We start from the raw sequence: 55,835 nt of genomic DNA, 5'->3' as shown, positions 1-55,835 counted from the left end.
GCGCCTGGCGATGGGGTTGCTTGCGCCGTCGCGCGGGCGCATCACCTGGGGCGGGCTGGACAACGTGCCGCCGCTCAAGCGTGCGATCGTGTTTCAGCACCCGGCGATGCTTCGGCGCAGCGCTAGCGCTAACCTCCGCTTTGCGCTGCGCGCCGCCGGCATCCCGCGCGCGGAGCATGCGCGGCGCGTTGACGAATTGCTCGAACTCGTCGGCTTGCAGGCGCTCGGCAATCGCGCTGCGCGCCGGCTCTCCGGCGGCGAACGGCAGCGGCTGGCACTGGCACGTGCGCTGGCGCGCGATCCCGCGGTGCTGTTCCTGGACGAGCCGACCGCAAGCCTCGATCCCATCGCCACCAAGGCGGTGGAGGACATCATCCGCGCAGTAAGCGAGCGCAACATCAAGGTCGTGATGGCGACCCACGATCTCGGCGAGGCGCGCCGGCTCGCCGGCGACATCGTCATGCTTCACCGCGGCGGCATCGTGGAGCGCGGCGCCGCGCCCGCATTCTTCGATACGCCGCAGACCAGCGAGGCGAGGGCGTTCCTCGCCGGGGAATTATTGATTTGAGGAGGAGACCAATGAATATGCTCACGCGCCGGTTGCTGATTGCGGTGACCGCCAGTTTTGCATTCGGCGGCCACGCGCCGGCGCAGGACAAATCGATCGTGGTGGCCTCGACCACATCGACGCAAGATTCCGGCCTGTTCGGCCACATCCTGCCGATGTTCAAGGCCAAGACCGGCATCGACGTGAAGGTGGTGGCGCAAGGCACCGGACAGGCGCTCGATACCGCGCGCCGCGGCGATGCCGACGTGGTGTTCGTCCACGCCAGACCAGCGGAAGAAAAACTCGTCGCCGAAGGTTTTGGCGTCAAGCGCTACCCCGTGATGTACAACGACTTCATCCTGGTTGGCCCGAAGGCCGACCCCGCCGGCATCAAGGGCGCGAAGGACATCGTCGCAGCGCTCAGGGCGGTCAAAACCAAGGGCGCCGATTTCATCTCGCGCAGCGACAAGTCCGGCACCCATCAGGCCGAGCTCAACCTTTGGAAGGTCGCCGGCATCGACATCGGAAAAGACAAGGGTCCCTGGTACAAGGAGATCGGGCAGGGCATGGGGGCTGCGCTGAACACGGCGTCTGCCTCCAACGCCTATGTGCTCGCCGACCGCGGCACCTGGCTGTCGTTCAAGAACCGTGGCGAGCTCGTGATTTCAGTCGAAGGCGACAAGCGGCTATTCAACCAGTACGGCGTCATGCTGGTGAACCCGGAAAAACATCCGAGCGTAAAAAAGGATCTCGGCCAGCAATTCATCGACTGGCTGGTGTCGGCGGAGGGTCAGAAGGCGATCGCCGGCTACAAGATCAACGGCGAGCAGTTATTCTATCCCAACGCCGGCGATTCCGGCGCGTGATGCGCGCCCGCCTTCTGCGCAATAGCTACTCTTGTCGCAGGAGCTTTCGCGTTCATCTATGTGAACATTCGTTCAAGCAGTGAAGCGCGGTCTTTATGTCGCACGCCGGAACGTCATGCACGCCGGCTGGTTTAGCCCCAACACGTTTCACTGGAGTTCGATGATGAAGAAGCTAGCTATCGTGTTTGCCGTTGGTGCCGCCGCGTTGATCGGGGGTTCCGCAGCCAACGCCGACAATGCGGTGAAGGCTAGGACCTCGACCGACGTGACACAGTCGTCGTCCACCGATTTCAGCGCTCATCGCCGGCACTGGCGCCATCACCGCCACTGGGGGCATCACCATCACCACTGGGGCCACCGTCACTACCGGCCATATTATAGCAGCTACGGCTACTATGCGCCGCGTTCGTACGGCTACTACGGGCCTCGCTACTATGGCGGCGGACCGGGCGTGACCTTCAGCTTCGGCAGCGGCTGGTAAGGCGGCTGGTACTGACACAAGTAACTTACTGTAGGGAGGCTCGCGGGATGTGCGGGCCTCCCTGTTGATGCATAGCCGCTATAATTCCCGCGCCGCCTTCGACGATTTCGTCCGGCTGGATGCCGATGCGAGGCGCACCACGGATTGTTTGCCTGGCTTGCGCGACGCCTTTGCCAGCAGGACAGCGCGGGCGCCGATCTTGCGGGACGCGGCTGCGACACTTCGCGCCGCAGAGCTTGCTGCAACGCGCAGTTTTCTGACCGCTGCGTTCTTCTTGGCCTCGGATTCTTCGGCCTCCGCCTTGCGCAACATCGCACTTGCCGAGGGCGTCAGGTCGACATTCACCGCGGCGATCTGGTCCTGCCGCGACAGCCCGCCGACACCTTCGCATGGCGCCTTGTGCGGCAGATCGGTCGGCATGTAGACGGTGCTTTCCTCGTCGATCCAGGCTTCGGCCTTCTGACCGGTGATGATCTTGACGTAAGCGCGCGTCTCCTTCGGCAGCGAGCTGCGCCGCGATAGCCACTTCTCGATCCTGCCGCCGCCTGCATTATACGCCGCCGCCGCAAGTCCGAGATTTCCGAACTGAGCGTAAAGTTTGCGGAGGAATCGTGCCGACGCAGGTATAGCCTGCAGCGGATCGAACGGATCTCTCAAGCCCATTTCGACGGCCGTTTGCGGCATGAACTGCGCAATGCCTTGCGCGCCTGCCGAGCTGACTTCGGTGGTTCGAAACCTGCTTTCCTGCCAGAGCAGGCGCACGAGAAATCCGATCGGAATATCGTTTTCCTCTGCTGCAGCCCTGACCGCTTCGCAGATCAAATCCGGCGCCTTGGAGTCATCGCTGACCGAGGCGGCTGCGTGCGCGGCTGCATCGGTTGCGGTTGCCGTCTGGTATGGCGCGGCAATTGAGCCTGTTGTCTCCGCTTGCGAGGACTCGACCCACGCAGTCGCGGTTCCATCCTTCGAATCCATGTCTCGAAGGGCGGAGGCGTGAGAGTTCGGGATACTGGCGGGTTCCGATTGGGCTTCGGCGATGACGAAAGATCGTTCTGTCCATAACGACCTGATGTCGGAACTTTCAAGATCCACCGCGACTACAAACACAGCAATCACGGCGGCGAAAAGATATCGCATCAACTTCCATTCCATGGTGGTGAAGCCGGCCGGATAAAAGTCGGATGTGGACATTTCGCGGATGAACTGCGGCAGAGCGATGTTTTCTGGCCCGTAATTCTACCGAGGGGAACTTGGCGAATGCGCGCTAAAGCGTTTTCAAGCGAAGAGGAGGCCGGTTCGCGTCAAAAGAGCGCGCCAAACCGGGAATCGAGAACGCTGTTCCGATTCAATCGAAACGGAACAGGCTTTCGTGGACCGATTGCCTACATCGCGCTGTACGCCGCGTTGTACGCGGCGTTCGGCGTGGCCTCGCCGTTCTGGCCGAAATATTTCGAAACCAGAGCGCTTAATCCCGAACAGATCGGTGTGATACTGGCGACTGCGTTGCTGGTGCGCCTGGTCGCGGGTCCGCTGGTCGGGACGCTTGCCGATTTCCTGCAATCGTTGCGCCTTGTGCTCGCCGCGTGCGCTACTTTGGCGGCTGCAAGCGCAGCTGCCTTATTGTGGGCCGATGGCTTCTGGCTGTTGCTGTTGGTCGCTTCGGTTCAAGCTGCGGCACTGGCCCCGACGACGTCGATTGCCGACGCATTGTCGGTCAACGCGTCGCGGCCGCAGATGGCAGGCAGGCCGTTCGAGTACGGCTGGATCCGCGGTTCGGCATCGGCAGCTTTCGTATGCGGCACGCTGATCATCGGGCAGCTCGTTAGTCCGACCGACCTCTCGCGCGTGATCTGGTTGAACGCAGCTCTGCTGATCGCCGCCGCCGGCGCAACCGCACTGGTGCCCGCCGTTGCGGCGCAATCGACGCCGCACACCGGCGCATCAAACGTTGCAAGCGAGATCCGTACGCTGCTTGGCATCGCGCGGTTTCGTATCCTGATCCTCGTCTCGGCTTTGATCTATGGCAGCCATGCCGTGCATGATGCCTTCGCCGTGATCCGGTGGAGCAACGCCGGAATAGATACGTTCGTCGTCAGCATGCTGTGGTCGGAAGCCGTCGCAGCAGAGGTCATCGTGTTCGTTCTGGTCGGGCCGGCCTTGCTCAACCGGTTCGGCGCGCGGGATGCGGCGGCGCTGGCCGCCGTGGCCGGAATAGTCCGCTGGTCGATCGCGGCAACGACGAACTCCGTCGTGGCGCTCGCGATGGTGCAGCCGCTGCACGGATTGACATTCGCCCTGCTTCATCTCGCCTGCATGCGCATGATAGGTAGCCTCGTTCCCGCGCATTTGGCCGCAACCGCCCAGGCGCTTTACGCGTTTGGCGCGGGCGCAGTGACCGCCGCATTGACGCTGTTTTCCGGATTTTTCTATGCCGGCTATGGAGGAGGGGCATTTCTTGCGATGGCAGTTCTCTGCGGCGTTGCCTTGCCGCTTGCCTGGTCCGGCTTTGCCGACACGCGGGAATCATCATCTCACGCCGCTTGATTCAACGTGTCGCGACCGTGCAGCAAGGTCTCGGTTACGCTAGACTTTGCCCCACGTGAAAGAATGGGCCGATCCCGCCTTCTCGATGCTTGAGGTTCGTACGTTGGTTTCGAACAGCGATCTTGATGCTACCCTCGACCTGGTCCGGGCTTCCTCAGCCGGCCCGGTCGAGGGCATTTTTGGTCCGGCGTCGATGACTTGGCGGATCGACCGGGAGGCCGTCATCTTTCTGGGCGCCGGGCGCGCCCTACTGCTTCAGCTCGCCCATCCCTGGGTCGCGGCCGCCGTCGCTGAGCACTCGCGCACCTTTTCAGATCCGATCGGCCGCTTTCACCGGACTTTCGAGTTGATGTTTACGATGGTGTTCGGTTCGCTCGACGGGGCGCTCGCCGCCGCCCGCCGTCTGCATCGGCGGCACGCCGGCATCACCGGGGTGCTACCCGAAGCGGCCGGCGCGTTCGCCAAGGGCTCGGCCTACAGCGCCAACGACATCGCCGCGTTGCGCTGGGTTCACGCCACTCTGGTCGAGACAGCCGCCATCGCGCACGACCTCGTCCTGCCGCCGCTCTCGGCGGAAGAACGCGAGCGATATTGGGTCGAAAGCCGGCTGTTCGGATCGTTGTTCGGGCTGAAGCCTGCGGACCTGCCGACGGATTGGCCGTCGTTCGCCGACTACATCGCCGCGACCGCTCAATCGGATACCTTGTCTGTGAGCACCGCGGCGCGCGACGTGGCGCAGCACATCTTCACCGGCGCACGGCCGTGGTTACGGCCGCCGCGATGGTATCTGGCGCTAACCGTCGGCATGTTGCCCGAGCGATTGCGCATAGGCTTCGGCTTCGATGTCGACGAACGCGACAAGCGGGCCGCGGAGCGCGCGCTGAAGTGGATACGGCGCGTCTATCCGCATTTGCCGTCGCGCCTGCGCTATGTCGGCCCTTACCACGAAGCGCAGGCGCGGCTGCGGGGGAAGCCGCAGCCTGACCTCGCTACCCGCTGGCTCAATCGGGTGTGGACCGGACGCATGCGGCTCGATGATCGGCAGGAGAGGTGAGCGCTACCTTGCGGTTGCCTTAAGCCAAATGCGGTCGGCCGCAGCTAAACGGCCAGCGTAAACGCCTCGTGCACGGAGGACTGAACCGCCCCGCCGGTCACCGCGCCTCCGCCCGCAACGTAGATGGCATCGCCAATCGTAGTGGCGCCGACCGCGTGCCGCGGCGTCGGCATCGGCGCATGGGATTGCCAGGTATTCTCTTTCGGATCGTAACTCTCCATCTGACCGAATACCACGGCTTGCGATATCTGGCCTTTTTCCTGCACGCCGTACTCACCGCCCATCGCGAACAGGCGGTCGCGGTAGACGACGAGGCCATGGCCGGAACGCGCAGCGGGCAGCGGCGCGCGCTCCTTCCATGTGTCTGATGCGGGCAGGTAAACGTGGTGAAGGTCGGTGTTGTATTCAAACGTGTTGAAGCGGCCACCGATGATATGGATCATGCCGTTATAGGCGACCGCGCCGACATGGTCGCGCGCCGCCGGCAGCGCCTTGCGGATTTCCCACTTGTCGGTCTGGGGATCATAGACCTCATGCCAGCCGACACTGGCGCGCTCGTTGGTGGGCGCGCCGGCGCCGCCGATCAGATGGATCTTTCCGTCCAGCGCGACCGCCGCGGCGGCACCGCGCGAACGTGACAGTGGCGCGATGGTCGTCCACTTGTCGGCGGCCACATCGTAGAAGTACGCATTCGGATCCGGATTGCGGTTCTGCTCGATAAAGCCGCCGAGCGCGTAGACCCGCCCGGCCTCCGCCACCACGGCGACGTGGTTGGCGCCGCGCGGCAATGGCGCGGCGTTGAACCATCGGTCGTCCTTCGGATCATAAACATGGTGATAGGCGCGGTCGACACGCCCCTCGCCATAGCCGCCGACAATATGCATGCGCCCGGCCCAGGCGGTGGCCCACGCCATTTCGCTTCGCGGCAGCGGCAATGCCGCCTTCTGCGTCCAGCGTCCCTGCGGCCCCTTCGGCGCCGGACTTTCCACCTTTCGCTGGGCGATCTGCTCGGTGGTGAGGTGATGCGGCGTGCCGCCCTGCAGCCTGGCGAACGGATCGGCGGAGGGGGCCGCTTCCGGCAGTGCTGTGCCTGACGGCGTGCCATGGCCGGCATGCTGGGCCAGCGCCGGCGCGCAGACTGCCGCGCCGGCAGCCGCGGCAACGAAAGCTCTCCGGTTCAGACGCGGCAGATCGGATGTCGACGACATGAGAGCTCCTGAGCAGGCGTTGCCGGATGATCGATGGTCATAACAAAGGCGAGCGCGGTCAAGACAACAACTCCGCGAGCAGTGGTGCCGATACACTCAAATGCAGGTGATGCGAGTGAAGCTCCACGTCACCTGCGCCGTTTGGACCTGGCATGACGTGATGCCCCGGATTCCGCTTTGACAGGTTCGCCCTGACCTGATCCATTTCCAGCGTCGAGTGTCGAGGCATTCAGCACAGTTAAGGAGTTGGCCCATGAAAGAACGGGAACTTCGAGACCTGATTGCAGACGTCAAGACCGGCCGGTTGTCGCGGCGGGTCTTTGTCCAGCGAATGATCGCCGCAGGCCTTTCGGCGTCGATGGCCGGGATGATGCTGAGCCAATCCGGCGTCGCGATGGCGGCGCCCGCGCTTCCCTACAAGCCGACCAAAGCCGGCGGCGGTGGCCTGCTGAAACTGCTGTATTGGCAGGCCGTGACCCTGCTCAATCCCCATTTCGCCGTCGGCACCAAGGATCAGGAAGGCTGCCGGATCTTTTACGAGCCGCTGGCGGGATGGGATGGCGACGGCAACCTGGTTCCGATCCTCGCGGCCGAGATTCCGAGCAAGGAGAATGATGGACTGTCTGAGGACGGGCGCTCGGTGATCTGGAAGCTGAAACGCGGCGTCAAATGGCATGACGGCATGCCGTTCACATCAGACGATGTCGTCTTCAACTGGGAATATGCCAAGACGCCGGAGACTGCGGCGGTCTCGATCGCGAGCTACAAGGACATCACGGTCGAGAAGATCGACGACTTCACCGTCCGTCTCACTTTTGCCAAGCCGACGCCGTTCTGGGCCGAAGCCTTTGTCGGCAACTACGGCATGATCATCCCGAAGCATTTGTTCAAGGACTACGTCGGTGCCAAGTCGCGCGAGGCGCCGAACAATCTGAAGCCGGTCGGCACCGGCCCTTATCTGTTCGTGGATTTCAAGCCGGGCGACATGCTGCGCGCCACGATCAACCCCAACTACCACGTCGCCAACCGGCCGCATTTCGACGAGGTGGAGGTCAAGGGCGGCGGCGACGCGGTGTCGGCGGCGCGCGCGGTGCTGCAGACCGGCGAATATGACTATGCCTGGAATATGCAGGTCGAAGACGAGATCCTCACGAAGCTGGAAGCCGTCGGAAAGGGCAAAGTCAGCATCACGCCGTCAGGCAACGTCGAATTCATGCAGCTCAACCCGACTGACCCCGCGGTCGAGGTCGATGGCGAGCGCGCCAGCATCAAGACCAGGCATCCGCTGTTCAGCGATCCGGCGGTGCGCCAGGCCATCAATCTCCTGATCGATCGTGCATCGATCGAGAAATTCATTTACGGCCGCACGGCGCGGGCCACCGCGAACTTCCTCAACAATCCGGAACGCTTCCGGTCGAAAAACACCAAAATCGAATTCAACATCGAGAAGGCCAACCAGATCCTCGAGGCCGCCGGCTGGAAAAAGGGAGGCGACGGCATCAGAGCCAAGGACGGCAAGCCGCTGAAGTTCGTGTTCCAGACCTCGATCAATGCGCCGAGGCAGAAGACCCAGGCGATCGTCAAGCAGGCATGCCAGAAAGCGGGCATCGACGTCGAACTGAAGTCGGTGGTGGGATCGGTGTTTTTCTCCTCCGACCCCGCCAATCCCGACACCTACACGCATTTCTATTGCGACGCGCAGATGTACAGCACCACCATGCCGCAGGCCGATCCGCAATTCTTCATGAACCAGTACACGTCGTGGCAGGTGGCGAACAAGGAAAACAAGTGGCAGGGCCGCAATGTCTCGCGCTGGCAAAGCAAGGAATATGACGAGATCTACAGGCAGGTCGAACGGGAGCTCGACGCGGTGAAGCGCGCCGCGCTGTTCATCAAGCTCAACGACCTCGTCGTATCGGACAATTACATCCAGCCCATCCTCTCCCGGACCCGTGTTGCAGCACTCGGCGCCAAGCTGACCGCGCACATCTCGGGCTGGGACAACGATCTGTGGCAACTTGCGAGCTGGTACCGGGAGGGGTGAGACACGGTCTCGGATTTGGCTTCCGGATGTGCCTGATGTTGCCGGCCTGACCGCGTGACGGGCCTGCCAGGTCGGCGAAGGCTGTCCGTCTTCGCTCGCGCATGCCCGAGCTTGGCCGGACATCGCGCTCGCGATTCTGCGCGGCCGCGCCCACGTAGACTAAAATAGCGAACATGTACGTAATTGAAATTACTTTGGATTTTGTACGACCCGGTCGAAGGCATTTCGGCGTGCGCGCCACGACTTCGCGCGCCTTGGCCGCTCGGCGGTGGTAGTATCAAAGTTACGAGACCGGAGATTTCGTGCCGTTTGATCGCAGTCAAGACTACGGCGCTCGACGGAATGCACTCCAGAATCAAGCTGATGATCGCGATTGCGGTCGGACGTTGCGAGAAATGGAGGAGGTTATGGAAGCGTGGCGTGACGACAAGGCCCGGGCAACCCTGATCCGCGATGCGGCCGGAAGCATGCTGCTGGGCAAGGCCCCACGGAGTTTTGCCGAACTGCTGTTCGGCCACACCAATAGCGAGGATCTCGCCGGCTATGAAGCCACCTCGCTGGCCTTCCTGGCCCAGCAGGCTTGGCAACATGTGCAGCGACGCACGGCGGGTCACGCCGATATCCGCGTCGTCAATCCGATGATGCCGGATGGCCGCGAGATCTCCGTGCTCGAAGTTCTCAACGACAACATGCCCTTCCTGTTCGATTCCACCCTGGCGGAACTCACCGAGCAAGGCATCGAAGTCACCCTGGTTGCTCACCCGATCATCGCCGTGGAGCGCGACGAGCAAGGCCAGCTAATCCGCTTCCACGGCGAAGTACTGCCGGAAGGAGCAAGGGGCGCGCGCGAAAGCCTGATCCATCTCCATATCACCCGCCTGGACGTCGAGGCCGACCGCCAGAAGCTGATCGACGGCCTGACCAGGACGTTGAATGACGTCCGCGCCTGCGTCACCGACTGGAAGCCCATGCGCGCCCGCGTCGAGGAGGCGATCAGGACCTTCTCTTCCAATCCGCCGCCACTGCCGATCGACGAGGTCGCCGAAGCCAACCAGTTCCTGCAATGGCTGTGCGCAGACAATTTCACCTTTCTGGGCCTGCGCGAATATCGCATCGCTCCCGAAGCCGACGCGTCTGACGACGTCTCGACCGGCGAAGGCCTCGGCATCCTGCGAGATCCCGATGTGAAGGTCCTGCGCCGCGGCAGCGAAATGGTGGTGATGACTCCGGAAATTCGCGAGTTCATGCGCGAGCCGACGCTGCTCATCGTGATCAAAGCTAATGTCTCCAGCCGCGTACATCGCCGCATCCGCATGGACTATGTGGGCATTAAGCTCTATACGCCCGATGGCCGGCTCGAGGGCGAATTGCGACTTGTCGGTCTGTTCACCTCGGGCGCCTACACGCGTTCGGCACGGCAGATCCCTTATATCCGGCACAAGGTGGAGCAAGTACTGCAGCGCGCCGGCTTCGACCCGAACAGCCATTCGGGCAAGGCGCTCATGCATATTCTCGAAGAATATCCGCGTGACGAACTATTCCAGGTCGACGTTGACACCCTCTATAATTTCGTCATGGAGATCCTGATCCTTTACGAGCGCCCCCGCGTCCGGGCGCTGTCACGGGTGGACAAGTTCGATCGCTTCGTCTCCATCCTCGTCTTCATTCCGCGCGAGAAATACGACACCGACGTGCGCACGCGCGTCGCCAACTTCCTGTCGCAGGTCTATGAGGGACGGCTGGCGGCCTCCTACGTGTCCTTTCCCGAAGGATCTCTTGCGCGCGTCCACTACATCATCGGGCGCTATGACGGCAAAACGCCCGTCGTCGAGCGCGCGACACTCGAAGCCGGGATCAGCGCCATTGCCGCGACCTGGGCCGACAAGCTCAAGGTCGCGCTTAACGCGTCTACCGATGGCATGCGCGCGCGCATGCTCGCCAACCGCTATGCCCAGGCCTTCACCGGCGGCTACACCGAGGTTTTCAGCGCGGAACGGGCAATCGCCGACATCGCCGCCATCGAAAAGCTCACGACAGCGCGTCCGGTGGCGATTTCGGTTCACCGCGACGAGGGCCACGACGACCCCAGGCGCTTCGCCCTGAAGGTCTTCTCCGACGCCGCACCGCTGTCACTGTCCTACCGCGTGCCGGTGATCGAGAATCACGGCCTGCGCGTGGTCAACGAACGGACTTATCAGATAGTGCCCGCCGCCAGACCGACGCCGGTATGGCTGCACGATATGACGATCGAGACCAGTGATGGCCAGCCGATCGAGATCAGCGCTGAATTCAGCCATCGCCTGGAAGCCTCGATGATGGCGGTGATACGCGATCGCGCCGAGTCCGACGGCTACAACGCGCTGATCCTGCGTACGGCGCTGGGTTGGCGGGAAGTCTCTGCTATCCGCGCGCTGTCCCGCTACCTGCACCAGATCCGCGCGCCGTTCACCCAGGACTATATGTGGGAAACGCTGCGCAAGAACGCCGCGATCACCGCCAACCTCGTCGCGCTGTTCCAGGCCCGCTTCGACCCGCGCCTCGCCTTGACGGACGCAGAGCGGTCGGCACGCGAGACGGCCTTGCTTGCCGAGATCGAGGAGCAGCTCAAATCCGTCGCCTCGCTCGATGAAGATCGCATCCTGCGCCGGTTCACCAATCTGGTGCAGGCAACCATCCGCACCAACCTGTGGCAGGTCGGCGACGATGGATATCCGCGTCCGGTGATCTCCTTCAAGTTCGAGGCGCGCAGGATCGAGGACCTGCCGGCTCCGCGACCGCTCTACGAGATTTTCGTCTATTCGCCCCGTGTCGAGGGCATTCATCTACGATTCGGCAAGGTGGCGCGCGGCGGCTTGCGCTGGTCCGACCGACCGCAGGATTTCCGCACGGAGATCCTCGGCCTGGTCAAGGCCCAGCAGGTCAAGAACGCCGTCATCGTTCCCGTCGGCGCCAAGGGCGGTTTCGTGCCCAAGCGACTGCCGCCGCCCTCCGATCGCGAGGCCTGGCTGGCCGAGGGCACCGCAGCCTATCGCATCTTCGTTCGTACGCTGCTCGAACTCACCGACAACCTCGACGGCGACGTCATCGTGCCACCGGACTCCACCCTGCGGCATGATGGCGACGACCCCTACCTCGTCGTCGCCGCTGACAAGGGGACCGCGACCTTCTCCGACGTCGCCAACGCGATCTCGGCCGAGAAGAAGCATTGGCTCGGCGATGCCTTCGCCTCCGGCGGCAGCCAGGGCTATGATCACAAGAAGATGGGGATCACGGCGCGAGGAGCCTGGGAGGCGGTCAAGCGTCACTTCCGCGAGCTCGGTACTGACATTCAGACCGTGCCCTTCACCGTGGTCGGCGTGGGCGACATGTCCGGCGATGTCTTCGGCAACGGCATGCTGCTGTCGCCGGCGACAAAGCTGGTGGCGGCTTTCGATCATCGCGACATCTTCGTCGATCCGACGCCCGACCCGGCAAGCAGCTTCGCCGAACGCAAGCGCCTGTTCGACTTGCCGCGCTCGAGTTGGCAGGACTACAACAAGTCACTGATCTCGCCAGGCGGCGGCGTGTTCTCGCGCTCGCTCAAGGCGATCCCGCTCACACCGGAACTGCGGACCCTTCTCGATCTCGACAAGCCGCAAGCGACGCCTTTCGAGGTGATGACCGCGATCTTGAAAGCGCGCGCGGATCTTCTTTGGTTTGGCGGCATCGGCACCTATATCCGCGCGTCGGGAGAAAGCGACGATCATGTCGGCGATCGCGCCAACGATCCAATCCGCATCACGGGCGCGGATGTCCGTGCCCGTGTGATAGGCGAAGGCGCCAATCTCGGGGTCACCCAGCGCGGCCGCATTGAAGCGGCGCAGAAGGGCGTGAAGCTCAACACCGACGCGATCGACAATTCGGCCGGCGTGAACACGTCCGACGTCGAGGTCAACATCAAGATCGCGTTGGCTCGCCCCGAGCGCGAGGGACGCCTCACGCCGGGTGACCGCAACAGCCTGCTCGCCGCGATGACGGAGGAGGTCGGCGCGCTGGTGCTGCGCAACAACTACCTGCAGACGCTGGCGCTCTCCCTCGCCGAACGGAAGGGCCTGGCCGAGATTGGCTTCCTCACCCGCTTGATGCAATCGCTGGAGCAGCGCGGGCTGCTTAGCCGCGCTGTTGAGTACTTGCCCGACGACGCGGCGATTGCCGAACGCACGAGGCGCGGCCAGTTCCTGACGCGGCCTGAACTTGCCGTATTGCTCGCTTACGCCAAGCTGACGCTCTACGATGACCTGCTCGTCACCGGCGTACCCGACGATCCTTATCTCGCCCGTGAGCTGTCCCAGTATTTTCCGCGCGAAATTCAAGACAAATTCCCGACCGCGGTGCAGTTGCATCGGCTCCGGAGGGAGATCATCGCGACCAGTCTCGCCAATGCCGTGATCAACCGCGGCGGCCCGGCCTGTGTCGTGCGCCTGATCGACGAGACCGATGCCGATATCCCGACGATCGTGATGGCCTATGTGGCGGTGGACGAATGCTACGGGCTCAGGCGGCTGAATGCTGCGATCGACGCGCTCGACACCCGCATCGACGGGCAACTGCAACTTACCCTCTACGCGGCGATTCAGGATCTCCTGCTCTCCCGCATGGTCTGGTACGTGCGTAATGTCGATTTCAAGGCGGGTCTCGATGCCGTGATCGCACGCTTCTGCCCCGGGATCCGGCAGATTGCCGCCGGGCTCGACGAGACCCTGCCGGAGGACTTGCGGGCCGGGCGCACCAAGCGACGGCAGGATCTGATCGATGCCGGCGTGCCGGCCGACCTTGCCGCCGAGCTCGCTGATCTCGATGCCCTGGTCGCGGCACCGGATATCGTGACCGTTGCGGAGCGCACCAACCGCGCCATCGGTGACGCCGCCACCACCTTCTTCGCCGCCGAGGCCGATTTCAGCCTCGATCGCATCATCGCCGCCGCGCGTAGCGTGCCCGCGAACGATAATTACGAACGTCTCGCCATCGATCGCGCCGTTGACCAGATCGCGGCTGCGGAAAGAACACTGGTCGTCAACGTGTTGGCGACCGGCGAGTCCGGCCAGCAGGCCGTTGCCAACTGGCTTGCTACTCACCCTGAAGCGACACGCATCCGCCGCCTGGTCGAGGAGATCGCGGCCAGCGGCCTGACGCTTGCAAAGCTGACGGTGGCGGCCAATTTGCTCGGGGACCTGATCAAGCGCTGACGGGCACGCACGGCTGAAAGGGCACCCAATGATCCGCGCTACTTGCCATACCGCCGATAATGTCCTGTGTATCGAGTTCGATGCCACACCATGGTTCTGCGAGGCCGATGCTCCAAGCATTGTCGATTTGGCCCAACGAGGGTGGGCAAGCACAGCGATCGCAGAGTCCGTGGAGCACCGACGAGGATACGAACGCGTGCATGACCTCGTCGAGTACGCGGCGACGCGCCTGCAGCTGGAATCCCTGGAGGACCCAACCTGGCAAACATTCGAGTGTATCGTCGACGGCTCGGAGGCTGCGGCCTGGCTCGAAAAGAACCGGCCTGATGTCGTGGCAGGAATCCCGAGGGTAACCGGCGATCGTTGGCATTGAATGGTGCCCCTGGCCGGCATCCAAGAAGACCGCCAAGCAGCAGATAAACCAAACTTTTGCGGCCAGCAAAAACCGCGAGTACCATAAGGTACACCAAGCCAATGTTTCACAATTTCGGTTCGAATCCGCTTCGCGTTGCGCTTGCGAGATCAGTAGCTATTCTCGTCAATTCCCTGTGAGTCCCCGTATGTGAGCGCCGATCAGCCCTTGGTGGACGGCGCGGGCGCGTGGAGCAGTTGAGCGACGCCGAGTATCGCGATGGCTGGCGAACACGCGCCGAATAGCAACTGCGCGCATTTCTGCCGCTCAAAAGAAAAGGACCACCGGCGCGACCGGTGGTCCTAAAAGCCTTGCGGCTTTCGTGTCGCATTTGCGCTGCCAGTTAGCTGCGGACAGACTGGCGGCTGCCGCAGGGTTGATGCTCGCTTTGCACTGGCCGGTTGGACCCTGGCCTTTGGACTCTTGGCCGTTGAGACGTCGGTCCCGTCGGACGCCTGTCACCCTTGGCTTTGTCGTTATCGGCACTCGTCACTCTTGGCGCGGGATGGTGCGAGAGACCACTCGATCAACCGGACCACAAACGTTTGAAGAACGCGCTTGTTCCAGCATAGAGGGCGACGGGTACTGAATTCGCGGCAACGTGCGGAAGACTAATTCCCCTGATGCTCGGATCGCTGCACAGTATCCAGCGGATCAAGAGGCTGCACATATCGGATCGGATCCGCAATTGATGGCAGCCATCGATGAGTTTGCTCCTGGAGGTCCTCCAAGAGAGTTCAGGACGGCGAAAGACCGCCGCCCTGAATTCGGACAATCGTATCAGTACCGATATGGATATTGCCCGGGACAGATGTACTGACCGTAGTTGTCATAGTAGCAGCCGTAGCTCCCGTAATAGCCATACGGGCCCGCCGCAGCCGCCGCACCAACTGCAGCGGCTCCATAGCCCCATCCTGGCCGATAATAGCCGCGACCATAGCCTGGATAACCCGCAACTGGACGGCCGGGGCGACCTGCTATCGGACGACCCGCTATCGGATGCGATGGGCGTGCAATACGGCCAGCATGCATGCCGCCGCCGCGGACGCCTCCGGCGTGAAATCCGCCTCCACCGCCACGAAAGCCGCCGCCTCCGCCGCGGCGAGCGTAAGCGTCATCGGGGATGAGGGTTGCGGCTAGCAGAACGGTTGCTGCAACGGCGATGAGAATGTAGCGGAGCATGGCACTTCCTCCTGTGATTGAGGCGCCAATGCAGCAGGTTTGTGAGGTGAAGCCGCGAATGACACCCGAAGTCAGCTTTGAGGCGTGCTAGATTGATCGAATTGACCTATGTCAACAGGTTCTATCCCTTGTGCGCGCAAACGCGCGAAAAACATCCACCCCACGTGCCCGGCTCCGTTCAGGTGAGCAGGTGTCTGGCTAGTCGGGAAAGATGAGTTCCTCGTGGATCTTCACACCCGATTTGGTCGAGGACCGTGATCACTAGGTTGCGCTGGCGCGGAAATGCCGCTGCCGAAGTCGCGCCGCCAAGTCTCGGCTGTGCTCGATCGCTTCCCGGTCGAGGCCAAAGCTTACCTCGAGCTGGTGTAGTTTCGTACCGTTACTTTTCACATCGAGGATGAACAGCGGCATTGCATGGGCAATTTTCCGACAAATGCGCGTGCCGTCTGTTCACATTGATGCTTTTGGCAATCCTCGCGGGGCTGGTATGCAAATGCTGTAATCGCCCCCATTGCGGCGGCGGGTCAAAAGATTGGCTCAACATAAAGCCGCGCTCACCCGCCGATAATGGGACGCGGCTTGGAATTTCGGCCCTCGTGCACGGCCGGTCACGGACCCGGGGGCGGCGCAAGTGCTGCAATGCAATGTATCCCGCACCTGTGAGACGGTGGATCGCTGATCGCGGTGGTCTGAGGTCCGAACGATCTTCCTACGCAGAAAGCCCCCTACAGGCGATGTACCGCACGTGTTGATCTCGCGCGAGAGCACCTTTGAGACGCTTTGCCAGCGTCCGACCAACTAACAGCATCGGCAGCACGGACATCTCAATCCGTTTGCAGCGCCAAGACCGATGAAAATGGCCAGTCTTAGTCGTCGTTATAATCATAAGGCGCTGGACCATAGTAAGGCCTTGGACCGTAGTAAGGCCGTGGCCCGTAGTCCCTGTCGTAAGGTCTTGGCCCATAATCTGGATCGTACCGCCGTGGCCCATACTCTCGATCGTAGCGCCGTTGCCCGTACTCGCGATCCTCACCACGTGAAGGTGCATCGCGTTGTGCAAAGACCGCGCGGCACTGGTCGCTGAGTTGCGGAGCATTTCGCCGTAAGCAAGCCACGATCCTGTCCACGTCTGGAATTTGCGAGCTGCATAACCGCCAGACGTCAGGCGTGCACGCCCTTTGCTGTTCCCACGTTCCTCGGTACTCTTGCGAAAGCGCGGTACTCTGAATGGTGGTTCCGCAACCGAGCGCTAGCGCAAAGCTCAGGGAAATTCGACTCGCTCGCATGTCCGCCTTCTTGATAGAATGTCCCGAGTGTCCGCACGAAATGCATTGCTGCGATTTGCAATGAACGCAACTCGGGAAGGTTCGCATCGCACAACAACTTGTGAACGGGGGATGGATTCCCGCCCGCGACCAACTGATTTTTCAATGCGCCAAACCTAGCGCCGGCTTCTGTTGATCTAGATCAACGGAAACGTGTGGCAACGATCTGACTTTCACTCAATGCCCGCGAGTGGTCGCTAGACAAGGTGATTGGGGCGGCAGGCGCCGGGTATCAAGGGAGGGATGCAGATGAGTGATCTTGTGGTGATCGCATTTCCCACTGAATCGAAAGCGGAAGAAGTTCGTCAAAAACTGCTGGCGATGCAGAAGGAGTATCTGATCGAGCTGGGCGATGCGGTGATTGCGGTAAAGGATACCGAAGGACGCATCAAGCTGAATCAACTGATCAACACCACTGCCGCCGGGGCCGTTTCAGGCACTTTTTGGGGAACTCTCATTGGCCTGATTCTTCTAGCGCCATTGCTTGGCGCGGCCCTTGGTGCAGCGTCCGGCACGCTGGGCGGATATCTGACCGATGTAGGTATCGACGACAAGTGGATGAAGGAAACCGCCGCTGCCATACAGCCCGGAACTGCTGCATTGTTCGTGCTGGTACGTAAAGTCACCGCGGACAAAGTGCTCGAGGGGCTCAAGGGTGAGGGTGGTACGGTGCTGAAGACGTCACTCGATCACACCAAGGAAGCAGCGTTGCAGGCAGCGCTTGCTGGCGCCCAGGCGGCCGAGCTTCTGTCGCTGTTCCGCCGCATTGTTTGTCCTCAACGCACTGCTTGTTCTCAATTTGTGTGCGTCGCGTGGCGTAATGGCACAGGCTTTGACGCCGTTCCGTTATGAGTCGCAGGCGCAGCGCCATTGTCCCGGCGATGCGGTCGTCTGGCTCGATTTCGGACGCGAGCGCTACTACACCAAAGGGCAGAAGCGCTACACGGCGGGGTTTACCGGCAGCTTTGTGTGCAGGAATGAGGCTCGAAACAATGGCTACCGGCGCTCGCCACTAGGTCTACGGTAGGCCTGCAGCCGCGAGCCGGATCTGGCCTCGGAGCAAAGTACGCATAGCGGAATAGCGACTCAGATCGCGGCACAACCAACTATATGGGTTTGACTTAAATCAAGGTCCAGACCGGGGCCCACGTGTGCGATTTGTCGGCAGAATCCTTACGCGTCAGGCCGCATGAACCCGCTATTCAAGGAAATTCGACACAGCCCGCTCCTTTGGATGCTGGCCTTCGTTCCGACGGTGCTTGTTGTCGAAACGATTGCGCCTTCGGCCCATACCTCCTTGTTTGTCCTCGCCGTGTTGGCGATTGTGCCTCTTGCTGCCTTGCTCAGCCACGCAACCGAGAGTGTGGCCGAGAAAACGGGAGATGCGATAGGCGGGTTGCTCAATGCGACCTTGGGGAATCTGACGGAACTGATCATCGCCCTGGCTGCTCTCCGCGCCGGAGAGTATATGCTTGTGAAGGCCTCGATTGCCGGCGCGATCGTCACTAACTCCCTCTTTATGTTGGGTGCGTCGTTCCTGTTGGGCGGGTTGCGTCATCGCGTGCAGGATTACAATCGCGCCGGCGGAAGGCTTCATGCGGCCTTGCTATTGATGGCGACAATCGCGCTTCTTGCCCCCGCGACCAGACCTGGAAGAAGGTGGACGTGGGCAATCCCTGAAAGTTGAGCGAATGGATGTTGACGCCCATGCTTCGTTGTGTCGCGATCGCGCTGTTTGCATTCGTCTTGCTTCTGCCGCCGCCGTCGGTCGCGCAGGCGTCAGGCTACGTGCTTGTCAATTTCGTGAAGGCTGGATTGGTCGCTGGCGTGGGCGGCGGACGCGGCGTGCTCTCCTATCGCGGCCGCAATTACCGCTTCACGGCAACCGGCCAGAGTCTCGGCATCACCGCGGGCGCAACGGCCAGCCGCCTGGAAGGATGAGCTTCCGGCATACGCGACGTCAGGGACTTCGCCGGCACCTACAGTGCGGTCGGAGTGGGCGGAGCATTAGTGGGCGGCGCGGGCGGCGTCAGTCTGAGAAAATGAAAACGGGGTTGTGCTCGATCTGAAAGGCCCGAAAGCAGGCCTGGAGTTTGTTGCGAACCTGAGCCGGATCACGATTTCACTCAGGTAGATGCCAGTGCGTTTGTCTACAGTGATTGCGTTTCCCGAACGCCATCCCAAAGACACGTCGGCGTGTCAGGGGCGGGTATGAGTTCATTCAACCTACTGCTGCAGATAGTGGATCGAGGCGCGAAGCGTCGCTTACACTGCGGGATCGCCCTTTCCGCCGTCGTCGAAGGCGGAATGCGGGAGCTCCATCGATTCCAACGGCTAGGCTGGTGGACTTGTCATCCTAGGTTGCATCGATAGTCTCTCGCTCTGCGATCGTGGGGCGCGGGCACCCGATGCTTGTCACAATCTTTTTCAGGGCGACGTCGGATATTCTCAAATCCTCGGCGACCTTTGTCATCGGCCGGGACCGCACAAGATCGTACAGAGCGCGGCGAGTCAGTTCCTGCTCAGGCATTTCGAGCTCGGAAAATAGGGCAACCGAACAAGGAGCCTTGCTAGCGCGTCGTCCTCCGCCGGAGTGGAGCCAACGGGCGCCTCCCTGCCCAGTTTCACACAGGTCGATCTTCCGCAAGGCATCAAGGATTTCAGGCGGCCGCTTGCCGACTCCGTACTGGCGAAATCAAGAAGCCACTGTTTCTTCTTCAGCGTTTTCGGGGCATTGCCCTCTGCCTCGAACTTGTCCATGAGCTCTTTGGCGACGGCTTCAAAAGTGTTGGCCCGCGCCATCCGCGCATTGCGGCGCTCTTCCTTGCGGTTGACGGAAGGATCGATCCCTTCGGAAAGCAGCTTCTTCGCGTTGTCGCGTTTGATGTGCGCGTCTGCGAGAGAAGTGACGGGATACGGGCCTAACGCGAGCAGCTTCTGCTTGGAGGCAAAGTTGTACGCGTAGCGCCAGAGCTTTGATCCGGTCTTGGTGACGAGCATGAAAAGGCCGCCACTGTCGGATCGCTGTAGTCTTTTTCGCCAGCTTTCAGGTGCCGAAAATAGGTGTCGTTCTTGACCGGCATCGGTTCGATTCCACCCAAAAGTCGCGATACCATGACCCCAATGATCTACCACGGAAGATACCATGCAAGTCACCGGATACCATGAGATTTGCGCGAACGGCGGCGAAGCCAAAATTGCGACTTGTGCCCGTCATTATTGAGGAAAATGAACGTTAGCGAACGCGGGCGGACGGTGGGATGGTGCCCCTGGCCGGAATCGAACCAGCACTCCTTGCGGAACTCGATTTTGAGTCGAGCGCGTCTACCAGTTCCGCCACAGGGGCCTTCGGTCGCGGGGCAGAAGCCCGGTGCGGCGAAGCCGGCGGAATATAGCGGGCGGCGCTTCCGGGTCAACCCGCGCGGAAGTGATTGTGGCTGTCTCGACACCCGGGCAGTGGCGGGATAGGAGGCTGATGCCTATTTTGAGCATGGACCCATGCTCCGGAGAACATCCGTGACGTCAGATGCCGTCCATTCGTCGCCCGCGCGCCAAGCCGCCGATCCGGTTGTCGTGGCCGCATTGGCGATTGCGGTCGTCGCCGCGGCGACGCTGGCAGGCGCCTGGTTCTTCCAGCTCGTCTTGGATATCCGCCCCTGTCCGCTCTGCCTCGAACAGCGCTACGCTTATTACCTGGCGGCGCCGCTCAGTCTCCTGATCGCCTTTGCCGCCGCGCGCGGGGCGTCGCGGCCGGTGCTGCTGGCCGGTTTTGCGGTGCTGCTGCTCGCCGCGCTCGCCAATGCCTGGCTCGGCGGCTATCACGCCGGCGTCGAGTGGCAGTTCTGGCAGGGCCCGACCGACTGCTCCGGCCCCGTGGCCGATCTCGGCAGCGCGGGCACGCTGTTGCAGCGGCTCGACACCGAGAAGGTGGTCCGCTGCGACGAGGTGCAGTGGCGCTTCCTCGGCCTCTCGCTCGCCGGCTACAACGTGCTGATCTCGCTGGCGATGGCGCTGATGGCCGTGTGGGGCATCGTGGCGGCGAAGCGGGCGTAAGACGTACACGACCGGGCAAATCACTTCTGATTTTCAGAAATCATGTCAAGCCCGCAATTGAAAAATATTCCGCTTTCGTTCGCACCCAAATCAGTCGCATAACTCCGCCCGTCTCACCGCGGAAGAGGGGCGCTCGCGAACGTCACGAACGCGCGGTGGGATGCGATGGACGCGGATGGCGCGAGAGACGTTGCGCGCGGTAAGCGTACGGCGAAGTCGTGTGGTTCGGGCGCCGCGGTGCTGGCGTTAAGTCCTTTGAGAAGCGAAAGCTGCTCGGGGGCGACGGAGGCAAAAGAGCCGTTCTCCGGGGAGAGCACGAAGTAAGCCGTAAAGCCATTGCGCAGGGAAGGCCGGGATGCTCCCGCTGTACCTGTATGCTCGTGTGCATTTCCTTTTATGCGCAACGGCACACGAGACCTCGGGTGCAGCCAGCACCCGGTCTTCCCTGCGCCCTCTGATCAAGCGGGCGGGAAATTCTAGTAACAAAACTCGGACAGTTCATGTCGCGAGATCGCGAATTCATATTCCATTGTCGTCACCCGCCAACGGGTCGCGCGAATGCGCGCCCGATGACGGGCTCCGGCGGTGACCCGGTATTCCAGAGACAGCAATGATTGAACCGAGAAGCCACAGCGTACTGGATTCCCCGCATGCCCGGGGATGACGAGGGTGAAGCAGCAACCCCCTCAATCGTCCACATCCTCCTGCGGACGGCCGAACAGGTGCACGATCCCGGGCGTCGTGATCGACACGAACACGAAGCGGGACAGATGATGGGCGCCGACGAAGATCGGATCGATATGCAGGGTCAGCGCCAGCGCCAGCATGGCGTCCATCGCGCCCGGCGCAAACGCCACGACGACATCGGCAAAGCGCACATGGGTGGCCAACACGATCACGGTGACGAAAATGGCCGATATCGCGATCGCGACCGCAAACGAGCCGAGCCCGGCATTGATGTGGCTGACGAGCGTCCGTTTGCTGATTCGCGCAAAGCGCGTGCCGATCACGGCGCCGATGCCGACCAGCGCCACGCCGCGCATCCAGGGCGGCAAGCCGCCCTCGATGAGGCTCGTGCCGTGCAGCACGGCGGAGGCGATCATTGCGCCGAACATCCAGCTCGCCGGAAATTTGGCGAGCCGCAGCAGCAGCGCGACGGCGATGGCCGCTGCCGCCAGCACGGCGAGTTCGAGCGGCGAGGCGACGGCGAGGCTGATCAGCTCCATCGGCGCGCTGGGGGCTGCACCGGTCAACGCCAGCAGCAGCGGCAGCGCTGCGGTCAGGATGATCACGCGCATGGTCTGCACCACCGCGATCGCCGCAACATCCGCACCCTTCTCGGCGGCGAGCATGGTGATCTGCGACAGCGCGCCGGGGCTCCCCGCCAGCAGCGCCGAGGTCTGGTCCCAGCCGTGTATGCGCTGCAGGTAGAAGCTCGAGCCGAAGGTCGAGCAGAACGTCGCCAGCGCCAGCAGCCCGATGGTCAGCGGATAGGCGCTCATATGCTGGATCAGTTGCTTCGACACCAGCGAGCCGAGTGTGATTCCGAGCAGGACCAGCACCGATTGCGTCAGGATCGGCGGCATGGTCAGCGGCCGGCCCGCGAGGGCCGCGGTGCCCACGGCGGCCATCGCGCCGGAGATCAGCCCGCCCGGCAAGTTAAGCCAAAGAAACAGCAAGCCGCCGGCAGCGCCGATGACAAGCGTCTCGAGCGTGCCGAGAATCTTGGCGCGGTCGGCAATGGCGGAAGAGATCGGGGCGGGGATCAGGGTCACGCTGCCTTATGGCAAATCCGCCCCTGCTGGACAAATGCGTCACGCGATTGCAGCAATGCATGGGTAGCGTCTGCACAAGGCCTGCACAAACCTCCCGCCGCTTTGGCTGAATGCTTGCTGAATGCAAAGGCAGATGGTGCAGCGTCAGTGCCACAAAATTTTTATCGGAGCGTTCGCCCGATGCGTTGTGGCAAGCTGAGGTTGCGCTAGGATGGCGGTCGCAGATGACTGCCCCCAAGGAGACCAGGGATGACTATTCAAGCAAGAATACTACGCGCGATTGCTGTGTCGGGTTTGGCTGCGTTTGCGATGACCTCGCAGGCCAGCGCCCTGACCGCGCAGGAATGCAGCGCCAAATACCAGGCTGCGAAAGCCGCCGGCACGCTCGGCGGCCAGAAGTGGAATGACTTCCGGAAAGCCCAGTGCGGCGCCGATGCCGCGCCCGCCGCTGCGGCCCCGGCTGCTGCCCCTACCTCGGAGCCGAAGGAAGCCGCCAAGAAAGAATCCAAGAAGGAAGCCAAGGAAGCTGCGGCGCCCGCCGCGCCGGCAGGTCCTGCGGTCTTTCCGAATGCCGTCGATCCCAAATATTCCAAGGAGACCCCTGGCAAGGCCCGTATGCACACCTGCGTGGATCAGTACAACGCCAACAAGGCCACTAACGCCAATGGCGGGCTGAAGTGGATCCAGAAGGGCGGCGGCTACTTCAGCGAATGCACCAAGAAGCTGAAGGGCTCGGCTTAAGCAGCCATCGACAAGGCGCGGCCGGAGGTTTCGGCCGCGCCTACACTTCGCACAACAATGTTTCGGCCGACTTCGCCACCAGTTGCGCGCGCTTGCGCGGGCCCCGTTCGAGAAACAGCAGGCTCTGGCCGAATACGAAGCAGTAGAACAGGAATGCCTGCGCGTCGGCTTCCTCGGCCGCTAAGCCGGTTGCGCGATAGAGCTGCCCGACGTTCTTCAGCCGCGCCGCATCTACGCTTGCCACCGCGTTGGCGGCAGGCTCGTCGGAGCGGGCCCATTGCCGGATCGCCAGCTCGACCGCCATGCCTTCGGTGTTCATGCGCTCGGAATAGAGCGCGATCAGCGCCTTCAGCCGTTCCCGGGCGGTGGCGCCGTCAAGGCTGGTCTGCTTCTCGATCGCCGCGATGCGGCCCGCGCTCCAGTGCTGCAGCATGGCTTCCAGCAGCGCCGCACGGTCACGGAAGCGGCGGTAGAAGCCGCCCTTGGTCACGCCGAGATTCTTGGCCAGCACCTCGACCCGCACCCCCTCGACGCCGGTCCGGGCGATTTCCTTGAAGCCGGCCTCGATCCAGGTCTCGCTCCGCACCTCGCCGGCTCGCGCCTCTCCCTTCGCACTGCTCATGGCCCAGCCTCACCGAGTTTTGATACGGTACCGTATTGCTAACCACAACAGGGCTGATACGCTACCGTATCAAGGTCAAGAAAGGGCGGAGCGAACGATGGAGACGGACGCGACCTATCGCGGCACGGTCTATCCCTGGCAATGCGATCATGTCGGGCACATGAACATCATGTGGTATGTCGGCAAGTTCGACGAGGCGAACTGGAACCTGTTTGCACGGCTGGGGCTGACGCCGTCGTATTTGCGTATCTCCGGCCGCGGCATGGCCGCCGTGCAGCAGAACATCACCTACAAGCGCGAGCTCCTGGCCGGCGACATTGTCGAGGTCAAAAGCCGGCTCCTCGAAATCCGCGACAAGTCGATCCGCTTCGTGCACGAGATGCGCAACGCCGAGACCGGCGAGATCGCCGCGACCTGCGAATCCGTCGGCGTCCACCTGGACCGGCAGGCGCGCAGGTCGATCGCCTTCGCGCCCGCGATCCGCGACTCCGCGATGCGATATCTCGAGCCTGCGATGGCGTGAAGGACATGGCGCGCTTTCAGCCCAAGAACCCGGATTATCGCGCGATCTCGATCGAAACTTTCGAGCGGCAGCGCGCGATGAGGACGCTCGGCATTTCGATCACCCGGCTGGAGCCGGGTGAGGTCGATCTCGCGATGAATTATCACGCCGAACTCACCCAGCAGCATGGCTTCATCCATGCCGGGATCATCACGGCGGGCCTCGACAACGCCTGCGGCATCGCCGCCTTCACGCTGATGCCGGCGGGCGCGGGGATTCTCACCGTGGAATTCAAGACCAACCTGCTGGCGCCGGCGCGCGGCGAACGGTTCGCCTTCCGCGCGACCGTTGTCAAGCCGGGCCGCACGCTGACCGTGTGCGAGGCGCGCGCCTATGCGACGCATGACGGCGCTGAGACGATGATTGCGACCATGAGCGGCACGCTGATGGCGCTGGCGGCTCGCGAGGCTGCCGCGACGGATTGCGCAGCAGCGCCGGCCTGACCCTGTTGCAGTGCATATTCATGCTATCGGCATAGCAGGACGTAAAAAATCCTTCTATGGTCGCGCCGTGCAACAGAGTCTTTCAACTTGATCATCTCCGCCGCGCAAGGCGTTCTGGGACTGGCGTCGGGGATGCTGGTCGGGTTCTCGCTCGGCCTGGTCGGCGGCGGCGGCTCGATCCTTGCGGTGCCGCTAATGGTCTACGTGGTCGGCGTGGCCGAGCCGCATGTCGCGATCGGCACCAGCGCGATCGCGGTGGCGGCGAACGCTGCAATCAACCTGTCCAACCATGCGCGCGGCGGCACCGTGATCTGGTCCTGCGCATTGATCTTCGCCGTCGCCGGCATGGCCGGTGCCTTTGGCGGATCGATCCTCGGCAAGATGATGGACGGCCAACGGCTATTGGCGCTGTTCGCGCTGGTCATGATCGTCATCGCGCTTTTGATGCTGAAGACGCGCTCGCGGATCGGCCTGACGGACGTCAAGGCCTCGATGTCGAACATCCCGGCGATCGTCGGCCTTGGGCTTGCGACCGGAACGGTCTCGGGCTTTTTTGGCATTGGTGGCGGCTTCCTGATCGTGCCGGCCCTGATGCTGGCGACCGGCATGCCGATCCTGAATGCGGTTTCCTCCTCGCTGGTTGCGGTCACCGCGTTCGGCCTGACCACGGCCGCAAGCTATGCCTGGTCCGGGCTGGTGTCGTGGGCATTGGCGGGGCTGTTCGTGGCGGGCGGCATCGCCGGCGGATTGGCCGGCACGCGTTCCGCGCGGCACCTCGCCGAGCGCCGCGGCGCGCTCAATATCGTGTTCGCCGTGGTCATTATTGCCGTGGCGCTCTATATGCTGGCGCGTAACATATCGCTGTCTCAGCCGTAGACACGAGATAGCAGTTCTTCGCGAGAACCGAATAATGAAGCGATCGAATAAGCCAGCCGAGACCGGTCCGGGACGCACACGGCGCGAGGCGCTTGGCCTGCTAGGCGCAAGCGCGGCGCTGTTCGGTGCGGCCGCGACGCGGTCGGCATTCGCGCAAGGCAGCGATGACGTCCTGACCGAAGCGCTGGTGTTGCGCGATCCGGACGTGCCCGCAACCGGCAATCTCGAGGGCGATATCAATATCGTCGAGTGGTTCGATTACAACTGCCCCTATTGCCGCAAGATCGCGCCCGAGATCCAGCAGGTGGTTCAGGACGACGGCAAGGTCCGCCTGGTGCTGAAGGATTGGCCAATCCTCGGCGAAGTCTCGAAATTAGCGGCGCGGATGGCGCTGGCCGCGAAGTATCAGGGCAAGTACATGGCAGCGCATGAGGCGATGATCGGCGTCAGCTCGAAATTGACCGAATCCCGCATCCGGGAACTACTGGCCGGCACCGGCATCGACATGGATCGGCTGAACCGCGATGCCGCGGCCAACGCCAAGGCGATCGACACGATCCTCGCCCGCAACCACGATCAAGCCATCGCATTTGGATTCAAGGGAACGCCGTCGTTCATTGTCGGCAAATTCCGCGTGCCGGGTATCCTGACCATGGCGGAATTCGAGATGGTTATTGCCGACGCACGCAAGGCGAAGAAAGCAAATTAGTGTTCATCACAATGGCACGCCGTCGTTCGGAAAACGACGGCGTGTGATTGCTGAACCGGTCCGGAGATCAGTTACCGCGACGAAATCTTCACCCAGTCCTCATGGGCGCGCGTCTTCAGCTTGTCCCAGTCGGCCTTCGCCACATCCCAGTTGACGAGAGTGCGATTGCCCTGCGCGACCTGACTGCTCGCGACGCTCGACGTCTGCATGGAATCATAGACATAGACGCCGCAGACCAGCAGCAGCGCACCCAAAATCATCCCGACAAACGTCTGCATGGCAGTTCCTCCGTTGCGGATCATCAACGCGGATGTTGAGCCATGGTTCCGCTGCCTATGAACGCACTTTGGCCGGCCCGGGTCGGGGGGCAGTCGCGGCGGGGATCGCCGCCGCTGTCGTCACGAGATTGAGCGATTTCAATTCATCGGGCTTGAACACGAACAGCTTGTCATGCGGCGTCTCCATCGCGTGGACCCAAACCTGCAGGCTGACGCCCATGTCGCCGAGATAGCGCTGGCAACGCGCGGAAATGTCCTGCGCCACGTTCATCTCGTCACGCGGCAGGCCGGCTGCGCTGCCTAGTGCCGCCACCTGATGCACGCCGACGATCGCCTTGTCGCCGACGCGCCGCTCGACGCCGCCGGCGAATACCAATGGGCAGGACGAGGCGCAGTATTTTCCGGGCTCGACCTCGGTTGCAAAATTCCGCTCGCGAATGAGCCGGCCCATCGCCAGCGCGTCGGCGACCGATCCGCCCGGCGAATGCAACACCACGGTCTTGATGTAATCGCCGCGTTTGCCGATTTCGGCGGCGAAGGAGTCGAAAATTCCTGGCGTGATGGTGCCGCTTGCGATCAGCCTGCCGCCGCCCACCAGTTCGAACGTCATGGACCTGGCCATTGCGCCGTCGGCCCGCGGACGCGGTGCCAGGCGTTTGTCGCGATCAGGTGGCAGCGGCGCCAGGATTGACGGCGCGGCCTCCGGAAACTCCAGCGAAGGCGTGTCGTGTCGCACCTCGGCCGCCGGCTCGGGCGTGCCGATCCATCCGTTCATGCCGGCAAGATCGGCCGCCAGCACGATGATCGTGACGGCGACGACGCTGCGGAAAAGCCAGCGCAGGACCGCCTCATCGGGATTGGCCGCAAGAAAGGCATGAACGCGTCGTTGCATCGTCGCGAATGGCTGCATGGCGACACCTATTTCGTGTGCCGTGCCGTTGCCAGCGGGGTGACGTTTTCGTCGACCGCCGCCGCCGTGCCCGCCGCGGGCGCATCGGCATCGGTGCCGACGGCTGCATCGGCGGGCGCTGCGCGGCGCGCGTCCTCGACTTCGCGAGCCATCTGCAGCGCCGCGACCAGCTCGCCCGCCGTCATGCCGGACGCAGAGAATGCGGGCAGCCCCTCACGCCGGATCGCGGCATGCACCACGCACAGGATCAACACCAGTACCGCGGGCATCAGGTCGATCGAGATCGCGCCGGCCCAGCTCGGAATGAAGTCGCCGGCGTAGCGCAGCACGGCTTCGGCGGGCGACATGGTCTGGAACCGCGCCGGCTCGACGCGCGGCAGCGCCAGGATCTTGTCGGCCGCCTCGGCGAGCGAAGTCGCTTGCGATGCGATCGAGCTCTCGACCTTGCCGACCACGGCGGTCTGCCGGTCGGCGAGATCGGCGGTGCGGCCGCCCGCTGCCGGCGCGATGAAGCCTGACGACAGCGACGCCGCCGCGCGCTTGACGGCGGGTGCCACCGAAGTCTGCTGCAAATTGGCGATCACGCCGCTGAGCGCCAGCGATTCGGTCGCGAAAGCGTCGCTCCGCGTCGAAATCGGGCCGCGGTCGGAAATCAATTCGCGCATCTTCGCCAGGTGCTTGCCGCCCTGCTCGAACAACGCCGAGACGCGCTTGGCCGATGCCTGGACTTCCTGGCCGAGACTATCAAGCTGCCCCGACATCTGTGTCAAAAGCTGCACCACGGTGCCGGAGCCTGCCGTGCCCGTGAGCGAGCCTGCGCGTTCCGCGTCGGCGAGTTTCGCAAAACGTGACGAGGCAAGCTGGATATCCGGCAGCAGCCCTTGCGCCGCGATGGCGTTGCTGTTGGCGGTATCGAGGTCGCGGGTGTAATTCTGCACCGTGATGGCGAGATGCTGCTGGATCGCGGCGGCGCCGGCCAGTGCCGAGGCATTGAGCCAGGACGACATCGCCACGATCATCAGCGACCCCAGCAGCATGCAGCCGAACATCAGCGCGCGGCCGGTGCGGTCGATCACATGCGGCATGAACTGCATGAGGAAAACCCAGAAGGCGTAGATGCCGACCGACACCGCAACCGAATAGATCACCGCGGCGAAGAACACGGTGGTCGGACTGCCGTTGAGCAGCTCGCGGACGCCGAGATAGGTGTAGACGCCAGCGGCGAGGGCGAGGATCGCTGTGGTCAGTTTCAGCGTGATTTCGAGCCGGCTGACGCCTTTCGAAAGCAGCAGCGAATTGGAGGCGCGCGTGGTGGCCGCCGGGGCGGCGAGGCTGTTCGTTGAGGCCATGACGTATCCTGTCGCGGTTGCAAGAACCGGTCTGATCAACGCCCCCACGTTGTTGGCTAAGTTATTCAACTCGTAGAGATAAATTCCGACGAGATTGTGTCGGCGAAAGCCTCAGGCGTCGCCGCGCAGCCATGTGAGGATCTCTGCGTTGATCTCGCGCGGGTAGGTATGGCTGAGGTCGTCGAGCTCGCGGTAGGTGACATTGGCGCCAGCGGCCGACAGCGCCTTGCTGGTCTGCCGCGCCACCTGCACCGGGAACATCCAGTCGAGGCGGCCATGCACAATGTGAATCGGCAGGCCGCGCAAGCGGTCGGCGTCGGCCATCTCCGCGATCAGCGGATGAAACGTTGCCGATACCGGGGCGAGGTGGGTGAAGGGCGAGGCGCGCTCGAACCCTGTCACGTAGCAGAACGTGCCGCCGTCGCTCATCCCGGTCAGCAGCATCCGCTCCGGATCGACGTTCCAGCGTGCGCGCACCGATTCCAGGATGCGCGTCAGGTTCGGCGTGTCGGTGTCGTCGCCCATCAACGCCCAAGTCGAGCCGGTCGCGGTCGGCGCGACCAGGATCGCGCCGCGGCTGCGCGCATCGCGAAGCCAGCTCCACAGAAAGCCGCGGCCATTGCCGCTGCCACCGTGCAGCGCCATCACCAACGGAAGAGCGCGCTCGCGCGTATAATATTCCGGCACGTAGAGCGAGAAGCCGCCGCGGCTTCCGGGCTCGTTATTGTTGTGAAAGATGCCGGTGTTTTCGTTGGCCGGGGCGGCCAGCCGCGCCGCGAGATCCGCATCTTCCCGCAGCGAAGGATCGACAAAGAACTCGCTCACCGGCGGCAATCTTGCCGATACCGCATACAGCGCCTCCTGTGCGCGTGGCGCGTAACGCAGCGCACGAAACAGGCTGGCGAAATCGGCCTGGCCATTCTGGACAACGCGCAGACCTTCGAACGCCGTCAATGCGGCATCGCTCGCCGCTTCAAGCGAAGCTTTGATGTCGGCAAATCCGTCGGGCCATTGCGCCAGCCGCGGACGAACCGCGCGGAGTGCGTCATCCGGCCGCCCCGCCGCCTGCATCACCCGGTCGAAATCCGGCGGGTGGAGGTAGCGCGCAACGAAGCCCAACGCCTCCAGCGACTGCAGCAGCGGCGGCAGCACGGCAACGATGTCGTCCACCACGGCCTCGCTCATCGGACGCAATCCAATCTCAAGGGAGGGCCTGGTTCAGTGAAGACTTACTTAATGCAGCCTCGGCGCCTTCAACAGCTTGGCGCGGTCGGTCGAGGTCAACACCACGTCGAAGGTGACGCCCTCATGATAGACCGTGAGCGGCACGTCGACGCCGGCGGTGCCAAGCGACCAGAGTTTGCGATAGAAGCCGGTCTGGCTCGTGATCTTGTCGCCGTCAACGGCGAGAATGACGTCGCCGGTCTTCAGCTCGGCGCGCGCCGCCGGTCCCTTGCTGGCGATGCCGACCACCACGACGCGGTTGTCAATTTCGGTGGTGTACATGCCGAGCCACGGCCGCGCCGGCTTGTTGACGCAGCCGAATTTCCTGATGTCGTCGAGCACGGGCTTCAGCAGATCGATCGGCACAATCATGTTGACGTGCTCGGCCTTGCCCTCGCGCTCGCGTTCGAGCTGTAGCGAGCCTATGCCGATCAGCTCGCCACGATTCGAGATCAGTCCGGTGCCGCCCCAGTTGGGATGCGCGGGATGGGTGAAGATCGCTTCATCCAGCAGGTATTCCCAGTAGCCGGCAAATTCCTGTTTTGCAGCGATCTGGCTTGCGACCGAGCGCGTGCGCCCGCCGGCGCCGCCGACCACCACGCGGTCGCCGATTTGAGCGGCGGCGGAAGAGCCGAGCGGCAGCGGATCGAGATCGAGGTCGCCGAGCGCCTGCACCAGGCCAAAGCCGGATTCGAAGTCGAAGCCGAGCGCGTGGCCTTCCACCACGCGGCCGTCGCCGCGATGCAGCCAGACCGCTTCGGCCTCGGTGATGAGATAGCCGATGGTCAACACCAGCCCGTCATCGATCAGCACGCCATTGCCGGCGCGTTCGGTGCCGAGTGTCTCCGCGCTGAAGGCGTCGGGCGGAATGATCGAATGCAGCCCGACCACCGACGACAGGGTCTTGTCGAGGTCGAAACCATAGTCGCCCGGGCGCGGCTGGTTGGCGGGCGGCACTCTCCATTCGGTCAAAGAGGGCATGGATGGTCTCCTGGCGAACCGGCGCGCTTCCGGCGAGGGGGCGCGGGAAATTGACGACAATCTATGCTGCAAAAGGCTGTCTTGAAAGTGTCCCCGAAAATGAGCCGCCATGCGACTCATAAGAGGGCAGATTCACAAATGTTCCGCGGCAGTTGCGGATCATTCCGCGTTTGCCCGCGCCCGGGTTGGCACGATCCGGAAATCTCGGTTCTCCTTCAGCCAGGCGGCGCGTTCGTCGCGCAACAGCGTACGCCGGACCTTGCCGGAATCATCGCGCAGGCCGATTTGGACAGTCTCGAAACTCTCCGGATGCTTGTAGCGGCTGAGCCGGTCGGAAAGGAACGCCGCCATGCCGTCGGCGACGGCTTGCGCGTCGGCACTCGGCGTGAGTTCGAGGATCGCGTGCACGCGCTGCCCGAACTCCGGGTCGGGCAGGCCGACGACGACGCAGGAACGCACGTCGGGATGTTCCGACACCGCGGCCTCGATCTCGGCCGGATAGATGTTGGCGCCGCCACGCAGGATCATGTCGGCCAGCCGGTCGCCGAGATAGAGATAGCCTTCCGCATCGAGCCGGCCGATATCGCCGAGCGACTCCCAGCCGTCAGCGCGCCGCTTCGGCTCGGCGCCGAGATAGTGATAGGTCGAGCCGGGGCCGTCATTGGGCAGGAAGTAGATCTCGCCGGTCTCGCCGGGTGCGACGTCGTTGCCGTCCTCGCCTATGATCCGCAATCGGCAGGTGTCGCCGATCTTGCCGACCGAGCCCCTGTGCGTGAGCCATTCGGTGCCCGATATGATCGTCGCGCCCTGCCGCTCGGTGCCGCCATAGAGCTCGTAGATGCGTTCCGGCCCGAGCCACTCGATCCATTTCTCCTTCAGCCATGGCGGCATGGGGGCCGCCATGTGAAACACGATCTGCAGGCTGGAGAGGTCGTAGGCATTGCGTATCTCGTCGGGTAGTGCCCAGATCCGGTGCATCATCGTCGGCACGAAATTGACCCATTGCACGCGATTCTTTTCGATCAGCCGCAGGGTCTCCTCGGCATCGAACTTGACGAGGCCGGTGACGCGCCCGCCGTTGAACAGCGCGGTGTGCGACACGATAAACGGGGCGTTGTGATAGAGCGGGCCGGGATTAAGCAGCGAGGCGTCCTGCGGAATGCCGAGCGGGGAGGGGGCGGTGGTGTCCACCACCGCCGGCATGTGATCGAGGATCACTTTTGGCCGCCCGGTCGAGCCGCCGCTGGTCATGGCCTTCCAATAGCGCGCCAGCGGGTTGTTCACCGGCTCGTCCGAAAAGCCTTCGGGGTTGAAATCGGCGGGCAGCGAATTCGGCGCGTTCCAGTCCGCCTGGCCGCCGACCACAAGCGAGGGCTTGAGAATGTCGAGTACCGCGGCGGCCTCGCCGCGCGGCAGCCGCCAGGTCAGCGACGTCGGCGTCGCGCCGCATTTCCATACCGCAAAAGTCGTCTCGAAAAACACATTGCTGTTGGGTAGCCCGATGGCGACGAAATCGCCGGGCTTGACGCCCTTGGCGGCAAAGGCGCGGGCACGTCGGTTGGCGTTGCGCTCGAATTGCTCCCAGGTGAGCTCGCTGCCGTGGCTGACCGCAATCGTGCCCGCCGGTTTGCGTTCGGCATACCAGCGCGGCACGTCGGCAATCGGAATGAGCATTGGCGTCCTCCTCTCAGTCGGCTTTTCCCAGGCTTTTTTGCAGTGCGAACAACGGTCATCGCCGTCCAGGCCTGGTCCGCTGACAGAAAGGTTCTGACTGAACTCGAGCGCGGCGTCCACATGCCAGTACTGCCGGCCCAAGGTGTCGCCGGCCAAGGATTATGCTTACTGGCAAGAACAGTCGACCCCGTTCTCAAACCCGGGCTCGCCAATGAACGCAGCATGCTCGGTAGCACGCTCCGGCACTCGCCCATGAGCCGGGCAAACATCCATTTTTTTCAGAAGCCCTTGAAGCGCAATGCCGATCCACCTAGCTCGCATACTGCAGCCGAACACCACATCCAGTGGAAGTGAAGGATAATGAAAATCCGTCCGCTTCACGATCGGGTCGTCGTTAAGCGCATCGAGCCGGAGACGGCGACCGCCGGGGGCATCATCATCCCTGATGCCGCCAGGGAGAAGCCGCAGCAGGGCGAGGTCGTGGCGGTGGGGCCTGGAGCGCGCGACAAGGGCGGCAGGCTCGTTCCGATCGACCTCCAGACTGGCGACCGCGTGTTGTTCGGCAGATGGTCAGGCACGGAAGTCAAGATCGATGGCACCGAATACCTGATCATGAAGGAAAGCGACATCATGGGCGTGCTGGTCGAAGGCGGTACCCGTCGAAAGGCCGCTTGAACGCGCGCCCGATGTCGTCAGCGAGAGAGGAATGGTATCGTAGGGAGCAAGACCATGGCTGCGAAGGAAGTGAAGTTCTCGGTCGATGCCCGCGAGAAGATGCTGCGCGGCGTCGATATTCTCGCCAATGCAGTGAAAGTAACGCTCGGCCCGAAAGGTCGAAACGTCGTTCTCGAAAAGTCGTTCGGCGCGCCGCGCATCACCAAGGACGGCGTCACTGTCGCCAAGGAAATCGAGCTCGAGGACAAGTTCGAGAACATGGGCGCCCAGATGGTGCGCGAGGTTGCATCAAAGACGTCAGATCGGGTTGGCGACGGCACCACGACTGCCACTGTGCTCGCGCAGGCGATCGTCAGAGAGGGCGCCAGGGCCGTTGCGGCAGGCGTGAACCCGATGGGCCTCAAGCGTGGCATAGATCGCGCAACCCAGGCTTTGGTCGCAGATATCGAGAAGAACTCCAAGAAAATCACCTCGAACGACGAGATCGCGCAGGTTGCGACCATTTCGGCCAACGGCGACGCCGAGATCGGCCGTTTCCTCGCCGACGCCATGAAGAAGGTCGGTAACGACGGCGTAATCACCGTCGAGGAGGCGAAGTCGCTGCAGACCGAGCTCGAAGTGGTGGAGGGTATGCAGTTCGACCGCGGCTACATCTCGCCCTACTTCATCACCAACGCTGAAAAGATGCGGGCTGAGCTCGAGGACTGCTACGTTCTGGTCTATGAAAAGAAGCTGTCGGGGCTGCAGCCAATGCTGCCGCTGCTCGAATCCATCGTGCAGTCGGGCAAACCCCTGCTCATTATCGCTGAGGACGTCGAGGGGGAAGCGCTCGCTACCCTCGTCGTGAACAGGCTGCGCGGCGGACTGAAAGTCGCGGCGGTGAAAGCGCCCGGCTTCGGCGATCGTCGCAAGGCGATGCTCCAGGATATTGCGATTCTTACCGGCGGCACGATGATTTCCGAGGATCTCGGCATCAAGCTGGAGAACGTGACCATCAACATGCTGGGCCGCGCCAAGAATGTCAGGATCGACAAGGAAAATACCACCATCGTAAGCGGCGGCGGCAAGAGGGCCGACATTGATGCGCGTGTTTCCCAGATCAAGGCCGAGATCGAGGAGACGACCTCGGACTATGATCGTGAGAAACTCCAGGAGCGGCTCGCCAAGCTCGCGGGCGGTGTCGCGGTGATCCGTGTCGGCGGCGCGACCGAAGTGGAGGTGAAGGAGCGCAAGGACCGCGTCGACGACGCGCTGCATGCGACGCGCGCGGCCGTCGAGGAAGGCATTTTGCCCGGCGGCGGCGTTCCTCTGCTGCGCGCCGTCAAGGCGCTCGACAAGCTGAAACCGGCCGACGAGGACGAGCGCTTTGGCGTCGACATCGTGAAGAAAGCGCTTTCCTGGCCGACCCGCCAGATCGCGATCAACGCGGGCGAGGATGGCTCGCTCGTCGTCGGACAGATCCTCGACAAGGATACCTACGCCTTCGGATTTGATGCCCAGACAGGCGAGTTCGGCAACCTGATCTCAAAGGGAATTATTGATCCCGCCAAGGTGGTGCGAACCGCGCTTGAGGACGCGGCATCGGTGGCTGGCCTGCTTGTCACCACCGAGGCAATGGTTGCTGAACTCCCGAAGAAGAAGGCCCCCTCGATAGCCCCGGGCGCGGGGGCGAGCATGGCTGACATGGATTATCAGATCTAACCCGCGAATGGCTGGCGCGTCCCTGCGAGGGACGCGCCAGTGATCGTCTCACCGGCGAATGAGTGTTTCGCACAACGATTGCCTGAACCGCCTTACGGATCGAGCTCAGTATCCCAGTAAAGATAGTCCAGCCAGCTATCGTGCAGATAGTTGGGCGGAAACAGGCGGCCGTTGCGGTGCAGTTGATGCACCGTCGGCGCGTAGGGCGTCTGCCTGGGAAACATCTTCGCCTGCTGCGGTGTCAGATTGCCCTTGCGCAGGTTGCACGGCGAGCAGGCGGCGACGACATTTTCCCAGGTGGTCTGGCCGCCCTTGCTGCGCGGGATGATGTGATCGAAGGTGAGGTCGTCATGCGCATTGCAATACTGGCAGACGAAGCGGTCGCGCAGGAAAACGTTGAAACGCGTGAAGGCGGGATGCGTGGTCGGCTTGACGAAGGACTTGAGCGACACCACGCTCGGAAGCTGGATCTCGAAGGTCGGGCTGCGCACCGCGCGATCGTAATGCTCGACGATGTTGACGCGATCGAGGAACACCGCCTTGATCGCGTCTTGCCACGACCAGAGAGACAGCGGGTAGTAGCTCAGCGGCCGGAAGTCCGCGTTCAGCACCAGTACCGGCCAACCGCCCTGCGAGACATGTGCGTTCAAGTAACGCTCCTGACCCCCATGTTAGCTGCGAAGCAGCATGCGCCCTGCATACTACAGGCAGCGTGACGGGATTGTGAAGAGCGTTCCGGGGCTTATCCAGCAGAGGGAACGCATGTTCGACCGCCGTGGCCCTGGGAAAAGCCTGGGTTCCTGACCACGCCAATGCCGAACGTGCGCGGTCAATCCATCGTGATGGGGTCGGTACAGGCTGTCAGGCGCTCATTCGGCCTGCGTAGCACGTTCCGGCATTCCAAAAGCCCCCGCACCGCCTATGGTTTGGCGGCGCTGGTGACGAGCTTGAGGCCCAGGCCGAACAGGACAGCGCCGGCGGCGCGATCGACCCAGGACTTGTACGACAGATAGGCCCGTTGCGGCCCTGCGGACGAGAAGAGCATGGCGACGACCGCGTACCAGGCCGATTCCACAACAAACACTGCGGCGAGCAGTGCGGCGGCGAAGCCCGCGGAAAAGGACGCCGGAAGAAAAGCGGCGAACACGCTTGCATAGACGATGGCCGTCTTCGGATTGCTCACCTGCGTGGTGATGCCGAGCCAGAACGCGTGGGACGTCCGAGAACGGGCTTCGCCGCCGGCCGCGACCATCGCGACCGGCTTTCGCGCGGATCTGAAGATCAGAAAACCCAGATAGCAAAGATACAGGCCTCCCAGCATCCGGAGGCCGGCATAGAGCGCGGGCACGGCGAGCAGCACGCTCTGCAGCCCGAACAGCGCCGCCGCGCCGAAGATGGCGCCCCCCGGCACCCATGCCGAGCGCCGTGGCCAGCGCCCGGGTTCTGCTCGATGCGACAGCGACACGCGCCACCATCACAAAGCTGGGCCCGGGGCTGATCACACCTACGCTGAGCGCTGCAACGATGCTGGCGAGCGCGGCAAGTTCTTGCATTGCTGATTCTCCGTATTGTGCGGCGGCTATTCGGTGTGCGGCGGAGCTTCAACCGCCCAATCCGGATCGGCGCCGAACGGGTGATCCATGAAGAACACCCAGGTGCCGTCGGGCAGCCGGCGGTGAACCTCCATACCATGGTGATGCACTTCGGTCGGCTTGCCGTGTTCATCGGTACCCTTGATCAGCCACTGCGACCTCGTCATGGCGAAGTCGCCCGAGACTGTCGTGTGATGGGTCACGACATCCATGTGCGGCTTCATTCCGATGTAAGCCGCCATTGTCTTGCGGATGCCGTCGGCACCGCGCGCGACGCTGCTGCCGCCATGGACCTCGTCGACCTGAACGATTGAAGCTTCGGGATGATACATTGCCGCGGCGGCTTCAACGTCCTGCGCATTGAAGGCGCGAGCCAGCCAGAGATTGCAAAGTTCCGGGGATGGAGCACCCATTTTCGGTCTCCATGGGTTGAAGGTTGATCATTGCGATGAGGCAGCAGCGTTACGGTCCGATGCAAAGCCGGACCGGTGTCGTCTGTGTTGCTCATCGCGCTTCCTGTCATTCGATAGGTAACGTCTGGCAGAACGGAAAGCACGTTGGAATTGCGCCAGCATCACTTGCGGAAGCGCAAGGGCGCCATAACTGTGCAGCCATGGAGGACTGGAACGAGCCCCAACTTGTGTTGGCGGTGCACCGGGCAAGCAGCCTCACCGGCGCTGCCAAAGCGCTTGATATCGACCATTCGACCGCGTTTCGGCGCCTGAATGCCCTGGAGACGCGGCTCGGCGTGCGGCTGTTCGAGCGGCTTCCGGGCGGGGCCTACCAGGCGACGCCGGCTGGCGAGCGGATGGCTGCAGCGGCCGAGCGGATGGAAGACGAGGCACTCGCGATCGACCGCGACATTGCCGGCCGCGACCATCGTCTCTCCGGCCGCCTGCGGGTGACGTCCTCGGAAACGCTGGCGCATCGGAAACTCACCAGCCATCTCGCCACGTTTCGGCGGACCCATCCCGGCATCGTCGTCGAGCTCGTGATCGACAACCGCGTGCTCAATCTCTCGCGCCGCGAGGCCGACATTGCGCTTCGCCCGATGCGGCCGAAGGAGGGCGACCTCTGGGGCCGCAAGCTCGCCGATGTCGCGTGGACCTTCTACGGCGCCGTTGGCTACCTCAAGGATAGAAGCGGCGCCGCATCCGCGGACGATCTCATCCATCATGCCCTGATCGGATGGGAAGAAGCGGCTGTCGGCATCATGGCGGCCGACTGGCTCAATCGAATGGTGCCGGCTGACGCCTTCGTCTACCGGACCAACAGCCTCGTCAATCAGTTCACCGCCGCAAAGGCCGGCATCGGTCTCGCGCTTCTGCCGTGCTATCTCGGCGACGAAGAGCGCGATCTCGCCCGCGCCCTGCCAGATCTGGTGCCGGATCTCGTCGGCGAACTGTGGATCGTCACCCATGCCGATCTGAAGCGGACGGCGCGCGTCCGCGCGTTCTTCGATATCGTTGGTGACGGCCTTGCCCGCGAGCACAATTTGTTTGACGGGCGGGGCCGTTCCCACCCTTCCGCTCGCCGAGCTTAGCAAGGTCCTGGTGCTTCGCCGTCGGCGCACGTCTAGATCTTTTCCAGCTTCTGCAGGCATCGCGTCACCCCGACCTCCGGCGGCATCGGCGTGTCCGGAAAGCTCGTCTTCCAGTCGGTGACGCCGACCTCGCCGATATAGATACCGCCCTTCGAATCCAGCGCGATACCGTGCGGCGCGAGGAATTTGCCCGCCTCCAGCCCCGGACCGTTCTCGCCGCCGAGACGGGCGATGCGTTTGCCTTTTGAATCGACGATCGAAAGCCGCGGGCCGAGATTGGGCACCTTGCGGTTGACGGCCATGCCGGGGCCGAGCTCGCCGACGATGAAGGTCGGCTCTCTGCCGCCGCAGCAACATAGCGCACAGGGCCGGTGCAGGAAATTCCACTGCGTCTCGTACTTGCCGTTGCCGTCGAACACCTGCACGCGGTGGTTCTCGCGGTCGGCGACATAGACCCAGCCGTCGGCATCGGTCGCGATGTTGTGCACGATGTTGAACTGGCCGGGATCGGTGCCGGGCTCGCCCCAAGTCATGAGCAGCTTGCCATCCGGCGAATATTTGTGGACGCAGGCATTGCCGTAGCCGTCGGAAACGTAGATCTCGCCTTTTGGCGACAGCGCGGTATGGGTGCAGCGGTGAAACGGCTCGCCGCTCATGAACGGCGTGGGCTTGTTCGGGATGCCGATCGTCAGCAGCACCTTGCCGTCGGTCGTGCACTTGCGCACGGTATGGTCGCCATCGTCGGTGCAATAGAGATTGTCGTCGGCGTCGATGTGCAGGCCATGGGCGCGGTTGAACAGGCCTTCGCCCCAGCTTCGGAGAAAATTGCCCTCGCGGTCGAGCACCACCATCGGATGGTCGCCGCGGTTGAAGACGTAGATGCGATCCTTGCTGTCGACCGCAACCGAAGCGACATCGGCCAGGCGCCAGCCATCCGGCAGCTTCGCCCAGTTTTCGACGACGCGGTAGCGGTACTCTCCAGAGCCGAGAATGACCGACATATGAAATTCCCCTCCAAGTTAATTGGGTTCGTCATTCCGGGCTGGTCCGAAGGACCAGCCCCGGAATTTCGAGATTCTCAAGATCATGCAATCGCTGCCCGCGGCCCGACATTGCGCGGCAGCAGCCCTTCCTCGATCGCCTTGATCTGCAGTGCGAGGTGCTTTGATCCGATGCGGCATTGCGCGAGGCCGCCAGCGATCAGCCAGAGGCCGGGCTGCTTCGTGCGGGTATACATGTTGCGCAGCTCCTGCTCCTCGCCAAAACCCCAGATCGTGCCGACACGTTTTTCCACCGCCTCGCCGAATAGTTTTCGCACCAGCTCTTCCTGGCGCCGGTAGCCGGTCGCCAGCACCACGAGGTCGGCTTCGATGATCTCGCCGCCCTTCATCTTGGCACCTGCGGCCGTGAACGTGTCGAGATCGGCAAATTGCTTCAGCGCGATATCGCCCTTGATGATGAGGTCGGAGCAGCCCACGTTGAAGTAATAGCCGCCGCCACGCGTGAGGTATTTGAACTGCCAGCCGGTATTGTCCTCGCCGTAATCGAGCTTGAAGCCGAGGCGATCGAGGCCCTCGAGCAGTTCCTTGTCGAGCGCCTTGGATTTTTCGGCTGTCAAGGCGTGGCTCTTGCGCGCCAGCTTGAGCGGCATCGAGACGGCGATCAGGTCGTTGTCCTCGAGCGTGCCTTCGTTATAAGGCGCGTAGACCAGTTGCGCCGACGGCTCGATGCTGACCACCAGTGTGGAAGAGCGCTGGAACAGCGTGACGTCAGCGCCGCTGGAATAGAGGTCCTGCGCGATGTCGTGGCCGCTGTTGCCGGTGCCGATCACGATGGCGCGCTTGCCCTTCCAGTTCTCGCCATCGTCATACTGGCTGGAATGCAGCACCTTGCCGGCGAAGTCCTTCAGGCCGGCAATGTCAGGCACATTCGGGATGCCGCTGACGCCGGTCGCCAGCACCACATGGCGCGGATGCATGATGCGCTTTTTGCCGCCGCCACGGCGCAGCGTCACGGTCCAGCGGCCTTGCCGCTCGTCGTAGCTGCCGCCCTCGAACTCGGTCTCGGTCCAGAAATTCAGCTCCATGGCCTCGACATAGGCCTCGAACCAGTTGGCGAGCTTGTCCTTCGGGATATAGGTCGGCCAGTTCGGCGGGAAGTGCAAATAGGGCAGGTGGTTGACCTGCACCTGGTTGTGCAGCGTCAGCGCGTGGTAGCGCTTGCGCCAATTGTCGCCGATGCGCTTTTCGCGATCGACGATCAGGGTGTCGACATTGAGCTGCTTCAACCGCGCGGCGATCGAAAGTCCGGATTGGCCGCCGCCGATGACGAGCACGGTCGGGTCGCGGTCGGCATAGTCGGCCGAGGCCCTGCGCAGGTCGAGCCAGTTGGGGCCGCGAAAATCGCGCGAATAGGCATTGCCGCGCGGGCGGTTGACGCCGAGTTGCTCCTCAAAGCCCTTGAGTTCGCCAAGCTCCGTCAGCAGCGTCCAGGCTTTCAGGCGGTTACCGTCGTACGCATCTGATATCAGGCGGATGACGCCGCTGCCGCGCCCGACCTTGGTCTCGAAATTGAAAATGGCTTCGATGGCGTTGGTGCCGGCGCGCATCACCTTGCGCGGGGCGGCGCGGCCGGGCGCGATGGCGAAGCCGCAGGGCGCAGCGCTGCGGGCCAGCGCCGGCAGCGCGTTCAGAATGGCGTCTCTGCCGTTGAGCGTCTGGATGTTCCAGCTCAGCGCCAGCACGTCGCGCCAATAGCTGTCGGGGTGGAATAGGTGGTACAGCAACGCTTCATCGGGCTTCGTCAGCGCTTCCTCGAACTGCGCAAGCCAAGTGTTGGCGGCAACGGCGCTGTCTTCCGTCCTGTCGAGCATGGGCGCTTCCCATCGCTGGCCGTCTTCGCGGCGTTTCCCTTGCCGCGAAGGCTATACCCATTTGTGACGGGACAGAAAGGGCGCGAAGGAGATGCCGCCTATTCCGATAAGGAAAGCATCAGCCCGTGGTCCGCCGGAACGCGGCCATTCAGGGTGTTGAGATAGGCGCGCTGAACGGCCGCAGGCCCGCGGTGCTCGCTCACCTTCACCCAGTGGTCCAGCTTCGGGACGAGGCCGGCCCATGCGGCGCCAAACCGCGCATCGAAGCCGCCGGGGCCCCATCCCCTGGCGCGCTTGCGGATGTGATCAGGAGCGAAGAAGAATTGCGGCTTGGCGCCCCCACCCGGCAGGGCCTGCGCCGCCTCGCCGGGCGATGACTTGCGATGGGTGAGCCCGACGATTCCGCTATATTTCATCTGCTCGCCGAAGTGCTGGTGCAGCGTCGCACGTAACGGGCTGTTGCCGGCCATATCGACATAGGCCACGGGCTGGTCTGCCGGCAGCGAATTCACGTCGTCATAGGTCACGACCTCGTCGTAGCAGCCGAGCGATTTGACGAAGTCGACATTGCCGGCCGACGTCAGGCCGATCGTCCTGATGCCGCGCGCATGTACGAGATGCGCAAGGCCGTATGCGGTCTTGCTGGAAGCCGAGGACAGCAGCACGCGCTTTGCGCCAAAGAATTCGTTCTCGGCGAGAAAATCATCCGCGATGAACGACAGCGCGAATAACGGCCGTAGCAGCGCCTGATAGTCGCCCTGCTTGCCCGCAAACGCCGCATCGCCGCTGACCCGCCTGTAGGCATTATAGACGGGGGAGACCTCCTGCCGGTGCGCGGTGGCGTCGCGCAGGCCAGTTTTGGAGACGTCGGCGGCTTCGATGACGAGATGTGTCGACATCGGAAAGTAGCCGAACAAGGTCTCGCCTTCGGCAACGCCGGGATGTCTTGAGATGATCACTTCGGCAAATCCCCATACTGGAACGTTGCCGAAACCTTCGGGCGCCGGAAACAACTGCCAATACTTCAGATGATCGCCGAGGACGGCATAGGTGATGTTGTTGGCGGTGAAGGCGAAGCGCGTGACCTTCACCAGCAGCGCCTCGTCAGGCAGCGCGGTCGCGTCGGGCAGTGGCGTGTCGACCACCTTGCAATGCTGCAGATCGTTGCGGGCTACGACGAAGTCGATGGATGACATCTGTTTCGATCCCTGCTTCACATGCAGCGATCTTTGCGCCGTCCGATGACCGTTTTGCAACAGCCATGATGTTTAAAACAGTGTTTGGATTGGCGTTCCAGTCGTCCCCGTGTCATTGCGAGGAGCGCAGCGACGAAGCAATCCATCTATCCCCGTGCGGTGAGGTGGATTGCTTCGCTTCGCTCGCAATGACGTGGAGAGAGCCGAAATTGCCCTCACCCAATCGCGCGCAGTTTGCCTTCCGTATATAAATCGCGCAGCTTGCGCTTGAAGATCTTGCCGGTGGCTTCGCGCGGCATCGCGTCCATGAACTGGACGTCCTTCGGTACCTTGAAATTGGCGAGCCTGCTGCGCAGAAACTCCTGTACCGCGGCCGGAGAGAGCGTTGCGTTGGTTTCCGGCTCGATGCAGGCGAACAGCCGCTCGCCGAACTCGTCGTCGGGCACGCCGAACACCGCGCAGTCGCGCACGCCGTCCATGCCGATCAGCGCGTTCTCGATTTCGGCCGGATAGATGTTGACGCCGCCTGATATCACCATGTCGCGCTTGCGGTCGCAGAGGAACAGATAGCCGTCCTCGTCGAGGTAGCCGACGTCGCCGACGCTGACCAGGCCATCGCGGCCGGCCTCGGCGCGCGCCTCGGCCTTGCCGTGATAGTCGAAGTCCGGCACCGACATCTGCCGCATGAAGATCTCGCCGGGCTCGCCGACGCCGCACAGCGAACCGTCGGGGCGGAAGATCTTGACGACGCCGCCCTCGATCGCGCGGCCGACGGTGCCGGGCTTTGCCAGCGCCTCGGCGGCGGAGTGCCAGACCGGAATGCCGGTTTCGGTCGAGCCGAAATATTCGTTGATGACCGGTCCCCACCAATTGATCATGGCGCGCTTGACCTGCGGCGGGCAGGGCGCCGCGCCATGTACCACGAAGCGCAGCGACGACAGATCGTAGCGTCGCTTCACCTCATCCGGCAGCCGCAGCAGGCGGACGAACATGGTCGGCACCATGTGCATATGAGTGACGCGGTGGCGTTCGATCAGTTGCAACATGTCCTCGGGATCGAAACGCGGCTCGAGAACAATTCTGCAGCCGCTGCGGAACGCCAGCATGCCGTAGGAGTTCGGCGCCGAATGATACATCGGTCCGTTCATCAGGATGATCTGATCTTCGTTCGGCTTGACGCCATAGGCGATGCCGCCGACGCGCGCCGAGGCTGCAGCCTGTTCCGGCGTCATCGGCTTGCGGCGCACACCTTTGGGCGCGCCGGTCGTGCCCGACGTATAGAACATCGGCGCGCTGCCGATCGGAGCCTCGCCAGAAGGCGCATGCGTATCGCGCCAGCGGTCCCAGTCCGTCATGCTATCAGGGACCTGCGTCGCCGCTACAGGCACGTTGAACGCCGCGGCGATTTCCGGCGGCGTCGTCACCACCAGGAGCCGCACATCGCCTGGCAAGCCAGTCTTGATCTGCGGCAGCAAGTCGGCGTGGCAGACCAGGATCTTCGCGCCGCTGTCGGCGAGGATGTAGGCGACCTCCTCGGCCTTCAGGTGCCAATTGATCGGCACCACCGGGCTGCCCAGCGCTGCCGCGCCGGCCGAGACCTCGAAGAACGCAAAGTCGTTGCGCAGCATCATGCCAACTGGCACGCCGCCGCCGACGCCGAGCGCCTTGAAGCCCGCCGTCGCCCGCGCGATGCGGGCGTGAATGTCGGGATAGCTGATCTGGCGGTCGCCGCCGATGATCATGGCTGATTTCTCCAATGCTTACGGTTCTTGATCTTCGATCAGGTCGCCGAACCCAACCCAGCTCTTGCCGTCGAAGCGCTGCATGCGGAGCTGTTGGAACAGCAAATAGTCGTCGGGACCGGTGGTCACGGTGATGCCGGGCAGCAGCAGCGGCAGTGAAAGCTTGTTCAGCGAGGTCGCCTTCTTCAAAACGTTCGCACGGCTGAGATCGTCGCCACACGCGCGCAGCACATGCGCCAGCAACGTCAGGCTGGTATAGCCGCTGGCGTAGGTGGTGTCGTGCGGGTCGGCCGAAGGCATGTACTGCTTCATGAAGGCGAAATACTCCTTCACGTCGGCATCGTCAGCCCATTGCGGATCGTTGATGTTCTTCAAATAGGCCGCGGAGACCAGGCCGGTGGCGTTTTCCAGCCCCGCGGGCGTCAGGATCGTCGCGATCGAGGTGACTGAAGTCGGCACCAGGAACAGGTCCGGCTTGAAACCCATCTCGGCGCTGCGGCGGATCATCTGCGAGCCGAACTTGCCGATGGCGACGCCGAAGAACACGTTGGCGCCGGAAGCCTTCAGCGTGGCGAGTTGCGAGTCGATCGTCGGCTGCGTGCTCTCATAGACCGCTTCGGCCACGATCATGCTGGCCGCCTTGTCGCCGAGGCCGCGCTTGAATGCAGAGACATAGTCGCGCCCGAAATCGTCGTTCTGCGACAGGATCGCGATCTTTGCGTCGGGCTTGGTGCGCAGCACGTGCTTGGCGTAGATGACGCCTTCGGAATGGTACGAGGCCATTCCGCCGATCGTCCACGGGAAATTCTTCGGATCGGCCCATTTGCTGGCGCCGGTAGTGATGAAGAGTTGCGGAACCTTCTTCGCGTTCAGGTAGCGATGGACCGCGCTGTTGGTCGCAGTGCCAAGCGAGCCGAAAACCAGCAGCACCTCGTCCTGCTCGACCAGCCGGCGGGTCTGTTCGACGGTCTTGGGCGGCGAATAGGCGTCGTCGAGGCTGAGCAGCTTGAGCTTGCGGCCGCTAATGCCGCCTTCCGCGTTCACCTTGTCGAAATAAGCCTGCGCGACCTTGCCGAGCCCGGAATAGCTCGACAGCGGACCGCTGTAGGGCATGGTCTGGCCGATCAGGATTTCGTTGTCGGCGCTGGCGGTGCTCGCCGCTAACGCCAGTAGCCCGGCGCAGCACATCGCAATGGCTCTCATCATCTCACTCCCTGTTGTTTGATTGGCTGTTGCAGAAGCCGGCGTGTCTTACGCACGCGCGCGCTTCAGGAATTCGCCGCTGGCGTCAGCGAATTCGGCCTTGAGCCGCTCCACCAGCTCTGCGACCGGCGGCGCGTCGGTGATCTGCCCGATTCCCTGGCCCGAGCCCCAGATGTCGCGCCACGCCTTGGCCTTGGTGTTGCCGCCGGAGCCGAAATTCATCTTCGACTTGTCGCTTTGCGGCAGATTGGCGGGATCGAGCCCTGCCGCCACGATCGAGGGGCCGAGATAGTTGCCATGCACGCCGGTGAACAGGTTGGAATAGACGATGTCGTGCGCGGCGTGCTCGATCAGCGCCGCCTTGTAGGACGGATCGGCATTGGCCTCCCGCGTGGCGATGAAGCGGGTGCCCATGTACGCCATGTCGGCGCCGAGCGCGAGCGCCGACGCAATACCCCAGCCATCCGAGATCGCGCCCGACAGCAGCACGGTGCCCTTGAACCACTGCTTTACTTCGCGCAGCAGCGCGAATGGCGACAGCGTGCCGGCGTGACCGCCGGCGCCGGCGCAGACCAGGATCAGACCGTCCACGCCATGCTCGGCGGCTTTCCGCGCATGCTTGACGTTGATCACGTCATGAAACACCACGCCGCCATAGGAGTGCGCGGCCTCGACGACTTCGATCGGTGGCCGCAGCGAGGTGATGATGATCGGGACCTTGTGCTTCACGCAGGTTTCCATGTCCTTCATCAGCCGGTCGTTGGAGGAATGGCAGATCTGGTTGACGGCGTAGGGCGCGACCTTCTTGCCGGGATATTTCGCTTTGTACTCGCCGAGCTCGTTCTCGATTCGGCTCAGCCACTCGTCGAGCTTTTCCACAGGGCGGGCGTTCAGCGCGGGGAAAGAACCGACAATGCCGGCCTTGCACTGGGCAATCACAAGCTCGGGTCCGGAGACGATGAAGAGCGGCGAGCCAACCACGGGCAGTTCGAGCGTGTCGGCAAGCGAGGCAGGCAACGGCATTTGATCACTCCCTTTGCAGCGCAAGGCCGGCTCCGGGCCGGCGCGCATCGATGATGTTGATTGAGAGCGCCGGACCCCGGGCAAAGCCGCCGGCCGGGCGCTGTTATTGCCGCCATTATAAGTCTGGACGGCTGACGCCCACCTGTTCAATATTGAACAGACGTTCGTCCAGTGTTGAACAGCGCGATCTAAGCCCGCATGGAGAGCCGATGGACTGGGACCTGTGCAAAAGCTTCGTCGCGGTGGCCGAAACCGGCAGCTTCGCGGCCGCTGCGCGCCGCTTACGTTCCAGCCATCCGACGGTTGGGCGAAAGATCGCCGAACTGGAGGGTCAGCTCGGCGTTCCCCTGTTCGCCCGCTCCACCGATGGCCTGGCACTTACTTCGCACGGACAGAAATTTCGCGAGCATGTCGAAGCCATGGCTGCGGCGGCCTTGCGTGCCGAGGCTGCGGTCTCCGCGACTGGCGCGCAGGCGAGGGGCGTCGTCAAGCTGTCGATTGGCTCGACGCTGGCCTCGCACTGGCTAATGCCGCGGCTCGGGCCGTTCCTGCGCAGGCACGACCATATTCAGCTCGAGATCATCACCTATCCCTATCCGGCGAGCGTGCGGCGCCGCGAGGCCGACGTCGTGCTGCGCCCGGTCGATAGCGGCGAGGAGAATTTGATCGGCCGCAAGATTGGCCGTCTCGGCACCGGTTTTTACGCCTCGCGCGACTATGCCGCGCGGCGGCGGCTGCCTGAGCGCAGTGACGAATGGAAGGGCCATAGCGTGATCGGCTTCGCCGATCGGTTGTCGAACGAGCGGCTGGCGCGCTGGAGCGACGCGATCACGCGGCAGGGGACGATGGTGATGCGCTGTTCCTCGCAAGGCGACATGCTCGCCGCCGCGCGCGCCGGCCTGGGGATATCGACACTGTCCTGCTTCGTCGCCGCCACCTACCCCGAACTCGTTCGCGTCGCCCCGCAAAAGCTCGTCAGCGTGGCGGATCTCTGGCTGCTGGCCCATCCCGATCTCGTCGATCTGCCCGCGGTGCGCGCGGTAATCGACTTCGTCACGGCTTCCGCGCGGGAGGACCGGGTGCGGTTGCGGGGGTGAGCTTGTCGGGAAGTACGCCCTCGCGCTTCTTCAAGTGACGATAATAGCTCCACCACAGATGCGCCGCCGCGCCGCGCAGGGGGCGCCACGGCTCCGCCAGCGGCATCATCTGCTTGGCGCTCGGGCGCGTCTTCAGGCCGAGCCCGATCTTGACCGCCTCCTGCACCGCGAGATCGCCGGCTGGCCAGGCGTCGCCATGGCCAAGACAGAACAGCAAATAGACGTCGGCGGTCCACGGGCCGATGCCGGGCAGCGCGGTCAGCGTGTGATGCGCGGCATCCGCGTCCTCTTCCGCCAGCACCTCGAGATTCAGCCGCTCGGCGGCTAGTTCGCGCGCGATATGTTTCAGCGTCTTGATCTTGGCGGCCGAAAGCCCCAGCCGGCCGAGCCGATCGGTGCGGGCCTTGCCGACGGCGTGATGGTCGAACGGATCGAACGCTGCCGTCAACCGCGCCCAGATCGCTCCGGCGCTAGCGGTGGACAATTGCTGGCCGCACACGATGGCCGCTAGCCCGGTGAACCCCGGCTCGCGTTGCCGCAGCGCCGGCATGCCGGTCAGCTCAAGGATCGGCTTGAGCCGCGTGTCCTGCTTGACCAGAGTATGGATGGCGTCTTCGAGGTCGGACTGGCTGTTGAGGTGGACGGTCATTGAAACTTTTCGGCTGGTCCGGCTTGTCATGCGCGGGCTTGACCCGCGCATCCATCTTATATCGTAAAAGTCTTTCTTTAGGATGGATTGCCGGGTCAAGCCCGGCAATGACAGTGTCACGATCAATGCCGCGACCCGTTTTCCGTTTTGCTCCCAGCCCGAACGGCTACCTTCATCTTGGGCACGCCTATTCGGCGTTGCTCAACTTCGACCTTGCCCGCCGCGCCGGCGGCAGGTTCCTGCTGCGGATCGAGGATATCGACGCGACCAGGTGCCGGCCGGAGTTCGAGGCGGCGATCTACGAAGACCTCGCCTGGCTCGGCATATCCTGGGAGACGCCGGTGCGGCGGCAATCGGAGCATTTCGCGCGCTATCGGGACGCGATCGATGAATTGGCAGGCCTAGGCCTGATCTATCCGAGCTTCGAGAGCCGCGCGGAAATCGCCCGCCTGGTCGCGCAGCGCGAAGCCGGCGCGCCCTGGCCGCGCGATCCCGACGGGGCGCCGCTCTATCCGGGGGATGCGAAATCGCTGTCGCCCGACGAGCGCAGCCGGCTGGTCGGGCAGGGCATGCCTTACGCGCTGCGGCTCGACATGGCGGCCGCCTGCGCGCGCGCGAATCAACTCTGCTGGATCGAACATGGCGAAGGTCCCGATGGCGAGACCGGCGTCGTGAGCGCGCGGCCCGAAGCCTGGGGCGACGTCATTCTCGCCCGCAAGGAAACGCCGACCAGCTATCATCTCTCCGTCGTGATCGACGACGCCCAGCAAGGCGTCACCGACGTGGTGCGGGGCAGGGACCTGTTCTGGTCGACCAGCGTACACCTCCTGTTGCAGCGGATGCTCGGTATCCCGCAACCGGTGTATCGGCATCACCGGCTCATCCAAGATGGATCCGGACAAAAGCTCTCGAAATCGACAAACGCCACGGCTTTGCGCGAATTGCGTGGACAAGGTGCCTCGCCTGCAGAGATTCGCCGGCTCGTCGGTTTGTCGGACGACTTCCGTAATTCTACTGGGAGTTGTTGAAAACGTCTCCGTGACACCGGCCGCCATCGCGTGTCATGCTGGTTGCGGCAGAGGAAGGGGGAACATGGCGGCAAAGCGGCGCTCACGGCGCACCACACGGCCAGTAAAGAAGCGGCAAACGAAAAAGCGCGTCTCCCGCGCCGCGGCACAGCCGCGCGGTGCACGCAAATCCGCCGTTGCCGCCACGGGCATGGTCGAAACCGCGCTGGCGACTTTCGCGCACGAGGTCCGCACCCCGCTCACGGGCATTCTGGCGATCAGCAATCTCCTGGCCACCTCCGAACTCGGCGAGCGCGAACGGCGCTGGGTCGACACCATCAAGGCGGGGGCCGAACATCTGGCAAGCCTTGCGACGCTGTTCGTCGACGCCGCGCGCAGCAGCGGCCGGGGGCTCAAGGTGCTGCAGGACTTCTTCGACCTGCGCACGCTCGCCCGCAATGCCGGTGATTCGCTGACCGGCCGCGCCGCGGCCAAGGGTCTGCAGTCATCGGTTGCGATTTCCGAAAAACTGCCGGGATTTGCGATCGGCGACCCCGTCCGCCTGCGCGCCGCGCTGGAGAACCTGATCGACAATGCCGTGAAATTCACCGATCACGGCAGCGTCGCGCTGCAGATCACGTCGGTCCGCGCCCCGAAGGGCAAGGTCGCCGTCTCGTTCGCGGTCTCCGACAGCGGAATCGGCCTCGCGCAGAACGAGATCAAACGTCTGTTCCGGCCGTTCTCGCAGGCCAATGTCTCCATTGCGTCGCGCTTCGGCGGTGCCGGGCTCGGCTTGTCGTCGGTCAGGCAACTGGCACGCGCCATGGGCGGCGACGTCACCGTGATGCAACGACGCGGCGGCGGCACGACCTTTACTCTCAAAGTGGTGATGTCACCCGCACAGGACGTCGTGACAGCCGCGGACGTCGCCGATGGCGAGGTCTCGATCGGTTCGCTGCGGCCGTTGCGCCTGCTCAGCGTCGAGGACAATCCGTTCGGCCGCGTCGTGCTCAATGCGATCCTGACCGAACTCGGTCACCAGGCCGAATTTATCGGCCAGGGCGAGGCGGCGCCGGAACGGCTCGCGCAAGGCGCCTTCGACGCGGTGCTGATGGACATGGTGCTGCCGGGGATCGACGGCATCGAGGCGATCAGGCGCATTCGCGCGCTGCAAGCGCCGCTCGGGGGCGTTCCGATCATCGGCATATCCGGCCGCAGCGAGGACGAGGCGGCGTCCCGTGCCGCCGGCGCCGATATCTTTCTGGTCAAGCCCGTGAGTCCGCGCGCTTTGGCGACTGCGCTGCATGAAGCGACATCCCCTTCGGCAATTGCGACTTCATGATCGCGGCATTCAGTTCGCCGCCAAAGACGAAAATTGCCGAAATGAAATACAGAAACACCAGCGCGATGATGACCGAGGCAAGTCCCGCATACATCGTCACGTAGTTGCTGGCAAAGCGCGCCAGATACTGGCCAAACACGATGCCCGAGATCAGCGATCCCACCATCGTGAAGACGATGCCAGGCAGGATCTGCAGAAAGCTTCGCCGGCCGCACGGCAGCCAGGCGTGCAGGACGAACAGCGCCACCGTCATCGCCGTGATCGTTATCCCGTAGCGGGCAAAGAACAGAAAGCTTTCGTTGCTCTCGACGAAGAACGGGATGTGGCGGCGTGCCGTCTCCAGGATCAGCGGACCGAGCACGATCAGGAACGCCATCAAGAGCGACGTGACGGCGGCGACCAGCGTGTAGCCGATCGATTCCAGCCGCAGCCAGTACCAGGCCCGCGGCTCGACCACCGAATAGGCGCGGTTCAGCGCGACGCGCAGCGCCTCGACGCCGTTGGAAGCGAAATATACCGCCAGCACCGCGCCGACGGTCAAAACGCCGCCGCGCGTCGTGGTCAGCACGTCGTGGATTTCGTCGGCCAGCGCGTCCGCGACCTGTTGCGGCCAGGTTTGCAGCAACAGTCCCACGGCTCCATCGGCGAGTTCCTTCGACCCGAAAAAGCCCGCCAGCGACGTCAGCACGATCAGGAAGGGGAATAGCGCCATCAGCGTCGACAGCGCGATGTGGCTCGCGATCGCCCAACCGTCATCGGCGAGGAACGTATAGAACGCCTCCATCACGACGAGGTAGATAAAGCGAATAAGCCTCACATCTCACCTCGATCAGGGGTGTGGCGGTCCGGGCCGATTACTTGGCCCAAGACTTAACCCTAAGACTTGGGCTAGCATCTGATATTATTGGGCTAAAAGCCAGATCGTCGAGCGGTTGTGCGAGGGATGTGAACGTGTGGAAGTCGGCGGGCCGCGGTGTTATGTAGCGCCGATGACATCCTTTCTGAGTTCGATCGTTCTTCCCCTCGCGCTTGCGGCCGTGGCTGTCGTGCTGCTGCTCGGCCTTGTCAACATGATGCGCGGCGGCTCGCCGAACCGCTCGCAGAACCTGATGCGGCTTCGGGTCTTGCTGCAGTTCATCGCCATCGTGATCACCATGGTGGTGGTGTGGGCGATGGGCAGATAAGATTAGTAGAAGGGAAGCGCCGATGGTCGTGCTCAACCGCATCTATACGAAGACCGGCGATGACGGCACCACGGCGCTCGGCAGCGGCGAGCGCCGTCCGAAATACGATTTGCGCATTAGCGCCTATGGCACCGTGGACGAAACCAACGCCGCCATCGGCCTGGTGCGGCTGCATCTTGGCGAGGCGCGCGAGCTCGATGCGATGCTGGGCCGGATTCAGAACGACCTGTTCGATCTCGGGGCCGATCTCGCCGTGCCCCAGCGCGACGGCAAGGCCGAACGGCTGCGGATGCTGGCAAGCCAGGTCGAGCGGCTCGAGCGCGACATCGATGCGCTCAACGAGCATCTCGCGCCGCTGACCTCGTTCGTGTTGCCTGGCGGCACCCCCGCTGCCGCATACCTGCATCTCGCCCGCACCATATGCCGCCGCGCGGAACGGATGATCGTGGAACTCGCCGCGCAGCCGGAGGAGCCGGTCAGCGAGGCTGCCATTCACTATATGAACCGACTGTCGGATTTTCTGTTCGTCGCCAGCCGCGCCATGAACGATAATGGGGCCGGAGACGTGTTGTGGGTGCCGGGTCAGAACCGCTAAGGTAGGCGTTTTCCGGGGCCGATTTTTGGCTTTCGCGCGTTGACCGCCGATAGCGGGACCTTTAGGTTCCGCGCCCAAAGTCAATACAAGCTAATACCAAGCCAATTAACCCCAGAATTCAAGCGAAAGAGGATCGATGAAGGTTCTTGTGCCGGTAAAGCGGGTGGTCGATTTCAACGTCAAGGTCCGCGTCAAGAGCGACGGAACGGGCGTGGAACTGGCCAACGTGAAGATGTCGATGAATCCGTTCGACGAAATCGCCGTCGAGGAAGCGCTGCGGCTGAAGGAAGCCGGCAAGGCGACCGAGGTCGTGGTGGTTTCGATCGGCCCGGCGCAGGCCTCCGAGACGATCCGGACCGGCCTTGCGATGGGCGCCGACCGCGGCATCCTCGTCAAGGCGGAAGGCAATGTCGAGCCCTTGGCGGTCGCCAAGCTCTTGAAGGCGGTGGCTGAAGCGGAAAAGCCCGGCCTCATCATTCTCGGCAAGCAGGCGATCGACGACGATTCGAACCAGACCGGCCAGATGCTGGCCGCGCTGCTCGGATGGCCGCAGGCGACCTTCGCCTCCAAGCTCGAAATCGAAGGTTCTGACTTCAAGGTCACGCGCGAGGTCGACGGCGGCCTGCAGACCGTGAAGCTCAAGGGACCGGCGATCGTCACCACCGATCTGCGGCTGAACGAGCCGCGCTATGCATCGCTGCCCAACATCATGAAGGCGAAGAAGAAGCCGATCGACGACAAGAGTGCGTCCGACTATGGCGTCGATCTTACGCCGCATCTCGAAGTGCTGAAGACGGCGGAACCGCCCGGCCGCAAGGGAGGCGTCAAGGTCAAGGACGTCGCTGAACTGGTATCCAAACTCAAGACCGAAGCCGGGGTTCTCTGATGACGACGCTTCTGATTGCCGAACACGACAACGCGTCGATCAAGGACGCCACCAACAAGGCGCTGACAGCAGCCGCCGCGCTCGGCGCCGACGTGCATGTGTTGGTCGCCGGTGAGAACGCCAAGGCGGCGGCCGATGCCGCAGCCAAGCTCGCCGGCGTCAAGAAGGTGCTGCTCGCCGATAACGCCGCCTACGCCCACGATCTCGCCGAGCCGCTGGCCGCGCTGATCGTGTCGCTGGCCTCCGGCTACGATGCCTTCGTCGCGCCCGCAACCTCGCGCTATAAGAACGTGATGCCGCGCGTAGCGGCGCTGCTCGACGTGATGCAGGTGTCCGAGATCATCAAGGTGGTCTCGCCCGACACTTTCGAGCGGCCGATCTATGCCGGCAACGCCATCCAGACGGTGAAGTCGAAGGATGCCAAGAAGGTCATCACGGTGCGGACCTCGACTTTCGCCGCGGCCGGCGAGGGTGGCAGCGCGCCGGTGGAGAACGCCACCGCGGCAGCCGATCCGGGCCTCTCCAGCTTCGTGGGCGAGGAAGTCGCCAAGAGCGACCGTCCGGAACTGACGTCGGCGAAGATTATCGTCTCCGGCGGCCGCGCCATGCAGAGCCGTGAGAATTTTGCCAAATATATCGAGCCGCTCGCCGATAAGCTGGGCGCCGGCGTCGGCGCCTCGCGCGCCGCCGTCGATGCTGGCTATGCGCCGAACGACTGGCAGGTCGGCCAGACCGGCAAAGTGGTCGCCCCGGAACTATATGTCGCCATCGGTATCTCCGGGGCGATCCAGCATCTCGCCGGCATGAAGGATTCCAAAGTGATCGTGGCGATTAACAAGGATGAAGACGCGCCGATCTTCCAGGTTGCCGATTACGGCCTGGTGGCCGACCTCTATCAGGCGGTTCCTGAGTTGACCGACGCGCTCGGCAAGCTCGGCAAGTAACGGAACACCGGCCGGACGCGCAAACGTCCGGCCGGTGTTTACCTTAAGCGAATGCGGGCGAAGGGGATTAAGCTTCGCGTGAAGAATACGTGCCAATGGTGGGACTGAAACCTCGCGTCTGATGATATCGTAGCTGAGGTTTAGAGATGAACAGGCGCGATATGCGCGCCGTTCCGGTGGATGACAAAATGGCGGTGACAATCAAGAAGGTCGGCGTGATCGGCTCGGGCCAGATGGGCAACGGCATCGCGCATGTGGCGGCGCTGGCCGGTCTGGACGTGGTGCTCAACGATGTCTCCGACGAGCGGCTGAAATCGGCGATGGCGACCATCAACGGCCATCTGTCGCGCCAGGTCGCCAAAAAGGCCATCACCGAAGATGCGCGCAAACAGGCGCTCAATCTCATCACCACCACCGGGACGCTCGACGGCCTGGCGGATTGCGATCTCGTGATCGAGACCGCGGTCGAAAAGGAAGAGGTCAAGCGCAAGATCTTTCACGAGCTTTGCGCGGTTCTGAAGCCTGAAGCGATCGTTGCCACCAACTCCTCGTCGATTTCGATTACGCGGCTTGCGGCCTCGACCGACCGTCCCGAGCGCTTCATCGGCATTCATTTCATGAATCCGGTGCCGGCGATGGAGCTGGTCGAGCTGATCCGCGGCATCGCCACCGACGATAACACCTTCGACACCGCCAAGGAATTTGTCGGGAAGCTCGGCAAGCAGGTCGCGGTTTCGGAAGATTTTCCGGCCTTCATTGTCAACCGCATCCTGCTGCCGATGATCAACGAGGCGATCTACACGCTCTATGAGGGCGTCGGCAACGTCGAGGCGATCGATGCCGCGATGAAGCTAGGCGCGCATCACCCGATGGGGCCGTTGGAACTGGCCGATTTCATCGGCCTCGACACCTGCCTGTCGATCATGCAGGTGCTGCACGAGGGGCTGGCGGATTCGAAGTACCGGCCGTGCCCGCTGCTCGTGAAATATGTCGAAGCCGGCTGGCTCGGCCGCAAGACGCAGCGCGGCTTCTACGACTATCGCGGCGACAAGCCGGTCCCGACGCGCTGATAAATTTATCACTGCCGGGCTTGAGCCGGCAATCCATCCCCTTCGAAAGCATCTTATGAAGATTGCTGGATGCGCGGGTCAGCCCGCGTATGACGGCTTGAGTGACTGGCCGCGCACTCGCCCAAATCTCCAGATTTCGTTAACCGGTGCCAAGGTAGGGTGCGCTCGCGTTTAAGGAGTGCTGCGCATGGATATGATGGCTATGGTTTCAAGCATGCTCGCGATGCAGGCGGCGGGCACGCAGCAGCAGATCCAGACGTCAATCATCAAGCAGAATGCGGACGCGGAGAAATCCGCGGTCCAGACGCTGCTTGGCATCCCCTCGAGCGCCAATCTCGCCCCTGGCGTCGGCGGCAACCTCGATATCGCGGCCTGATAAGAATCCCTGAAGCGACCGTTAAACCCTCATGGTGAGGAGCGCGTCTTCGC

General features: G+C 63.1%; 52 protein-coding genes, 1 tRNA gene and 1 pseudogene (1 of these 54 running past the window's edge). 30 read left to right on the top strand and 24 right to left on the bottom strand.

Translation table 11 applies throughout. From position 1 onward, the window contains the following. From HCN50_RS21605 to HCN50_RS21595, 3 genes are all read left to right on the top strand, one after another. Positions 1-568 carry the 3' portion of an ABC transporter ATP-binding protein gene (locus HCN50_RS21605; RefSeq protein ID WP_171712029.1) on the top strand. It extends 155 nt beyond the left edge of the window, so 568 of the gene's 723 nt are visible here — the last part of the coding sequence; the start codon falls outside the window, past its left edge; the stop codon is at positions 566-568. A gap of 17 nt (positions 569-585) precedes the next feature. Further along, positions 586-1,413 (top strand): ABC transporter substrate-binding protein, encoded by an 828-nt coding sequence (locus tag HCN50_RS21600; RefSeq protein ID WP_210265054.1) that lies wholly within the window; start codon positions 586-588, stop codon positions 1,411-1,413. Positions 1,414-1,576: 163 nt separating this feature from the next. Next, positions 1,577-1,894: a hypothetical protein gene (locus HCN50_RS21595; protein ID WP_171711689.1), complete on the top strand. Its 318-nt coding sequence runs from the start codon at positions 1,577-1,579 to the stop codon at positions 1,892-1,894. Positions 1,895-1,972: 78 nt separating this feature from the next. Here the strand turns inward: HCN50_RS21595 and HCN50_RS21590 are convergent, their stop codons facing one another. Then, positions 1,973-2,869 (bottom strand): lytic transglycosylase domain-containing protein, encoded by an 897-nt coding sequence (locus HCN50_RS21590; RefSeq protein WP_171711688.1) that lies wholly within the window; start codon positions 2,867-2,869, stop codon positions 1,973-1,975. A 282-nt stretch (positions 2,870-3,151) separates the two neighbouring features. Between HCN50_RS21590 and HCN50_RS21585 the strand changes: the two genes are divergently transcribed. Both HCN50_RS21585 and HCN50_RS21580 read left to right on the top strand, forming a co-directional pair. Next, complete coding sequence (locus HCN50_RS21585; RefSeq protein ID WP_171711687.1) at positions 3,152-4,438, top strand: MFS transporter; 1,287 nt, start codon at positions 3,152-3,154, stop codon at positions 4,436-4,438. 103 nt (positions 4,439-4,541) lie between these two features. Then, positions 4,542-5,492 carry an oxygenase MpaB family protein gene (locus HCN50_RS21580; RefSeq protein ID WP_171712027.1) on the top strand — a complete coding sequence of 317 codons (951 nt, stop codon included), beginning with the start codon at positions 4,542-4,544 and terminating at the stop codon, positions 5,490-5,492. Positions 5,493-5,536: 44 nt separating this feature from the next. On the opposite strand, the gene HCN50_RS21575 is transcribed toward HCN50_RS21580, so the two are convergent. Continuing rightward, positions 5,537-6,700 carry a Kelch repeat-containing protein gene (locus tag HCN50_RS21575; RefSeq protein ID WP_171711686.1) on the bottom strand — a complete coding sequence of 388 codons (1,164 nt, stop codon included), beginning with the start codon at positions 6,698-6,700 and terminating at the stop codon, positions 5,537-5,539. A 253-nt stretch (positions 6,701-6,953) separates the two neighbouring features. On the opposite strand from HCN50_RS21575, the gene HCN50_RS21570 reads away from it, so the two are divergent. The 3 genes from HCN50_RS21570 to HCN50_RS33735 all read left to right on the top strand — a co-directional run bounded on the left by HCN50_RS21570 (position 6,954) and on the right by HCN50_RS33735 (position 14,342). Beyond that, the gene (locus HCN50_RS21570; protein ID WP_171711685.1) at positions 6,954-8,744 is read left to right on the top strand and encodes a peptide ABC transporter substrate-binding protein; all 1,791 of its coding nucleotides are present in this window, start codon (positions 6,954-6,956) and stop codon (positions 8,742-8,744) included. Positions 8,745-9,139: 395 nt separating this feature from the next. Further along, complete coding sequence (locus HCN50_RS21565) at positions 9,140-13,969, top strand: NAD-glutamate dehydrogenase (RefSeq protein ID WP_171711684.1); 4,830 nt, start codon at positions 9,140-9,142, stop codon at positions 13,967-13,969. A gap of 196 nt (positions 13,970-14,165) precedes the next feature. Beyond that, on the top strand, positions 14,166-14,342 hold the full coding sequence (locus tag HCN50_RS33735) for a hypothetical protein (RefSeq protein ID WP_235977126.1): 177 nt from the start codon (positions 14,166-14,168) through the stop codon (positions 14,340-14,342). Between the two features lie 819 nt (positions 14,343-15,161). Here HCN50_RS33735 and HCN50_RS33730 read toward each other — a convergent pair. After that, entirely contained in the window at positions 15,162-15,563 is a 402-nt protein-coding gene (locus HCN50_RS33730; protein ID WP_235977125.1) for a hypothetical protein, read from the bottom strand. 1,574 nt (positions 15,564-17,137) lie between these two features. On the opposite strand from HCN50_RS33730, the gene HCN50_RS21555 reads away from it, so the two are divergent. From HCN50_RS21555 to HCN50_RS33720, 4 genes and pseudogenes are all read left to right on the top strand, one after another. Next, positions 17,138-17,740 carry a DUF1269 domain-containing protein gene (locus tag HCN50_RS21555; protein ID WP_171711682.1) on the top strand — a complete coding sequence of 201 codons (603 nt, stop codon included), beginning with the start codon at positions 17,138-17,140 and terminating at the stop codon, positions 17,738-17,740. Further along, a complete protein-coding gene (locus HCN50_RS21550; RefSeq protein WP_171711457.1) occupies positions 17,709-17,915 on the top strand; it encodes a hypothetical protein in 207 nt (68 codons plus the stop codon). Before HCN50_RS21555 ends, HCN50_RS21550 begins: the two co-directional genes overlap by 32 nt. 162 nt (positions 17,916-18,077) lie before the next feature. Beyond that, positions 18,078-18,542, top strand: a pseudogene (locus tag HCN50_RS21545) (calcium:cation antiporter family protein); the annotation flags it as partial. A gap of 53 nt (positions 18,543-18,595) precedes the next feature. After that, complete coding sequence (locus HCN50_RS33720; protein ID WP_235977124.1) at positions 18,596-18,829, top strand: hypothetical protein; 234 nt, start codon at positions 18,596-18,598, stop codon at positions 18,827-18,829. Positions 18,830-19,399: 570 nt separating this feature from the next. Here HCN50_RS33720 and HCN50_RS21535 read toward each other — a convergent pair. Further along, positions 19,400-19,888 (bottom strand): Arm DNA-binding domain-containing protein, encoded by a 489-nt coding sequence (locus HCN50_RS21535; protein ID WP_235977123.1) that lies wholly within the window; start codon positions 19,886-19,888, stop codon positions 19,400-19,402. Positions 19,889-20,149: 261 nt separating this feature from the next. Further along, positions 20,150-20,234: transfer RNA gene (locus HCN50_RS21530), tRNA-Leu, on the bottom strand. Positions 20,235-20,386: 152 nt separating this feature from the next. On the opposite strand from HCN50_RS21530, the gene HCN50_RS21525 reads away from it, so the two are divergent. Beyond that, positions 20,387-20,941 carry a disulfide bond formation protein B gene (locus HCN50_RS21525; protein ID WP_171711680.1) on the top strand — a complete coding sequence of 185 codons (555 nt, stop codon included), beginning with the start codon at positions 20,387-20,389 and terminating at the stop codon, positions 20,939-20,941. Positions 20,942-21,627: 686 nt separating this feature from the next. Here the strand turns inward: HCN50_RS21525 and HCN50_RS21520 are convergent. Continuing rightward, positions 21,628-22,716: an AbrB family protein gene (locus tag HCN50_RS21520; protein ID WP_171711679.1), complete on the bottom strand. Its 1,089-nt coding sequence runs from the start codon at positions 22,714-22,716 to the stop codon at positions 21,628-21,630. A gap of 249 nt (positions 22,717-22,965) precedes the next feature. On the opposite strand from HCN50_RS21520, the gene HCN50_RS21515 reads away from it, so the two are divergent. Next, positions 22,966-23,457, top strand: a complete 492-nt coding sequence (locus HCN50_RS21515; protein WP_171711678.1) for a hypothetical protein — start codon at positions 22,966-22,968, stop codon at positions 23,455-23,457. 40 nt (positions 23,458-23,497) lie between these two features. Here HCN50_RS21515 and HCN50_RS21510 read toward each other — a convergent pair whose 3' ends face one another. Beyond that, the gene (locus HCN50_RS21510; protein WP_171711677.1) at positions 23,498-24,079 is read right to left on the bottom strand and encodes a TetR/AcrR family transcriptional regulator; all 582 of its coding nucleotides are present in this window, start codon (positions 24,077-24,079) and stop codon (positions 23,498-23,500) included. A gap of 97 nt (positions 24,080-24,176) precedes the next feature. Between HCN50_RS21510 and HCN50_RS21505 the strand changes: the two genes are divergently transcribed. From HCN50_RS21505 to HCN50_RS21490, 4 genes are all read left to right on the top strand, one after another. Next, a complete protein-coding gene (locus HCN50_RS21505; RefSeq protein ID WP_171711676.1) occupies positions 24,177-24,602 on the top strand; it encodes an acyl-CoA thioesterase in 426 nt (141 codons plus the stop codon). Positions 24,603-24,607: 5 nt separating this feature from the next. Continuing rightward, positions 24,608-25,084: a PaaI family thioesterase gene (locus HCN50_RS21500; protein WP_171711675.1), complete on the top strand. Its 477-nt coding sequence runs from the start codon at positions 24,608-24,610 to the stop codon at positions 25,082-25,084. A gap of 90 nt (positions 25,085-25,174) precedes the next feature. Next, positions 25,175-25,960 (top strand): sulfite exporter TauE/SafE family protein, encoded by a 786-nt coding sequence (locus HCN50_RS21495; RefSeq protein ID WP_171712025.1) that lies wholly within the window; start codon positions 25,175-25,177, stop codon positions 25,958-25,960. A gap of 34 nt (positions 25,961-25,994) precedes the next feature. Further along, the gene (locus HCN50_RS21490; protein ID WP_171711674.1) at positions 25,995-26,669 is read left to right on the top strand and encodes a DsbA family protein; all 675 of its coding nucleotides are present in this window, start codon (positions 25,995-25,997) and stop codon (positions 26,667-26,669) included. A gap of 71 nt (positions 26,670-26,740) precedes the next feature. On the opposite strand, the gene HCN50_RS21485 is transcribed toward HCN50_RS21490, so the two are convergent. The 6 genes from HCN50_RS21485 to HCN50_RS21460 all read right to left on the bottom strand — a co-directional run bounded on the left by HCN50_RS21485 (position 26,741) and on the right by HCN50_RS21460 (position 33,085). After that, positions 26,741-26,947, bottom strand: a complete 207-nt coding sequence (locus tag HCN50_RS21485) for a hypothetical protein (RefSeq protein ID WP_171711673.1) — start codon at positions 26,945-26,947, stop codon at positions 26,741-26,743. A gap of 55 nt (positions 26,948-27,002) precedes the next feature. Next, positions 27,003-27,857: a COG3904 family protein gene (locus HCN50_RS21480; RefSeq protein ID WP_171711672.1), complete on the bottom strand. Its 855-nt coding sequence runs from the start codon at positions 27,855-27,857 to the stop codon at positions 27,003-27,005. Positions 27,858-27,865: 8 nt separating this feature from the next. Next, the gene (locus HCN50_RS21475) at positions 27,866-29,206 is read right to left on the bottom strand and encodes a hypothetical protein (RefSeq protein WP_171711671.1); all 1,341 of its coding nucleotides are present in this window, start codon (positions 29,204-29,206) and stop codon (positions 27,866-27,868) included. Between the two features lie 111 nt (positions 29,207-29,317). Further along, the gene (locus HCN50_RS21470; RefSeq protein WP_171711670.1) at positions 29,318-30,391 is read right to left on the bottom strand and encodes a carboxylesterase family protein; all 1,074 of its coding nucleotides are present in this window, start codon (positions 30,389-30,391) and stop codon (positions 29,318-29,320) included. 48 nt (positions 30,392-30,439) lie between these two features. Continuing rightward, the gene (locus HCN50_RS21465) at positions 30,440-31,411 is read right to left on the bottom strand and encodes a S1C family serine protease (protein WP_171711669.1); all 972 of its coding nucleotides are present in this window, start codon (positions 31,409-31,411) and stop codon (positions 30,440-30,442) included. Between the two features lie 159 nt (positions 31,412-31,570). Next, positions 31,571-33,085, bottom strand: coding sequence for an AMP-binding protein (locus HCN50_RS21460; RefSeq protein WP_171711668.1), 1,515 nt, complete (start codon positions 33,083-33,085; stop codon positions 31,571-31,573). 360 nt (positions 33,086-33,445) lie between these two features. Here HCN50_RS21460 and HCN50_RS21455 point away from each other — a divergent pair, with 360 nt between their 5' ends. Both HCN50_RS21455 and groL read left to right on the top strand, forming a co-directional pair. Next, entirely contained in the window at positions 33,446-33,760 is a 315-nt protein-coding gene (locus HCN50_RS21455; RefSeq protein WP_171711667.1) for a co-chaperone GroES, read from the top strand. A gap of 54 nt (positions 33,761-33,814) precedes the next feature. Then, complete coding sequence (gene groL / locus HCN50_RS21450) at positions 33,815-35,461, top strand: chaperonin GroEL (protein ID WP_171711666.1); 1,647 nt, start codon at positions 33,815-33,817, stop codon at positions 35,459-35,461. Between the two features lie 92 nt (positions 35,462-35,553). On the opposite strand, the gene HCN50_RS21445 is transcribed toward groL, so the two are convergent. The 3 genes from HCN50_RS21445 to HCN50_RS21435 form a co-directional block, all read right to left on the bottom strand. Next, complete coding sequence (locus tag HCN50_RS21445) at positions 35,554-36,111, bottom strand: HNH endonuclease (protein WP_171711665.1); 558 nt, start codon at positions 36,109-36,111, stop codon at positions 35,554-35,556. Between the two features lie 269 nt (positions 36,112-36,380). Next, positions 36,381-36,926 carry a LysE family translocator gene (locus HCN50_RS21440; RefSeq protein WP_311968093.1) on the bottom strand — a complete coding sequence of 182 codons (546 nt, stop codon included), beginning with the start codon at positions 36,924-36,926 and terminating at the stop codon, positions 36,381-36,383. 114 nt (positions 36,927-37,040) lie between these two features. Beyond that, on the bottom strand, positions 37,041-37,466 hold the full coding sequence (locus tag HCN50_RS21435; RefSeq protein ID WP_171711664.1) for a YybH family protein: 426 nt from the start codon (positions 37,464-37,466) through the stop codon (positions 37,041-37,043). Positions 37,467-37,666: 200 nt separating this feature from the next. Between HCN50_RS21435 and HCN50_RS21430 the strand changes: the two genes are divergently transcribed. Further along, positions 37,667-38,596, top strand: a complete 930-nt coding sequence (locus HCN50_RS21430; RefSeq protein ID WP_171711663.1) for a LysR family transcriptional regulator — start codon at positions 37,667-37,669, stop codon at positions 38,594-38,596. A gap of 32 nt (positions 38,597-38,628) precedes the next feature. Here the strand turns inward: HCN50_RS21430 and HCN50_RS21425 are convergent, their stop codons facing one another. The 6 genes from HCN50_RS21425 to HCN50_RS21400 all read right to left on the bottom strand — a co-directional run bounded on the left by HCN50_RS21425 (position 38,629) and on the right by HCN50_RS21400 (position 46,632). Next, entirely contained in the window at positions 38,629-39,597 is a 969-nt protein-coding gene (locus tag HCN50_RS21425; RefSeq protein ID WP_171711662.1) for a peptidyl-alpha-hydroxyglycine alpha-amidating lyase family protein, read from the bottom strand. Between the two features lie 83 nt (positions 39,598-39,680). Then, positions 39,681-41,468: a flavin-containing monooxygenase gene (locus tag HCN50_RS21420; protein WP_171711661.1), complete on the bottom strand. Its 1,788-nt coding sequence runs from the start codon at positions 41,466-41,468 to the stop codon at positions 39,681-39,683. Between the two features lie 98 nt (positions 41,469-41,566). Further along, entirely contained in the window at positions 41,567-42,664 is a 1,098-nt protein-coding gene (locus HCN50_RS21415) for a DUF2855 family protein (protein WP_171711660.1), read from the bottom strand. A 215-nt stretch (positions 42,665-42,879) separates the two neighbouring features. Next, positions 42,880-44,406, bottom strand: a complete 1,527-nt coding sequence (locus HCN50_RS21410) for an acyl-CoA synthetase (RefSeq protein WP_171711659.1) — start codon at positions 44,404-44,406, stop codon at positions 42,880-42,882. 18 nt (positions 44,407-44,424) lie between these two features. Continuing rightward, positions 44,425-45,612, bottom strand: a complete 1,188-nt coding sequence (locus tag HCN50_RS21405) for an ABC transporter substrate-binding protein (RefSeq protein WP_376700308.1) — start codon at positions 45,610-45,612, stop codon at positions 44,425-44,427. Between the two features lie 45 nt (positions 45,613-45,657). Then, a complete protein-coding gene (locus HCN50_RS21400; protein ID WP_171711657.1) occupies positions 45,658-46,632 on the bottom strand; it encodes an NAD(P)H-dependent flavin oxidoreductase in 975 nt (324 codons plus the stop codon). 209 nt (positions 46,633-46,841) lie between these two features. Here HCN50_RS21400 and HCN50_RS21395 point away from each other — a divergent pair, with 209 nt between their 5' ends. Then, positions 46,842-47,729, top strand: coding sequence for a LysR family transcriptional regulator (locus tag HCN50_RS21395; RefSeq protein ID WP_171711656.1), 888 nt, complete (start codon positions 46,842-46,844; stop codon positions 47,727-47,729). Here HCN50_RS21395 and HCN50_RS21390 read toward each other — a convergent pair. Continuing rightward, positions 47,686-48,378, bottom strand: coding sequence for a DNA-3-methyladenine glycosylase family protein (locus HCN50_RS21390; protein ID WP_171711655.1), 693 nt, complete (start codon positions 48,376-48,378; stop codon positions 47,686-47,688). The genes HCN50_RS21395 and HCN50_RS21390 overlap by 44 nt on opposite strands. 125 nt (positions 48,379-48,503) lie before the next feature. On the opposite strand from HCN50_RS21390, the gene gluQRS reads away from it, so the two are divergent. Then, positions 48,504-49,406 carry a tRNA glutamyl-Q(34) synthetase GluQRS gene (gluQRS, locus tag HCN50_RS21385; RefSeq protein WP_171711654.1) on the top strand — a complete coding sequence of 301 codons (903 nt, stop codon included), beginning with the start codon at positions 48,504-48,506 and terminating at the stop codon, positions 49,404-49,406. Between the two features lie 64 nt (positions 49,407-49,470). Then, positions 49,471-50,727: an ATP-binding protein gene (locus HCN50_RS21380; RefSeq protein WP_171711653.1), complete on the top strand. Its 1,257-nt coding sequence runs from the start codon at positions 49,471-49,473 to the stop codon at positions 50,725-50,727. Here the strand turns inward: HCN50_RS21380 and HCN50_RS21375 are convergent. Continuing rightward, positions 50,651-51,511: a YihY/virulence factor BrkB family protein gene (locus HCN50_RS21375; protein WP_210265050.1), complete on the bottom strand. Its 861-nt coding sequence runs from the start codon at positions 51,509-51,511 to the stop codon at positions 50,651-50,653. The two genes, HCN50_RS21380 and HCN50_RS21375, sit on opposite strands and share 77 nt — an antisense overlap. A gap of 205 nt (positions 51,512-51,716) precedes the next feature. Here HCN50_RS21375 and HCN50_RS21370 point away from each other — a divergent pair, with 205 nt between their 5' ends. The 6 genes from HCN50_RS21370 (at position 51,717) to HCN50_RS21345 (ending at position 55,782) form a co-directional block, all read left to right on the top strand. Then, positions 51,717-51,911, top strand: coding sequence for a twin transmembrane helix small protein (locus HCN50_RS21370; protein ID WP_171711651.1), 195 nt, complete (start codon positions 51,717-51,719; stop codon positions 51,909-51,911). A gap of 22 nt (positions 51,912-51,933) precedes the next feature. After that, positions 51,934-52,506 carry a cob(I)yrinic acid a,c-diamide adenosyltransferase gene (locus HCN50_RS21365; protein ID WP_171711650.1) on the top strand — a complete coding sequence of 191 codons (573 nt, stop codon included), beginning with the start codon at positions 51,934-51,936 and terminating at the stop codon, positions 52,504-52,506. A gap of 136 nt (positions 52,507-52,642) precedes the next feature. Continuing rightward, positions 52,643-53,392, top strand: a complete 750-nt coding sequence (locus HCN50_RS21360) for an electron transfer flavoprotein subunit beta/FixA family protein (RefSeq protein ID WP_171711649.1) — start codon at positions 52,643-52,645, stop codon at positions 53,390-53,392. Then, the gene (locus tag HCN50_RS21355; protein ID WP_171711648.1) at positions 53,392-54,336 is read left to right on the top strand and encodes an electron transfer flavoprotein subunit alpha/FixB family protein; all 945 of its coding nucleotides are present in this window, start codon (positions 53,392-53,394) and stop codon (positions 54,334-54,336) included. Before HCN50_RS21360 ends, HCN50_RS21355 begins: the two co-directional genes overlap by 1 nt. Positions 54,337-54,524: 188 nt before the next feature. Beyond that, a complete protein-coding gene (locus HCN50_RS21350; RefSeq protein WP_171711647.1) occupies positions 54,525-55,406 on the top strand; it encodes a 3-hydroxybutyryl-CoA dehydrogenase in 882 nt (293 codons plus the stop codon). A gap of 187 nt (positions 55,407-55,593) precedes the next feature. Then, positions 55,594-55,782 carry a putative motility protein gene (locus HCN50_RS21345; RefSeq protein ID WP_171711646.1) on the top strand — a complete coding sequence of 63 codons (189 nt, stop codon included), beginning with the start codon at positions 55,594-55,596 and terminating at the stop codon, positions 55,780-55,782. The last annotated feature ends 53 nt before the right edge of the window (positions 55,783-55,835 follow it).

The sequence above is a fragment of the Bradyrhizobium archetypum genome (assembly GCF_013114835.1).
GTDB lineage: Bacteria > Pseudomonadota > Alphaproteobacteria > Rhizobiales > Xanthobacteraceae > Bradyrhizobium > Bradyrhizobium archetypum.
Note: the sequence above shows the minus strand (reverse complement) of the source record. Positions and strands in the feature narration are given on the sequence as shown.

Bases quoted from the DNA above. Each gene is read 5' to 3' on its own strand.
- HCN50_RS21600 (WP_210265054.1), top strand. From the start codon at position 586: ATGCTCACGCGCCGGTTGCTGATTGCGGTGACCGCCAGTTTTGCATTC.
- HCN50_RS21595 (WP_171711689.1), top strand. From the start codon at position 1,577: ATGAAGAAGCTAGCTATCGTGTTTGCCGTTGGTGCCGCCGCGTTGATC.
- HCN50_RS21590 (WP_171711688.1), bottom strand. From the start codon at position 2,869: ATGGATTCGAAGGATGGAACCGCGACTGCGTGGGTCGAGTCCTCGCAA.
- HCN50_RS21585 (WP_171711687.1), top strand. From the start codon at position 3,152: ATGCGCGCTAAAGCGTTTTCAAGCGAAGAGGAGGCCGGTTCGCGTCAA.
- HCN50_RS21575 (WP_171711686.1), bottom strand. From the start codon at position 6,700: ATGTCGTCGACATCCGATCTGCCGCGTCTGAACCGGAGAGCTTTCGTT.
- HCN50_RS21570 (WP_171711685.1), top strand. From the start codon at position 6,954: ATGAAAGAACGGGAACTTCGAGACCTGATTGCAGACGTCAAGACCGGC.
- HCN50_RS21565 (WP_171711684.1), top strand. From the start codon at position 9,140: ATGGAGGAGGTTATGGAAGCGTGGCGTGACGACAAGGCCCGGGCAACC.
- HCN50_RS33730 (WP_235977125.1), bottom strand. From the start codon at position 15,563: ATGCTCCGCTACATTCTCATCGCCGTTGCAGCAACCGTTCTGCTAGCC.
- HCN50_RS21555 (WP_171711682.1), top strand. From the start codon at position 17,138: ATGAGTGATCTTGTGGTGATCGCATTTCCCACTGAATCGAAAGCGGAA.
- HCN50_RS21550 (WP_171711457.1), top strand. From the start codon at position 17,709: ATGGCACAGGCTTTGACGCCGTTCCGTTATGAGTCGCAGGCGCAGCGC.
- HCN50_RS33720 (WP_235977124.1), top strand. From the start codon at position 18,596: ATGCTTCGTTGTGTCGCGATCGCGCTGTTTGCATTCGTCTTGCTTCTG.
- HCN50_RS21535 (WP_235977123.1), bottom strand. From the start codon at position 19,888: ATGCTCGTCACCAAGACCGGATCAAAGCTCTGGCGCTACGCGTACAAC.
- HCN50_RS21525 (WP_171711680.1), top strand. From the start codon at position 20,387: ATGCTCCGGAGAACATCCGTGACGTCAGATGCCGTCCATTCGTCGCCC.
- HCN50_RS21515 (WP_171711678.1), top strand. From the start codon at position 22,966: ATGACTATTCAAGCAAGAATACTACGCGCGATTGCTGTGTCGGGTTTG.
- HCN50_RS21510 (WP_171711677.1), bottom strand. From the start codon at position 24,079: ATGAGCAGTGCGAAGGGAGAGGCGCGAGCCGGCGAGGTGCGGAGCGAG.
- HCN50_RS21505 (WP_171711676.1), top strand. From the start codon at position 24,177: ATGGAGACGGACGCGACCTATCGCGGCACGGTCTATCCCTGGCAATGC.
- HCN50_RS21500 (WP_171711675.1), top strand. From the start codon at position 24,608: ATGGCGCGCTTTCAGCCCAAGAACCCGGATTATCGCGCGATCTCGATC.
- HCN50_RS21490 (WP_171711674.1), top strand. From the start codon at position 25,995: ATGAAGCGATCGAATAAGCCAGCCGAGACCGGTCCGGGACGCACACGG.
- HCN50_RS21485 (WP_171711673.1), bottom strand. From the start codon at position 26,947: ATGCAGACGTTTGTCGGGATGATTTTGGGTGCGCTGCTGCTGGTCTGC.
- HCN50_RS21480 (WP_171711672.1), bottom strand. From the start codon at position 27,857: ATGCAGCCATTCGCGACGATGCAACGACGCGTTCATGCCTTTCTTGCG.
- HCN50_RS21475 (WP_171711671.1), bottom strand. From the start codon at position 29,206: ATGGCCTCAACGAACAGCCTCGCCGCCCCGGCGGCCACCACGCGCGCC.
- HCN50_RS21470 (WP_171711670.1), bottom strand. From the start codon at position 30,391: ATGAGCGAGGCCGTGGTGGACGACATCGTTGCCGTGCTGCCGCCGCTG.
- HCN50_RS21465 (WP_171711669.1), bottom strand. From the start codon at position 31,411: ATGCCCTCTTTGACCGAATGGAGAGTGCCGCCCGCCAACCAGCCGCGC.
- HCN50_RS21460 (WP_171711668.1), bottom strand. From the start codon at position 33,085: ATGCTCATTCCGATTGCCGACGTGCCGCGCTGGTATGCCGAACGCAAA.
- HCN50_RS21455 (WP_171711667.1), top strand. From the start codon at position 33,446: ATGAAAATCCGTCCGCTTCACGATCGGGTCGTCGTTAAGCGCATCGAG.
- groL (WP_171711666.1), top strand. From the start codon at position 33,815: ATGGCTGCGAAGGAAGTGAAGTTCTCGGTCGATGCCCGCGAGAAGATG.
- HCN50_RS21435 (WP_171711664.1), bottom strand. From the start codon at position 37,466: ATGGGTGCTCCATCCCCGGAACTTTGCAATCTCTGGCTGGCTCGCGCC.
- HCN50_RS21430 (WP_171711663.1), top strand. From the start codon at position 37,667: ATGGAGGACTGGAACGAGCCCCAACTTGTGTTGGCGGTGCACCGGGCA.
- HCN50_RS21425 (WP_171711662.1), bottom strand. From the start codon at position 39,597: ATGTCGGTCATTCTCGGCTCTGGAGAGTACCGCTACCGCGTCGTCGAA.
- HCN50_RS21420 (WP_171711661.1), bottom strand. From the start codon at position 41,468: ATGCTCGACAGGACGGAAGACAGCGCCGTTGCCGCCAACACTTGGCTT.
- HCN50_RS21415 (WP_171711660.1), bottom strand. From the start codon at position 42,664: ATGTCATCCATCGACTTCGTCGTAGCCCGCAACGATCTGCAGCATTGC.
- HCN50_RS21410 (WP_171711659.1), bottom strand. From the start codon at position 44,406: ATGATCATCGGCGGCGACCGCCAGATCAGCTATCCCGACATTCACGCC.
- HCN50_RS21405 (WP_376700308.1), bottom strand. From the start codon at position 45,612: ATGATGAGAGCCATTGCGATGTGCTGCGCCGGGCTACTGGCGTTAGCG.
- HCN50_RS21400 (WP_171711657.1), bottom strand. From the start codon at position 46,632: ATGCCGTTGCCTGCCTCGCTTGCCGACACGCTCGAACTGCCCGTGGTT.
- HCN50_RS21395 (WP_171711656.1), top strand. From the start codon at position 46,842: ATGGACTGGGACCTGTGCAAAAGCTTCGTCGCGGTGGCCGAAACCGGC.
- HCN50_RS21390 (WP_171711655.1), bottom strand. From the start codon at position 48,378: ATGACCGTCCACCTCAACAGCCAGTCCGACCTCGAAGACGCCATCCAT.
- gluQRS (WP_171711654.1), top strand. From the start codon at position 48,504: ATGCCGCGACCCGTTTTCCGTTTTGCTCCCAGCCCGAACGGCTACCTT.
- HCN50_RS21380 (WP_171711653.1), top strand. From the start codon at position 49,471: ATGGCGGCAAAGCGGCGCTCACGGCGCACCACACGGCCAGTAAAGAAG.
- HCN50_RS21375 (WP_210265050.1), bottom strand. From the start codon at position 51,511: ATGGAGGCGTTCTATACGTTCCTCGCCGATGACGGTTGGGCGATCGCG.
- HCN50_RS21370 (WP_171711651.1), top strand. From the start codon at position 51,717: ATGACATCCTTTCTGAGTTCGATCGTTCTTCCCCTCGCGCTTGCGGCC.
- HCN50_RS21365 (WP_171711650.1), top strand. From the start codon at position 51,934: ATGGTCGTGCTCAACCGCATCTATACGAAGACCGGCGATGACGGCACC.
- HCN50_RS21360 (WP_171711649.1), top strand. From the start codon at position 52,643: ATGAAGGTTCTTGTGCCGGTAAAGCGGGTGGTCGATTTCAACGTCAAG.
- HCN50_RS21355 (WP_171711648.1), top strand. From the start codon at position 53,392: ATGACGACGCTTCTGATTGCCGAACACGACAACGCGTCGATCAAGGAC.
- HCN50_RS21350 (WP_171711647.1), top strand. From the start codon at position 54,525: ATGGCGGTGACAATCAAGAAGGTCGGCGTGATCGGCTCGGGCCAGATG.
- HCN50_RS21345 (WP_171711646.1), top strand. From the start codon at position 55,594: ATGGATATGATGGCTATGGTTTCAAGCATGCTCGCGATGCAGGCGGCG.